The sequence below is a fragment of the Microbacterium oxydans genome (assembly GCF_006540085.1).
In the GTDB taxonomy this organism is placed as follows: Bacteria; Actinomycetota; Actinomycetes; order Actinomycetales; family Microbacteriaceae; genus Microbacterium; species Microbacterium oxydans.
Window position 1 is genome coordinate 1,067,924 of the sequence record NZ_BJOG01000001.1, and the last position, 53,782, is coordinate 1,121,705.

68 protein-coding genes (2 of these 68 cut by a window edge) are annotated in these 53,782 nt (G+C 66.9%); 61 read left to right on the forward strand and 7 right to left on the reverse strand.

Features of this window, described 5'->3' with window-relative positions:
• Window positions 1-194 carry the 3' end of a polyphosphate kinase 2 family protein gene (locus MOX01_RS05105; RefSeq protein WP_046747793.1) on the forward strand. The gene continues 649 nt to the left of window position 1, outside the view, so the window shows 194 of its 843 coding nt (coding positions 650-843); the start codon falls outside the window, past its left edge; its stop codon occupies window positions 192-194.
• Between the two features lie 13 nt (window positions 195-207).
• Here MOX01_RS05105 and MOX01_RS05110 read toward each other — a convergent pair whose 3' ends face one another.
• A complete protein-coding gene (locus tag MOX01_RS05110; RefSeq protein WP_141368677.1) occupies window positions 208-1,476 on the reverse strand; it encodes an isochorismate synthase in 1,269 nt (422 codons plus the stop codon).
• A 56-nt stretch (window positions 1,477-1,532) separates the two neighbouring features.
• Between MOX01_RS05110 and MOX01_RS05115 the strand changes: the two genes are divergently transcribed.
• The 5 genes from MOX01_RS05115 (at window position 1,533) to MOX01_RS05135 (ending at window position 6,434) form a co-directional block, all read left to right on the forward strand.
• Window positions 1,533-2,096: a DUF402 domain-containing protein gene (locus MOX01_RS05115; RefSeq protein WP_058632561.1), complete on the forward strand. Its 564-nt coding sequence runs from the start codon at window positions 1,533-1,535 to the stop codon at window positions 2,094-2,096.
• Window positions 2,093-2,812: a class I SAM-dependent methyltransferase gene (locus tag MOX01_RS05120; protein WP_058632562.1), complete on the forward strand. Its 720-nt coding sequence runs from the start codon at window positions 2,093-2,095 to the stop codon at window positions 2,810-2,812. The genes MOX01_RS05115 and MOX01_RS05120 overlap by 4 nt, the downstream gene beginning before the upstream one ends.
• A 46-nt stretch (window positions 2,813-2,858) precedes the next feature.
• Window positions 2,859-3,920 (forward strand): polyprenyl synthetase family protein, encoded by a 1,062-nt coding sequence (locus MOX01_RS05125; RefSeq protein ID WP_061016898.1) that lies wholly within the window; start codon window positions 2,859-2,861, stop codon window positions 3,918-3,920.
• Between the two features lie 61 nt (window positions 3,921-3,981).
• Window positions 3,982-5,355, forward strand: coding sequence for an FAD-dependent oxidoreductase (locus tag MOX01_RS05130; RefSeq protein ID WP_046747798.1), 1,374 nt, complete (start codon window positions 3,982-3,984; stop codon window positions 5,353-5,355).
• Window positions 5,356-5,426: 71 nt separating this feature from the next.
• A complete protein-coding gene (locus tag MOX01_RS05135) occupies window positions 5,427-6,434 on the forward strand; it encodes an alpha/beta hydrolase (RefSeq protein WP_141368679.1) in 1,008 nt (335 codons plus the stop codon).
• 4 nt (window positions 6,435-6,438) lie between these two features.
• On the opposite strand, the gene MOX01_RS05140 is transcribed toward MOX01_RS05135, so the two are convergent.
• The 3 genes from MOX01_RS05140 to MOX01_RS05150 all read right to left on the reverse strand — a co-directional run bounded on the left by MOX01_RS05140 (window position 6,439) and on the right by MOX01_RS05150 (window position 8,474).
• Window positions 6,439-7,071 (reverse strand): GntR family transcriptional regulator, encoded by a 633-nt coding sequence (locus MOX01_RS05140; protein WP_046747800.1) that lies wholly within the window; start codon window positions 7,069-7,071, stop codon window positions 6,439-6,441.
• 469 nt (window positions 7,072-7,540) lie between these two features.
• Entirely contained in the window at window positions 7,541-8,029 is a 489-nt protein-coding gene (locus tag MOX01_RS05145; protein WP_017829222.1) for a YajQ family cyclic di-GMP-binding protein, read from the reverse strand.
• A 13-nt stretch (window positions 8,030-8,042) separates the two neighbouring features.
• Window positions 8,043-8,474: a hypothetical protein gene (locus MOX01_RS05150; RefSeq protein WP_061016980.1), complete on the reverse strand. Its 432-nt coding sequence runs from the start codon at window positions 8,472-8,474 to the stop codon at window positions 8,043-8,045.
• Between the two features lie 185 nt (window positions 8,475-8,659).
• Here MOX01_RS05150 and MOX01_RS05155 point away from each other — a divergent pair, with 185 nt between their 5' ends.
• From MOX01_RS05155 to MOX01_RS05255, 22 genes are all read left to right on the forward strand, one after another.
• Entirely contained in the window at window positions 8,660-9,868 is a 1,209-nt protein-coding gene (locus tag MOX01_RS05155; RefSeq protein ID WP_141368681.1) for a sugar ABC transporter substrate-binding protein, read from the forward strand.
• 69 nt (window positions 9,869-9,937) lie between these two features.
• On the forward strand, window positions 9,938-11,542 hold the full coding sequence (locus tag MOX01_RS05160) for an ABC transporter permease subunit (protein WP_127012587.1): 1,605 nt from the start codon (window positions 9,938-9,940) through the stop codon (window positions 11,540-11,542).
• A gap of 1 nt (window position 11,543) precedes the next feature.
• Window positions 11,544-12,482 carry a sugar ABC transporter permease gene (locus MOX01_RS05165; protein ID WP_046747804.1) on the forward strand — a complete coding sequence of 313 codons (939 nt, stop codon included), beginning with the start codon at window positions 11,544-11,546 and terminating at the stop codon, window positions 12,480-12,482.
• Between the two features lie 99 nt (window positions 12,483-12,581).
• A complete protein-coding gene (locus tag MOX01_RS05170) occupies window positions 12,582-12,914 on the forward strand; it encodes a PadR family transcriptional regulator (RefSeq protein WP_046747805.1) in 333 nt (110 codons plus the stop codon).
• Window positions 12,911-13,567 carry an HAAS signaling domain-containing protein gene (locus MOX01_RS05175; protein WP_141368683.1) on the forward strand — a complete coding sequence of 219 codons (657 nt, stop codon included), beginning with the start codon at window positions 12,911-12,913 and terminating at the stop codon, window positions 13,565-13,567. Before MOX01_RS05170 ends, MOX01_RS05175 begins: the two co-directional genes overlap by 4 nt.
• A gap of 70 nt (window positions 13,568-13,637) precedes the next feature.
• The gene (locus MOX01_RS19105; RefSeq protein ID WP_164734115.1) at window positions 13,638-13,790 is read left to right on the forward strand and encodes a hypothetical protein; all 153 of its coding nucleotides are present in this window, start codon (window positions 13,638-13,640) and stop codon (window positions 13,788-13,790) included.
• Window positions 13,791-13,899: 109 nt separating this feature from the next.
• Window positions 13,900-14,931, forward strand: coding sequence for an ABC transporter (locus MOX01_RS05180; protein ID WP_046747807.1), 1,032 nt, complete (start codon window positions 13,900-13,902; stop codon window positions 14,929-14,931).
• Between the two features lie 65 nt (window positions 14,932-14,996).
• On the forward strand, window positions 14,997-15,431 hold the full coding sequence (locus MOX01_RS05185; RefSeq protein WP_113680394.1) for a DUF6121 family protein: 435 nt from the start codon (window positions 14,997-14,999) through the stop codon (window positions 15,429-15,431).
• A gap of 81 nt (window positions 15,432-15,512) precedes the next feature.
• Window positions 15,513-16,160, forward strand: coding sequence for a hypothetical protein (locus MOX01_RS05190; RefSeq protein WP_046747808.1), 648 nt, complete (start codon window positions 15,513-15,515; stop codon window positions 16,158-16,160).
• Between the two features lie 217 nt (window positions 16,161-16,377).
• Window positions 16,378-16,746 carry a 30S ribosomal protein S12 gene (rpsL, locus tag MOX01_RS05195; protein ID WP_017201609.1) on the forward strand — a complete coding sequence of 123 codons (369 nt, stop codon included), beginning with the start codon at window positions 16,378-16,380 and terminating at the stop codon, window positions 16,744-16,746.
• Window positions 16,747-16,751: 5 nt separating this feature from the next.
• The gene (gene rpsG, locus MOX01_RS05200) at window positions 16,752-17,222 is read left to right on the forward strand and encodes a 30S ribosomal protein S7 (RefSeq protein ID WP_017201608.1); all 471 of its coding nucleotides are present in this window, start codon (window positions 16,752-16,754) and stop codon (window positions 17,220-17,222) included.
• 87 nt (window positions 17,223-17,309) lie between these two features.
• Window positions 17,310-19,424, forward strand: a complete 2,115-nt coding sequence (gene fusA / locus MOX01_RS05205; RefSeq protein ID WP_046747809.1) for an elongation factor G — start codon at window positions 17,310-17,312, stop codon at window positions 19,422-19,424.
• A 168-nt stretch (window positions 19,425-19,592) separates the two neighbouring features.
• Window positions 19,593-20,783 (forward strand): elongation factor Tu, encoded by a 1,191-nt coding sequence (tuf, locus tag MOX01_RS05210; RefSeq protein ID WP_046747810.1) that lies wholly within the window; start codon window positions 19,593-19,595, stop codon window positions 20,781-20,783.
• Between the two features lie 255 nt (window positions 20,784-21,038).
• Window positions 21,039-21,626, forward strand: a complete 588-nt coding sequence (locus MOX01_RS05215) for a YveK family protein (protein ID WP_058632571.1) — start codon at window positions 21,039-21,041, stop codon at window positions 21,624-21,626.
• Window positions 21,623-23,431 carry a polysaccharide biosynthesis protein gene (locus tag MOX01_RS05220; protein ID WP_058632572.1) on the forward strand — a complete coding sequence of 603 codons (1,809 nt, stop codon included), beginning with the start codon at window positions 21,623-21,625 and terminating at the stop codon, window positions 23,429-23,431. The genes MOX01_RS05215 and MOX01_RS05220 overlap by 4 nt, the downstream gene beginning before the upstream one ends.
• Complete coding sequence (locus MOX01_RS05225) at window positions 23,428-24,564, forward strand: DegT/DnrJ/EryC1/StrS family aminotransferase (RefSeq protein WP_141368685.1); 1,137 nt, start codon at window positions 23,428-23,430, stop codon at window positions 24,562-24,564. The genes MOX01_RS05220 and MOX01_RS05225 overlap by 4 nt, the downstream gene beginning before the upstream one ends.
• Window positions 24,561-25,184 (forward strand): sugar transferase, encoded by a 624-nt coding sequence (locus MOX01_RS05230; protein WP_058632574.1) that lies wholly within the window; start codon window positions 24,561-24,563, stop codon window positions 25,182-25,184. The genes MOX01_RS05225 and MOX01_RS05230 overlap by 4 nt, the downstream gene beginning before the upstream one ends.
• Window positions 25,177-25,839 (forward strand): acetyltransferase, encoded by a 663-nt coding sequence (locus MOX01_RS05235; RefSeq protein WP_170224124.1) that lies wholly within the window; start codon window positions 25,177-25,179, stop codon window positions 25,837-25,839. The genes MOX01_RS05230 and MOX01_RS05235 overlap by 8 nt, the downstream gene beginning before the upstream one ends.
• Entirely contained in the window at window positions 25,836-26,768 is a 933-nt protein-coding gene (locus MOX01_RS05240) for an NAD-dependent epimerase/dehydratase family protein (RefSeq protein WP_141368689.1), read from the forward strand. The genes MOX01_RS05235 and MOX01_RS05240 overlap by 4 nt, the downstream gene beginning before the upstream one ends.
• A complete protein-coding gene (locus MOX01_RS05245) occupies window positions 26,765-27,901 on the forward strand; it encodes a glycosyltransferase family 4 protein (RefSeq protein WP_170224126.1) in 1,137 nt (378 codons plus the stop codon). The genes MOX01_RS05240 and MOX01_RS05245 overlap by 4 nt, the downstream gene beginning before the upstream one ends.
• Window positions 27,898-29,226 (forward strand): oligosaccharide repeat unit polymerase, encoded by a 1,329-nt coding sequence (locus tag MOX01_RS05250; protein ID WP_141368693.1) that lies wholly within the window; start codon window positions 27,898-27,900, stop codon window positions 29,224-29,226. Before MOX01_RS05245 ends, MOX01_RS05250 begins: the two co-directional genes overlap by 4 nt.
• Window positions 29,223-30,245 carry a glycosyltransferase family protein gene (locus tag MOX01_RS05255; RefSeq protein WP_141368695.1) on the forward strand — a complete coding sequence of 341 codons (1,023 nt, stop codon included), beginning with the start codon at window positions 29,223-29,225 and terminating at the stop codon, window positions 30,243-30,245. Before MOX01_RS05250 ends, MOX01_RS05255 begins: the two co-directional genes overlap by 4 nt.
• Here MOX01_RS05255 and MOX01_RS05260 read toward each other — a convergent pair.
• Both MOX01_RS05260 and MOX01_RS05265 read right to left on the reverse strand, forming a co-directional pair.
• Complete coding sequence (locus MOX01_RS05260; RefSeq protein WP_141368697.1) at window positions 30,224-31,378, reverse strand: MATE family efflux transporter; 1,155 nt, start codon at window positions 31,376-31,378, stop codon at window positions 30,224-30,226. The genes MOX01_RS05255 and MOX01_RS05260 overlap by 22 nt on opposite strands.
• Window positions 31,375-32,628, reverse strand: coding sequence for a nucleotide sugar dehydrogenase (locus tag MOX01_RS05265; RefSeq protein WP_211368709.1), 1,254 nt, complete (start codon window positions 32,626-32,628; stop codon window positions 31,375-31,377). The genes MOX01_RS05260 and MOX01_RS05265 overlap by 4 nt, the downstream gene beginning before the upstream one ends.
• Before the next feature lie 91 nt (window positions 32,629-32,719).
• Between MOX01_RS05265 and MOX01_RS05270 the strand changes: the two genes are divergently transcribed.
• The 33 genes from MOX01_RS05270 to rplQ all read left to right on the forward strand — a co-directional run bounded on the left by MOX01_RS05270 (window position 32,720) and on the right by rplQ (window position 53,438).
• Entirely contained in the window at window positions 32,720-34,531 is a 1,812-nt protein-coding gene (locus tag MOX01_RS05270) for a DUF4012 domain-containing protein (RefSeq protein WP_141368701.1), read from the forward strand.
• 325 nt (window positions 34,532-34,856) lie between these two features.
• Window positions 34,857-35,840: an O-antigen ligase family protein gene (locus MOX01_RS05275; RefSeq protein WP_141368703.1), complete on the forward strand. Its 984-nt coding sequence runs from the start codon at window positions 34,857-34,859 to the stop codon at window positions 35,838-35,840.
• Window positions 35,841-35,873: 33 nt separating this feature from the next.
• Window positions 35,874-36,086 (forward strand): hypothetical protein, encoded by a 213-nt coding sequence (locus MOX01_RS05280; protein WP_045264638.1) that lies wholly within the window; start codon window positions 35,874-35,876, stop codon window positions 36,084-36,086.
• 846 nt (window positions 36,087-36,932) lie between these two features.
• Complete coding sequence (gene rpsJ / locus MOX01_RS05285; RefSeq protein ID WP_017201594.1) at window positions 36,933-37,241, forward strand: 30S ribosomal protein S10; 309 nt, start codon at window positions 36,933-36,935, stop codon at window positions 37,239-37,241.
• Between the two features lie 8 nt (window positions 37,242-37,249).
• Entirely contained in the window at window positions 37,250-37,909 is a 660-nt protein-coding gene (rplC, locus tag MOX01_RS05290) for a 50S ribosomal protein L3 (protein WP_021201123.1), read from the forward strand.
• A gap of 2 nt (window positions 37,910-37,911) precedes the next feature.
• Complete coding sequence (rplD, locus tag MOX01_RS05295) at window positions 37,912-38,574, forward strand: 50S ribosomal protein L4 (RefSeq protein ID WP_021201122.1); 663 nt, start codon at window positions 37,912-37,914, stop codon at window positions 38,572-38,574.
• Complete coding sequence (gene rplW, locus MOX01_RS05300) at window positions 38,571-38,894, forward strand: 50S ribosomal protein L23 (protein ID WP_017829206.1); 324 nt, start codon at window positions 38,571-38,573, stop codon at window positions 38,892-38,894. Before rplD ends, rplW begins: the two co-directional genes overlap by 4 nt.
• A 20-nt stretch (window positions 38,895-38,914) precedes the next feature.
• On the forward strand, window positions 38,915-39,754 hold the full coding sequence (gene rplB, locus MOX01_RS05305) for a 50S ribosomal protein L2 (RefSeq protein WP_017201590.1): 840 nt from the start codon (window positions 38,915-38,917) through the stop codon (window positions 39,752-39,754).
• 12 nt (window positions 39,755-39,766) lie between these two features.
• The gene (rpsS, locus tag MOX01_RS05310; protein ID WP_017829205.1) at window positions 39,767-40,048 is read left to right on the forward strand and encodes a 30S ribosomal protein S19; all 282 of its coding nucleotides are present in this window, start codon (window positions 39,767-39,769) and stop codon (window positions 40,046-40,048) included.
• Entirely contained in the window at window positions 40,048-40,446 is a 399-nt protein-coding gene (gene rplV / locus MOX01_RS05315; protein ID WP_045264641.1) for a 50S ribosomal protein L22, read from the forward strand. The genes rpsS and rplV overlap by 1 nt, the downstream gene beginning before the upstream one ends.
• The gene (rpsC, locus tag MOX01_RS05320) at window positions 40,446-41,201 is read left to right on the forward strand and encodes a 30S ribosomal protein S3 (RefSeq protein WP_017201587.1); all 756 of its coding nucleotides are present in this window, start codon (window positions 40,446-40,448) and stop codon (window positions 41,199-41,201) included. Before rplV ends, rpsC begins: the two co-directional genes overlap by 1 nt.
• On the forward strand, window positions 41,201-41,620 hold the full coding sequence (rplP, locus tag MOX01_RS05325) for a 50S ribosomal protein L16 (RefSeq protein ID WP_017829203.1): 420 nt from the start codon (window positions 41,201-41,203) through the stop codon (window positions 41,618-41,620). Before rpsC ends, rplP begins: the two co-directional genes overlap by 1 nt.
• Entirely contained in the window at window positions 41,620-41,937 is a 318-nt protein-coding gene (rpmC, locus tag MOX01_RS19375) for a 50S ribosomal protein L29 (protein WP_017829202.1), read from the forward strand. Before rplP ends, rpmC begins: the two co-directional genes overlap by 1 nt.
• Window positions 41,937-42,269, forward strand: a complete 333-nt coding sequence (gene rpsQ / locus MOX01_RS19480) for a 30S ribosomal protein S17 (RefSeq protein WP_017829201.1) — start codon at window positions 41,937-41,939, stop codon at window positions 42,267-42,269. The genes rpmC and rpsQ overlap by 1 nt, the downstream gene beginning before the upstream one ends.
• Window positions 42,266-42,634 (forward strand): 50S ribosomal protein L14, encoded by a 369-nt coding sequence (rplN, locus tag MOX01_RS05340; protein ID WP_017201583.1) that lies wholly within the window; start codon window positions 42,266-42,268, stop codon window positions 42,632-42,634. Before rpsQ ends, rplN begins: the two co-directional genes overlap by 4 nt.
• A 2-nt stretch (window positions 42,635-42,636) precedes the next feature.
• The gene (rplX, locus tag MOX01_RS05345) at window positions 42,637-42,996 is read left to right on the forward strand and encodes a 50S ribosomal protein L24 (protein WP_045264644.1); all 360 of its coding nucleotides are present in this window, start codon (window positions 42,637-42,639) and stop codon (window positions 42,994-42,996) included.
• Window positions 42,996-43,586 carry a 50S ribosomal protein L5 gene (rplE, locus tag MOX01_RS05350; RefSeq protein WP_045264645.1) on the forward strand — a complete coding sequence of 197 codons (591 nt, stop codon included), beginning with the start codon at window positions 42,996-42,998 and terminating at the stop codon, window positions 43,584-43,586. The genes rplX and rplE overlap by 1 nt, the downstream gene beginning before the upstream one ends.
• 132 nt (window positions 43,587-43,718) lie before the next feature.
• Window positions 43,719-44,117: a 30S ribosomal protein S8 gene (gene rpsH / locus MOX01_RS05355; protein WP_021201117.1), complete on the forward strand. Its 399-nt coding sequence runs from the start codon at window positions 43,719-43,721 to the stop codon at window positions 44,115-44,117.
• 6 nt (window positions 44,118-44,123) lie between these two features.
• Window positions 44,124-44,660, forward strand: a complete 537-nt coding sequence (gene rplF, locus MOX01_RS05360; protein WP_045264646.1) for a 50S ribosomal protein L6 — start codon at window positions 44,124-44,126, stop codon at window positions 44,658-44,660.
• A gap of 2 nt (window positions 44,661-44,662) precedes the next feature.
• Window positions 44,663-45,022, forward strand: coding sequence for a 50S ribosomal protein L18 (gene rplR / locus MOX01_RS05365; protein ID WP_017201578.1), 360 nt, complete (start codon window positions 44,663-44,665; stop codon window positions 45,020-45,022).
• A 20-nt stretch (window positions 45,023-45,042) separates the two neighbouring features.
• Window positions 45,043-45,723, forward strand: a complete 681-nt coding sequence (gene rpsE / locus MOX01_RS05370; RefSeq protein ID WP_269430495.1) for a 30S ribosomal protein S5 — start codon at window positions 45,043-45,045, stop codon at window positions 45,721-45,723.
• On the forward strand, window positions 45,723-45,908 hold the full coding sequence (gene rpmD, locus MOX01_RS05375; protein ID WP_017201575.1) for a 50S ribosomal protein L30: 186 nt from the start codon (window positions 45,723-45,725) through the stop codon (window positions 45,906-45,908). The genes rpsE and rpmD overlap by 1 nt, the downstream gene beginning before the upstream one ends.
• Window positions 45,908-46,543 (forward strand): 50S ribosomal protein L15, encoded by a 636-nt coding sequence (rplO, locus tag MOX01_RS05380; protein ID WP_061016850.1) that lies wholly within the window; start codon window positions 45,908-45,910, stop codon window positions 46,541-46,543. Before rpmD ends, rplO begins: the two co-directional genes overlap by 1 nt.
• A gap of 183 nt (window positions 46,544-46,726) precedes the next feature.
• A complete protein-coding gene (gene secY / locus MOX01_RS05385; RefSeq protein ID WP_046747821.1) occupies window positions 46,727-48,049 on the forward strand; it encodes a preprotein translocase subunit SecY in 1,323 nt (440 codons plus the stop codon).
• Window positions 48,046-48,651 carry an adenylate kinase gene (locus tag MOX01_RS05390; RefSeq protein WP_058632584.1) on the forward strand — a complete coding sequence of 202 codons (606 nt, stop codon included), beginning with the start codon at window positions 48,046-48,048 and terminating at the stop codon, window positions 48,649-48,651. Before secY ends, MOX01_RS05390 begins: the two co-directional genes overlap by 4 nt.
• 1 nt (window position 48,652) lies before the next feature.
• Window positions 48,653-49,504 carry a type I methionyl aminopeptidase gene (gene map, locus MOX01_RS05395; protein ID WP_058632585.1) on the forward strand — a complete coding sequence of 284 codons (852 nt, stop codon included), beginning with the start codon at window positions 48,653-48,655 and terminating at the stop codon, window positions 49,502-49,504.
• Window positions 49,504-50,172 (forward strand): DsbA family protein, encoded by a 669-nt coding sequence (locus MOX01_RS05400; protein ID WP_046747824.1) that lies wholly within the window; start codon window positions 49,504-49,506, stop codon window positions 50,170-50,172. The genes map and MOX01_RS05400 overlap by 1 nt, the downstream gene beginning before the upstream one ends.
• A 165-nt stretch (window positions 50,173-50,337) precedes the next feature.
• Window positions 50,338-50,559: a translation initiation factor IF-1 gene (gene infA, locus MOX01_RS05405; protein WP_017201569.1), complete on the forward strand. Its 222-nt coding sequence runs from the start codon at window positions 50,338-50,340 to the stop codon at window positions 50,557-50,559.
• Between the two features lie 64 nt (window positions 50,560-50,623).
• A complete protein-coding gene (gene rpmJ, locus MOX01_RS05410) occupies window positions 50,624-50,740 on the forward strand; it encodes a 50S ribosomal protein L36 (RefSeq protein WP_005050492.1) in 117 nt (38 codons plus the stop codon).
• Window positions 50,741-50,918: 178 nt separating this feature from the next.
• Window positions 50,919-51,293: a 30S ribosomal protein S13 gene (gene rpsM / locus MOX01_RS05415; RefSeq protein ID WP_017201568.1), complete on the forward strand. Its 375-nt coding sequence runs from the start codon at window positions 50,919-50,921 to the stop codon at window positions 51,291-51,293.
• A 31-nt stretch (window positions 51,294-51,324) separates the two neighbouring features.
• Window positions 51,325-51,723: a 30S ribosomal protein S11 gene (rpsK, locus tag MOX01_RS05420; RefSeq protein WP_017829189.1), complete on the forward strand. Its 399-nt coding sequence runs from the start codon at window positions 51,325-51,327 to the stop codon at window positions 51,721-51,723.
• A 134-nt stretch (window positions 51,724-51,857) separates the two neighbouring features.
• Window positions 51,858-52,847: a DNA-directed RNA polymerase subunit alpha gene (locus MOX01_RS05425; RefSeq protein WP_021201111.1), complete on the forward strand. Its 990-nt coding sequence runs from the start codon at window positions 51,858-51,860 to the stop codon at window positions 52,845-52,847.
• A gap of 33 nt (window positions 52,848-52,880) precedes the next feature.
• Complete coding sequence (gene rplQ, locus MOX01_RS05430; RefSeq protein ID WP_058632586.1) at window positions 52,881-53,438, forward strand: 50S ribosomal protein L17; 558 nt, start codon at window positions 52,881-52,883, stop codon at window positions 53,436-53,438.
• A 69-nt stretch (window positions 53,439-53,507) separates the two neighbouring features.
• Here rplQ and MOX01_RS05435 read toward each other — a convergent pair whose 3' ends face one another.
• On the reverse strand, window positions 53,508-53,782 hold the final stretch of the coding sequence (locus MOX01_RS05435) for an AMP-binding protein (RefSeq protein WP_141368705.1). 1,300 nt of this gene lie beyond the right edge of the window; only the last 275 of its 1,575 coding nucleotides appear in the window; its start codon lies beyond the right edge, outside the window; it ends in the stop codon at window positions 53,508-53,510.

Here is a 53,782-nt window from a genome sequence, read left to right on the forward strand (position 1 = left end):
ACGCGTATCAGACCGTCTTCGACCGCACGTCGACCGACGCGGCCCCGTGGTTCGTGATCCCGGCGAATGCGAAATGGTACGCGCGACTCGCGGTGCAGGAGCTGCTGCTCGCGGCACTGGAGGACATCGATCCGCAGTGGCCGAGTGCCGACTTCGACGTCGAGGCCGAGAAGAAGCGCCTCGCCGCCAGCTGAGCGTGCGCCGCGGTCAGGCCAGCGCGTCGACCAGCGGACGGAACTTCACGCGCGTCTCGAGCAGTTCGCTCTCGGGATCGGAGCCGGCGACGATACCGGCGCCCGCGTATGCGGTCACGCCGATCTCTCCCGCCCGTTCGGTGAACTGGGCGCAGCGGAGCGCGATCGCCCACTCGCCGTTGCCTGCGGCGTCCACCCAGCCGACGGGGCCCGCGTAGCGCCCGCGATCGAAGGGCTCGAGCTCGCGGATCGCCGCGATCGCCGCGGGTGTCGGGGTGCCGGCCACAGCCGCAGTCGGGTGCAGCGCGCGGACGAGGTCGAGTGCCGTCTCGCCGGACGCGAGCTCGCCTTCGACATCGGTGGCCAGATGGAACAGGTTGGGGAGCTTCAGCAGGAAGGGCTGCTCGCTCGCCGACAGAGCCCTGGTGTGGGCGCGCAGCGAGGCGAGCACGCTCTGCACGGCGTACTGGTGCTCGTCGAGATCCTTCACGCTCGACGCGAGATGAGCTGACGCGGCGGTATCGGCATCCGCATCGGCTCCGCGGCCGATCGTGCCCGCCAGCACCCGCGCGGTCACCGTGCCCCCGTGCACGGTCACGAGCGTCTCCGGGCTCGCGCCGATCAAGCCGTCGACGGCGAAGGCCCAGGTGTCGGGGTAGCCGGTCGACAGGGCGCGCACCAGACGCCGCAGGTCCGATCCGGCGGGGATGCTGCCGGTGAGGTCGCGTGCGAGCACGACCTTGCTCACCTCGCCGTCGGCGATGCGGGTGAGGGCGCGGCGCACCGAGTCCTGGTAGCCCTGAGGCGTCTGGGCCCCCGGACCCACCGTGCCGGCCCAGTGCGGTCCATAGGGCTGCGTGACCAGGTCGACCTGATGCTCCGGCGCACCTGCCTGCGCGGCGCCGGCGAAGCGGATCGTGGTGCGCCAGAAGCGGTCGCCGTGTCGTCCGATCACCTGCGTCGGGATCACCAGCACGCTGTCGGCTGTCGAATCCTCATCGAATGCGATGGTTCCGAAGGCGACGAGCCCGGTGCCGGGAAGCTCCATCGGGTCGGACACCTCGGCATGCGCGGCCATGTCCCGCCAGGCGCTCGCGAGCGACGTGACGCGTGACGCTTCCGCATGTGCGGGAGGCCGGATCTCGCTGAGGGTCTGGCCGACGGCGACGATCCCGTCTCCGCGCCGCAACCAGGCCAGAGGACGGGCGGGGTCGGCGTACGCCAGGAGGTCTTCGACCGGGTCGATCTCTCGGGTCTCCACGACCAGGTGGGGGGTATGCACGCATCCAGCCTATGCCGCTCAGACGACAGGGATCCGCGTGGCCGTAGGGTGAGCGGATGAGCGATGCACGCCCCGCACCCGGCACCGAGATGGTCTTCCAGTGGCGCAAGTGGGACGGCTCGCCGCACTGGCGGCACGAGTGCGTGTATCTCGGTGCCGACCGGTGGGGCGATTGGCTCGGACAGCCCGTGGGGTGGCACAGCGTGCGACCGGGCGCGGAGTTCCACGCCGGGGGTCCGAACGTCACCCTGGTTCCGGCCGACGGCGACCATGCCGTGACCGTCAACCGCCGTCACCGCAGGGGCATGCGCATCTACATCGACCTGGGGTGGGACATCCACTGGTCCGACGATCCGCTCCTCGTGACCGGGATCGACATGGACCTCGACGTGGTGCGGGTCGCGGGCGAGCGCGGCACCTGGGTCGACGACCGCGACGAGTGGGCCGAGCACAGTGTGCGCTACGGGTATCCCGCGGACGTCATGGCCCATCTCGAATCCCTGGCCCTCGACCTCGAGACGCGGGTGCGTGCGCAGGTCGCCCCGTTCGACGACGCCACCGTCGACCCCTGGCTCGACCGCCTCGAAGCGCTGGGCCTCCCGCCTAGACTGGACTCGTGACCTCGAACGAGAAGAACCGCGCCGATCTCGGCAAGGACCCCGCCCGCGTCAGCGGCATGTTCGACCAGGTCGCCGCAGGCTACGACCGCACGAACACCGCCATGACGTTCGGCAACGACGTGCTCTGGCGGGCAGCCACCACGCGAGCCGTGGCTCCGAAGCCGGGTGAGCGCATCCTCGACCTCGGTGCCGGAACGGCGTCGTCGTCGGCCTCCCTCGCGCGCAGCGGCGCCGAGGTGGTCGCAGCCGACTTCTCCCCGGGGATGCTCGCCGAGGGGGAGCGGCGGCACGGCGCGATGCGCAACCTGTCGTTCGTGCAGGCCGATGCCACCGATCTGCCGTTCCCCGACGCCTCGTTCGACGCGGTCACCATGTCTTACGCGCTGCGCAACGTGAACGATCCGAAGAAGGCGCTTCGCGAGCTGTATCGGGTCACGAAGCCCGGGGGCCGGCTCGTGATCAACGAGTTCTCGACGCCGCCGGGGAAGCTCTTCCGCAGCGCATACAGGTTCTACAACGCGCAGGTGCTGCCCCGTGTCGCCCGCGTGGCCGGCACCAACGGCGATGCCTACGACTATCTGAACGAGTCGATCAGGGAGTGGCCCGATCAGAAGCGGCTCTCCGCGTGGATCCGTGAGGCGGGCTGGAGCGAGGTCGCGTACCGCAATCTCTCGTTCGGCATCGTGGCCCTGCACAGAGCGCGCAAGCCGGAGTGAACCGTCCGGGCGAAACCGTGACATCGGACGAAGGTAGGCTGAGAACGTGACTTCGAGCCCCATCGCCCCGGGTTCGCGACTGGCGAGCCGTCTCGGCTTCAGCGATCGCGTCTTCATCGGCCCCGCTGCCCGCCGCGTCGCCCGCGCCATCGAGGACGGGCTGGAACTCGTCGAGACCGGTCTGGCCGACGACGTCCGTGTCGCCGACCCTCTGGCCGATGCCGCGAGTCGCTATCTGTACGAGGCAGGTGGCAAGCGCATCCGCCCCGTGCTCACCCTCCTCGCCGCCCAGCTCGGCGACGGCAACACCACCCAGGTCATCGACGTCGCGAAGGCGCTCGAGATCACGCATCTCGGATCGCTCTATCACGACGATGTGATGGACGGAGCCGATCGCCGTCGCGGGGTACCGGCTGCCCACGCCGTGTGGGGCAACAACATCGCGATCCTCACGGGCGACATCCTGTTCTCCCGTGCCAGCCAGTTGATGTCCCGACTCGGTGAGCGCGCGATCCGTCTTCAGGCCGACACCTTCGAGCGGCTCGTCCTCGGTCAGATGCACGAGACCCTGGGCCCGCAGGAGGGCGACGACCCGATCGAGTTCTACATCCAGGTGCTCGCCGACAAGACGGGTTCGCTGATCGCCGCGGCCACGCAGGGCGGTGTGATCTTCTCGAACGCTCCGTCGGAGTACGAGGAGCCGCTGCGCGTGTACGGCGAGAAGATCGGCGTGGCTTTCCAGCTGCTCGACGATGTGATCGACCTCTCGGCGAAGCCCGAGGAGACCGGCAAGGTGCCGGGCACCGACCTGCGCGCCGGCGTTCCGACCATGCCCTACCTCCTGTTGAAAGCGGAGGACGACGCGGGTGCGGTCGATCTCGCGGCGCGCATCGACGACGGTGTGGCCCTGATCGCCGACGGCGCGGACTCCGCGATCCTCGACGGCCCGCTGGATGAGCTGCGCGATCACGCGGTCACGCAGAAGACCCTCGAGCTCGCGCACGCCTGGACACAGGATGCGATCGATGCCCTCACGCGCCTGCCGCGGGGGACCGTGCGCGAGGCACTGACCCGCTTCGCAGAGACCCTCGCCGAACGCTCCAGCTGAATCCGCGCGGGCGGCCCGTCGGGTCGCGCGCCTGTTGCGACGGCATACGAAAGGACCTCCCATGACCAAGCTCAGACTGGCCATCGTCGGTGCAGGCCCCGCCGGCATCTACGCCGCGGACATCCTGCTGAAGGCGGAGCGCAAGTTCGACGTCTCGATCGATCTGTTCGAGCAGCTTCCCGCGCCCTACGGTCTGGTGCGCTACGGTGTGGCCCCCGACCACCCTCGCATCAAGGGGATCATCACGGCCCTGCGCGACGTTCTCGACCGCGGTGACATCCGCCTGTTCGGCAACGTGCGCTTCGGCGAGGACATCACCCTCGAAGACCTGAAGAAGCACTACAACGCGGTGATCTTCGCCACGGGTGCCATCCGCGACACGTCTCTGGACATCCCCGGCATCGACGCTGTCGCCTCCTACGGAGCGGCCGACTACGTCAGCTGGTTCGACGGACACCCTGACGTTCCGCGCGAATGGCCGCTGGATGCGGCATCCGTCGGTGTGCTGGGCAACGGCAACGTGGCGCTCGATGTCGCACGCATGCTGGCCAAGCACGCGGAGGATCTGCTGGTCACCGAGGTGCCGTCGAACGTCTACGAGGGCCTCAAGGCCAGCGAGATCACCGACGTGCACGTGTTCGGCCGTCGTGGGCCGGCGCAGGTGAAGTTCACGCCGCTCGAGCTGCGCGAGCTCGGCGAACTGCGGGACGTCGACATGGTCGTCTACGACGAGGACTTCGACTACGACGATGCGGCGAAGGATGCCGTCGCCAGCAACAAGCAGGTCATGGTCATCGACCGCATCCTGCAGTCGTGGCGCAAGCGCGATTCGGTGAACAACGCCGGCGGCACGGCCTCGCGACGCCTGCACCTGCACTTCTGGGCGAAGCCGGTCGAGGTCCGCAAGGACGAGAACGGTCGCGTCGCGGCGCTCGTCTACGAGCGCACCCAGCCCGACGGCCAGGGCGGGGCGATCGGCACCGGTGAGCTGCGCGAGGTGCCCTTGCAGGCCCTGTACCGCGCCATCGGCTACTTCGGCTCGCCCCTTCCCGGCGTCCCGTTCGACAAGAAGCACGGCGTGATCCCCAACCGTGAGGGCCAGGTGCTCGCGAAGGACTCGAACGAGCGCGTCCCCGGCATCTACGCCACGGGGTGGATCAAGCGCGGGCCGGTGGGTCTGATCGGGCACACCAAGTCCGATGCGATGGAGACCGTGCGCCACATCATCAATGACCAGGGCTCCTGGTGGCACCCGGAGGACCCCTCCGAGGAGGCCATCGTCGAGCTCCTGCAGGAGCGCGGTGTGCGCTGGACCGACCTGGACGGATGGCACCGCCTCGACGAGCACGAGATCGCTCTCGGCGCGCCTGAGGAGCGGGCCCGCGTCAAGGTGGTCCCGCGCGACGAGATGGTCCGCGTCTCCCGCGGCGAGTAACGCCGCCTCGGTCTGGCCTCCCCGTCCCTTCGGCACGCTCCGCTAGCCTGGCGTGAACGGGGGAGGAATGCATGGCCGACTGGATTCCCGATGTGCTCGGTGACGAGTTCCAGCAGCGCACTCTCGACCTCGGTGTCGACGATCAGGGTCCGGTCGTGGCCACGCTGGTGCGCGCGCTGCCGACAGAGCCGGGCCTCTGGGAAAGGGTGCGCGGACACCGTCCGCTCCTCGACGGAGTCGATGTGCTGTACGTGCACGGCTGGTCCGACTACTTCTTCCAGAAGCGTCTCGCCCGCTTCTGGACCACGCGGGGCGCCCGTTTCTTCGCGCTCGATCTGCGCAAGTACGGCCGCAGCCTCCGCGACGGGCAGACGCCGGGATACATCGCCGATCTCGCGATCTACGACGAGGACATCGCTGCGGCACTGGACGCCATGGGGCGTGGGGAAGGAGGCGTCGAATCCGACCGGTGCCTGATCCTGCTCGGACACTCCACCGGCGGTCTGACACTGAGCCTGTGGGCGTCTCGGCATCCGGGAGCGGCCGACGCGGTGATCCTCAACAGTCCCTGGCTGGAGTTCCAGTTCGCCCCGGCGAGAGCGGCGATCGCCCCGATGGTCGAACTGCAGGCGAGGATCCGTCCGATGGAGGTGGCACCGCAGGTCGACCTCGGCTTCTACACGCGAGCACAGCAGGAGGTGGCCGACCCTGACGACCCGATGGAGGTGAACCCGGTCTGGCGCCCGGCGCAGACCATGGCCGTGTACGCGGGGTGGCTGCACGCCATCCTGTCGGGGCACAAGGCCGTGGCATCGGGCCTGTCCATCACGGCGCCGGTGTGCGTGCTGCTCTCCGCGAGATTCGTGCCCCCGACGCGATGGTCGGAGGACCTCACCTCAGCCGATTCCGTGCTGGTCGTCGACGACATCGCCCGTGCGGCACTCCGTCTCGGACCCAGCGTCACCGTGGAGCGCATCGACGGTGCCCTGCACGACGTGTTCCTCTCCCGGCACGAGGCACGGGAAGACGCCTATCGGCGGCTGGACCGGTGGGTCACCGCATGGCGAGCGGTGCAGTGAGCTCTCACAGGTAGTACATCGCCCGGACGAGGCGCTCTGCGGTGTCGCCGTCCGCACTTCGAACGGCATCGCCGAAGTCGGAGTACACCTGACCCATGCGTGCGCGATCCGACGGCGGCACCACCCAATCGCGGAGGTTGCGGAACAGCACCATGCTCGCGTCGTCGATCAGCGTGCGATGCTGCGAGTTGCCGCTGTGATCGCCGAGGTAGGAGAACACCGCCCAGCGCGCGTTCGACGTCTCGGTGCCGTCCTCGAGTGATGCGTGCAAGCCCTCGACCAGGGCGACGACGTGCTCGCGCTGGGCCATCGTGATCCTCGGTACGGCCAGTCTCGCGGCGATGCCCGCCTGGTAGCCGGCGAACTCGAGCGACTGCGCCACGGTCTCCGGGGTCACCGCCGTCACCTCCGTGTACCGGCTCGGATACATCGTCACCATCCCGAGGCGTTCCAGTCGCTGGAGCGCCTCCCGCACCGGTGTCCGTGACACGTGCAGCTCCTCCGCCACGTCGACGTCACGGATGCGCTCACCCGCGGCCAACGTGCCGTCGATGATCTGTCCGCCGATGTGGTGGAAGACTTCTTCGGCCAGGAGCTGCTTGCTCTCGCCGATGTTCGTCGATCCGGTACTCCCCATGGATCCGCCCCCAGTTGCCCTTCTGATCCCGAGCGCCCCATGATTCGCCCGGGAGGGCAACTACATCATGAAGTCGCTTCGGATGCCAATATCCCCCACCGGAGTCCGCGGTCCGCGTGGGGGCGCGCAGCGCGGGCCCCGGTGGGCTCTTCTTACGTGTGGTCGCCCGCTCGCGGTTTCCGTGGCCGGCGGATGCTCAGCATCCGCCGGCCACCGAAGACGCGAGCGCATGGAACTGCCGCGGCCTCGTCCCCACGAGGGCAAGCTCGCAATACCGAAATCGCGCAGCCCTACGACGGCAGTGCGTCACGCGGCGTTCGCGTCGTCGGTCGAGTCGACCGCTTCCCAGTCTTGGGTACGGAAACCCATATATTGGTATGCAATTCAACAATCTGGCACGCAGTCCAGAAATCACGACGGAGGGGCCGGAAGCGATCGCATCCGGCCCCTCCGTCGTCGAGCGCGACGCTTACCGGTAGTTGATGAACTGCAGGTCGAGATCGAGGTCGGCGCCCTTCAACAGCGCGATGACCGACTGCAGGTCGTCGCGGCTCTTGGACTGCACGCGCAGCTCGTCGCCCTGGATCTGGCTCTTCACGCCCTTGGGGCCCTCGTCCCGGATGATCTTGTTGATCTTCTTCGCATTCTCGGAGGAGATGCCGTCCTTGAGCGTCGAGACGATGCGGAACTCCTTGCCGCTGGCGAACGGGTCGCCGGACTCGAGGCTCTTCAGCGAGATGCCGCGCTTGATGAGCTTGGACTGGAACACGTCGAGCACGGCCTTGGCGCGCTCCTCGGTGTTCGCGATGATGAGGATGCTCTCGCCGCTCCAGGCGATCGACGCACCGGTGCCCTTGAAGTCGTAGCGCTGCTCGATCTCCTTGCGGGCCTGGTTCAGAGCGTTCTCCGCTTCCTGGTGGTCGACCTTCGAGACGATGTCAAATGAGCTGTCAGCCATGGTTTCATCCTACTCAGGGGCTCAGCGCGTAGACGTTGTCGGAGACCCGGGTGGCTCCGTCCGGCGTGGGGTAGTCGTCGGGGACGGTCACGAAGTGCCCGGCGGGACCACTCATCTCCACGGGGGCGCCTTCTCCGCCGCACGCCATGCCCCACTCGCCGTCCTCGGGGAAGGCGAGCACGCATACCGCTCCCGGTTCGACGCCGCGCAGCAGCCAGATCGAGCTGCCCGAGTGTTCACCCACCAGGCGGGCCGACGACAGGTCGGCGACGTCTCCGGAGTCCTGCTCCGCCACCGCGTCCGGGACGGCGTCTTCCGGCTCGGCTTCCCGGTCCAGGACGCCATAGCTCGGGGCGAACGCGGTGCACCCGCTCAGCGCCATCGCCGTGAGCGCCAACGCGAGCGCTGCCGTGATCCTGCGGATGCGAAGTGTGCCACCAGCCATGACCACAGTCTACGGAGCGGGTTTCGTCGGACCCGTGGAAGCGTTTCCATCCGAGTGAAGCGGATTTCGGTGCATCACGGGTTGATATCGACGGCCTCTCTCATTGCGAACACCCCTGATTTCGATGCATACTGTAAGCGCTTGCAGTCCTTGCAGGTGATCAGCACTGAGAGAGGCACACACCAATGAAGGTGAACAAGAGGGGCATCGTCGCCGCGGGCGCGATCGCCATCGTTTCGACTCTGACGCTTGCCGGCTGCTCCACGGGGACCAGCAACGACGACACCTCCGGCTCCGACGACAGCAGTGCGCTGGTCGTCTGGGTCGACGCCGAGCGGGTCGACGCGCTTCAGGGCGCCGCAGATGCCTACGAGGAGAAGACCGGCGTCAAGGTCCAGCTCACGGGCAAGTCGGTCGACGACATGAAGGACGACTTCATCCAGCAGGTCCCGACCGGCAAGGGCCCCGACATCGTCATGGGCGCGCACGACTGGCTGGGCGAGCTCTCCACGAACGGCGTGGTCGCTCCGATCGAGCTGGGCGACAGCTCCGAGGACTACCTCCCCGTCGCGCTGCAGGCGGCGACGTACGACGGCACCGTCTACATGCTCCCGTACGCCGTGGAGAACATCGCCGTGCTCCGCAACGCCGACCTGGTTCCGGCTCCCGCGACCAGCTTCGACGACATGATCTCCAAGGGGAAGTTCGTCGTCGAGCAGGGGACCGAGGGCAACCCGTACCACCTGTACCCGTTCCAGACCGCGTTCGGCGCCCCGGTGTTCGGCAGCGACGACACCGGCAGCTACGACTCCACCGACCTCCAGCTCGGCAGCGAGGGCGGCTTCGCCTTCGCCGACTGGCTGGGCGCGCAGGGCGCAGCCGGCGTGCTCAACACCGACGTCGACGGTGAGATCGCCAAGCAGCAGTTCCTCGACGGCACGGCCGCCTTCTGGCTGACCGGTCCGTGGAACGTGGGTGCGGCCACCGACGCCGGCATCAACGTCGCGATCGACCCGATCCCGAGCCCGACCGGTGAGACCGCATCGCCGTTCGCCGGAGTGAAGGGCTTCTTCGTGAGCGCGGAGTCGAAGAACAAGGTCGCCGCGAACGACTTCCTCGTGAACTACATCGGCACCGAAGACGTGCAGCTCGAGCTGTTCAAGGCCGGCAACGTGCTTCCCGCGCTCACCGCTGCGGCCGACACCGCGGCCGCCGACCCGATCATCGCCGGCTTCCAGGCCGTCGGTGCCGACGCCGTGCCGATGCCCGCCATCCCGGCCATGGGTGCGGTCTGGCAGTACTGGGGCGTGGCCGAGGCCGCGATCATCAACGGCGAGGACCCGGCGACGACGTGGCAGAAGCTCGTCGACGACGTGACCGCCGCGATCAAGTAACAGCCAGGACACTGACTCTGCCGGGGTGGGCGCCTTCGCCCGCCCCGGCAGGATCATGACGAGGACGACATGACTGACACCGAAGAGCGCACAGCTCCTCCGACCAAGCGCCAGCGCCAGGCCGCCAAGATCGCCGAGGCTGCATCAGGGCCGATCGGCTGGATGCTGCTGAAGATCCTCCTGCTGGCGGTCGTCGATGCGATCGCCCTGTACGCCGCGTTCGTGCTGTTCGCGCACCAGGAGTGGTTGATCCTCGGCATCGTGGTCGTCGTCGCGGTCCTGGTCAACTACATCTACTTCTCCCGCAAGCGCATCGCGGCGAAGTACCTGACGCCCGGCATCATCTTCCTGATCGTGTTCCAGGTCTTCACGCTGCTCTACACCGGGTACATCGGGTTCACGAACTACGGCACCGGCCACAACGGAACCAAGGACCAGGCGATCTCGTCGCTTCTCGCATCGGCGCAGGAGCGGGTCGAGGACTCGCCGACGTACCCCGTCACCGTGGTCGAGCAGTTCGGCACCTACGGCCTGCTGGCGACAGACCCGGACACCGGCGATGCACTCCTCGGCACGGCGGAGCAGCCGCTCGCAGAGGTCGACGCGCAGTTCGAAGGTGACAAGGCCGTCGCGGTCGACGGGTGGACCACGCTTCCCCTCGCCACCGTGTTCACGCTGTCGGAGGAGCTGGAGCAGCTCTCCGTCCCGTTCAGCGACGACCCCAACGAGGGCAGCCTGCGCGCTCCCGACGGGCAGAAGGGCTACCTCTACGTCTCGACGCTCGAGTACGACGAGGCTGCAGACACGATCACCGACACCACCACAGGGATCGTCTACTCCGACACGGGTGACGGTGCGTTCACAGCCGAAGGCGGAGAGCAGCTCCTCCCCGGATGGCAGACGACGGTCGGTTTCGACAACTTCGTGCGCGCTGTCACCGACTCCTCCATCCGCGGTCCGCTCATCTCGGTGACGCTCTGGACCTTCGCGTTCGCCCTGATCTCGGTCGCGACCACGTTCTTCCTCGGACTGCTGCTCGCGCTGGTGTTCAACAACACCCGTATGCGCTTCCGCAACGGCTACCGCATCATCCTGATCCTCCCGTACGCGTTCCCCGCGTTCCTGTCCGCGCTGGTCTGGGCGGGCATGATGAACGAGAGCTTCGGCTTCATCAACCAGGTGATCTTCGGCGGGGCCGCGATCCCGTGGCTGACCGATCCCACGCTCGCCAAGGTGTCGGTGCTGCTGGTGAACCTGTGGCTCGGGTTCCCGTACATGTTCCTGGTCTGCATGGGGGCGCTGCAGGGCATCCCGGAGGACGTCAACGAAGCCGCCGTGATGGACGGCGCGAACCCGTGGCAGGTCTTCCGCCGCATCAAGCTGCCGCTGCTGCTCGTGACCGTGGCGCCGCTGCTGATCTCGTCGTTCGCGTTCAACTTCAACAACTTCAACCTGATCTACATGCTCACCAAGGGCGGGCCGCGCTTCAGCGATGTGTCCATCCCCGTGGGCCACACCGACATCCTGATCTCGATGGTCTACAAGGTGGCCTTCACGGGTCAGACCCGCGACTACGGTCTGGCGTCGGCCTTCACGATCCTGATCTTCATCGTGGTCGCGACGATCTCCATCATCAGCTTCCGCAAGACCAAGGCCCTCGAGGAGCTGAACTGACATGAGCACCGACAGCCCCATCACCGAGCGTCCCGCCACAACCCGGTCCGCCGAGAAGGCGCAGACCCTCGCTCCGCGCCGCCGCAGCTTCGGCGCCTGGTTCGCCGACACCGGATGGCGTCACCTCGTGGCGATCGTCGTGAGCGCGTTCGCGCTGTTCCCGCTGCTGTACGTCGTCTCGGCCTCGCTGAACCCGAAGGGGACGCTGACGGGCTCGAACCAGCTGTTCTCCGCGATCGGGATCGACAGCTACGTGCGCATCCTCAGCGACCCGCAGAACCCGTACGGCACGTGGTTCCTCAATACGCTCCTGATCGCCGTCGTCACCGGCGCGGTCACGGTCTTCATCGGAGCGTGCGCCGCCTACGCCTTCTCGCGCATGAGGTTCGCCGGGCGCCGCGTGGGCCTCGTGACGATCGTGGTCGTGCAGATGTTCCCGCAGCTGCTCGCCGTGGTCGCGATCTTCCTCCTCATGTCGACCCTGGGGGACTGGTTCCCGGCCATCGGTCTGAACACCCACACGGGTCTGATCCTGGTGTACCTCGGTGGAGCGCTCGGTGTGAACACCTACCTGATGTACGGCTTCTTCAACACGATCCCCAAGGAGATCGACGAGGCTGCCCGCATCGACGGTGCCGGTCACGCACGCATCTTCTTCACGATCATCCTTCGTCTGGTCGCGCCGATCCTCGCGGTGGTCGGACTGCTCTCGTTCATCGGCACCGTCAACGAGTACGTCATCGCGAGCGTCATGCTCGTCGACGTCGATCAGCAGACGCTCGTGGTCGGTCTGACGAAGCTCGTCGCGAACCCGCGGTATGCGGACTGGTCGGCGTTCTCGGCGGGGGCCGTGATGGCCGCGATCCCGGTGATGATCCTGTTCCTGTTCCTGCAGAAGTACATCGTGGGCGGTCTGACGGCCGGAGCGACGAAGGGCTGAGCCGCTGGTCTGCCCGCCGGCGTCGTGATCCGGTGGGCACGGGTGCCCGCACGGTCGGACTCCTCACGCTCTCTTGTCTCGCATGCTACCTTGTCTTGCATGACAGCTGATGTCGGCGCTCAGATGCGCAAGGGAGTGGTCGAGTACTGCGTGCTCGGGCTGCTCGCGCGCGAGCCGATGTACGGCTGGCAGCTGGCGGATGCGCTCACCGGCGCGGGCCTGATCGCCAGCATCGGCACGCTGTACCCGCTGCTCGGGAGGCTGAAGGACAACGGGTGGGTCACCACGTTCGATCAGCCCTCCGACAGTGGTCCGGTGCGCAAGTACTACCGGCTCACCGGCAGCGGGATCGATCAGTTGGACCGTTTCCGCGCCCAGTGGACACCATTCGCCCGTGTCGTCACGGGCATCGTCGGAGAGGGACGACCATGACAGAGCTCACCGCAGACGACCTCCGCACCGAGTACCTCGCGCGGCTCGACGAGGCCATGCGCAACCTGCCGCACGGTGTCGCGAGCGATATCCGTGCCGGCATCCTCGAGGAGCTGCAGGGGCTCGATGCCGAAGCGACGGCGGCACGCATCGCGGATCTCGGCGATCCTGTCGCGATCGCCGATGGGGCTCAGGCGGAAGTCCCGTCCGGGCCGACGATCATCGGCGCGCCCGCGGTCGCCGCGCCCCCGGTGCCGCGTCCGCCGGCGACCTCGACGAGAGGGTTCGCGATCGCTGCGGCGCTGACGTTGAGCTTCGGAGGGATCGTCGTGCCCGTACTCGGCTGGTTCGTCGGCGCCGCGCTCGTGAGCGCGAGCTCGCTCTGGAGGACGTGGGAGAAGGTGGTCGCGATCGTCGTACCCTTCGTCGTCACCGGCATCTCGTTCCTCACGGTCTCCACGCTGACGGCCTTCTCCTCGTCGGAGTCGGGTGGGAGCTCCTCGGGGACCGGGACGCCCCCGGAGGTCCCCGCCGTCAACCCGCTCGTGCCCGGCGTGGGGGAGTGGCACGTCCTCATCCTCCTCGGATTCCTCCTCGTCCCGCTCTCCGGGCTGTGGCTGCTGTGGCGACTCCGGGGGCGCGCCGCAGGATGAAGCGGGTGCCGCGCACCGGATATCGGCGTTGCTCCTCGGGGGATCGGTGCTTCGGGCCTAGCGTGGAGTCATGGCACGGGTGGGGGGTCGCAACCTCGGGATGAGCTGGTTCGCCGGCATCGTGTGCGTCGGCGTCATCGGCGCCCTCGTGTGGCTGTCGCTTCCGATGGTCCCCGTGCTCGCCCAGTTCGCCGGGGATGCGCTTCGCACCGCTCTTCCCTGACCTGGGACGACGTATCCGCATGAATGCCGACACGTCGGCACGCCTCCGCGAGCGTCCGTTCGCGCGGAGGTACCCTCGCAATGCACGATTCCGATGAGAGGCGCACCCCATGAGTGACCCCGACGTTCCCCAGCCCGAGAAGCCGGCTGACGTTGACGACGTCGTCGGCAGCGCGAACGCGGGTCTGGATGCCGCCGCGGCCGCAGGTGCGGATGTTCCCGGCTCCGGCGAGACCGCGGCAGACGGTGGCGACGTCACGCCGGCCGCCGCACCCGTGGATCCCGACCTCGCCGCTTTCGAAGCGGCCGAGCGCGAACACCCCGGAACCTTCGCATCGCCGCCCCCCGCGGTGACCCCCGCTTCCTCCGCTGCGTCGTACGACCGCGCCGAAGAGATCAGGGCTCAGGCCGACGCCGAGACCACCTCCTTCTACCCGGAGCCTGTCGTGGGCGAGCCCGTGCCCTTCGGCCACGAGCAGTCCGGCATGGCGGGAGCCGCCTACGCCCAGTACGGCGATGAGGCCGAGACGCGTGTCGTCCCCTCGGAGCCGCTGGTGGTCGCGGCCGCAGCGCAGCCGCAGCCGATCTTCGTCCAGGCTCCCGAGCCTCCCCGTGACCGGGGCAACCGCGGCACGGCAGGGGCCATCGGGCTTCTCGCCACCCTCGTCTTCGCGGTCCTGTACCTCGGTGCATGGCTCGGTCTCGGCGCGATCGCCGGTGACGTGACCGGAGAGAACATCGGTCAGAGTGCTGTCGCCCCGCTGTCCACCTGGGGGTTCTGGACGCCCGTCGTCGTGTTCTTCCTCGGGTTCTGGCTGCTCGGCGCGATCATCAACCGCGGTCGCTGGGGACTCTGGGTCGTCTTCGGTCTCATCGTCGGCGTCATCGCGTACGGCGGCCACATCCTCGGGCAGCTCTTCGAAGCCCCGTTCTGGAAGCTCAGCTCGAGCCAGGGCCTCGACCTCGTCGGCGAGCAGCTGCTCGCTCCGCTCGCGATCGCGGCATTCGTGTTCGCCCGCGAGCTCACGATCTGGTTCGGCGCGTGGGTCGCACGCAGTGGCGCCCGCAAGACCGAGCTGAACGCCGAGGCGCAGCGCGAGTACGAGCGCACGCTCGAAGCCGGCCCGACGCTGGCGAGGTAGTCACGAACTCCACCACGCCGAACCCCCACGGACCCGAGTCCGCGGGGGTTTCGGCCATCCTGGCGGTGGTCCTCGCCACCATCGGCTTCTTCGCGCTCGCCGTCTTCGGGCTCGGAGCGGTGAGCGTCGCCACGGACACCGACATCATCGCGGTCCCGAACCTGGGCCAGGTGCCGGGAGTGGCCGGGATGATCGCCGCCGTCGTCTCCTTCGCCCTCGTCCTGTGGTCGACGCTGCGTCGGTCGCAGCCCTCCTATGTAGCGACGGTCGCGATCGCCCTGACGGCGGGACTCGCCCACCTCGTCGTGGTCTGGTTCGCCGTACTCATCGGCGACGGAGATCTCGTGCTCGCGACTGCGGTCGCCGGAGACCTGGTGCGAGGCGGTGCGAGCGCTGTCATCGTGCTGGCTGCGCTGATCGCCGGGTGGGGCGGTATCGCCCTGCGGCGCACCCGTGCGGAGCATCCACGCTGGCCCTGGGAGCGCGAAGAGGAGGAGTGACCTTCGGGCGCTCGTCCGTCTTCGCCCCGCCGGGCTGGGGAAATCGCGACGGCGAGGGGCGACGCGCCGTACGCTGGTGGAGTGGAGCGCTCGTTGGAGACGCAGGTCGACCAGGCCGTCGAAGCCTGGTTGCGCTGGGTGCCGCGCTGGGAGCCGGCGACCCACCGCGGTCGCGTCGCGCCGTGTCGTCGGTGTCTCGGCTCTCCGATCCTCTCGGCGGCCGGCATCGGGGCGAACGTGCCGCACGGGGTGCAGCACGGGCTGTCGACCAGGATCAAGACCATCGTCGATCATGCCGTCGCGGAGTACACGGCGAGGAACCTGCCGATGCTGCAGCGCGAACTCGACCAGCAGGCCGCGCGCAACCGTGCCCGCAGCTATCGCCCGGCGGAGGATCTCGACCCCGAGTTCGACGGCCTCCCGCTCGATCCCGATCCGGTTCCTGGCGCCCCGTTCCTGTTCACCATCGCCGGGCTCGCGGACGACTCTGCCGCGGAGCTCCCCGCGCTGCCTCCGCTCACGGAGGAGGCCAAGATCGCGCTCCGGCAGGAGGTGGCACTCGCCGACGAGTACGCCAACCTGGTGGGCCGCGAGATCTGCGGCATCCTGCTGCGGCACCGGATCTCGATCCAGGCCGCGGTCTCGCAGCACGTCGAGCCGCAGATCGAGGCTCTGCTGGCCGAGCTGACCGAATCGCTCGACTCGCCGTTCGACCCCGACCTGCCCTGAGGTGCGAGCGCAGGCACGCCCATTTGACCGCTACGTTACGCGGCATTACACTTGATCAGGTGTGTGCACGCCTCCGCGTGCGCACTGGGCGCCGGCACCTGTCGGTCTGCCCCCACGGCATACCCATCACACCAAAAGCTCGTCGGTTCCGGCGTGCCGGTGGGTCATGATGTGAAACCCATCACGCTGTCACCGTGCAGCACTATGAGGAGAGAACGTGCCAACCATTCAGCAGTTGGTTCGCAAGGGTCGCTCGCCCAAGGTCACCAAGACCAAGGCGCCGGCGCTCAAGTCGAACCCGCAGCAGGCCGGGGTCTGCACCCGCGTCTACACCACCACGCCGAAGAAGCCGAACTCGGCGATGCGCAAGGTCGCTCGTGTGAAGCTCCGCAACGGCACCGAGGTCACCGCGTACATCCCCGGTGAGGGCCACAACCTGCAGGAGCACTCGCTCGTGCTCGTGCGTGGCGGTCGTGTCAAGGACCTCCCCGGTGTGCGTTACAAGATCGTCCGCGGCGCCCTGGACACCCAGGCAGTCAAGAACCGTAAGCAGGCTCGTTCCCGCTACGGCGCGAAGAAGGGTTGAGTTAGATGCCTCGTAAGGGACCAGCCCCCAAGCGCCCCGTCGTCAACGACCCGGTATACGGCGCACCGATCGTCACCTCGCTGGTGAACAAGATCCTCGTCGACGGCAAGAAGTCGCTGGCCGAGTCGATCGTCTACGGCGCCCTCCGCGGTGTCGAGGCGAAGAACGGTCAGGACGCCGTCGCCACCCTGAAGAAGGCGCTCGACAACGTGCGCCCGACCCTCGAGGTCCGCAGCCGCCGCGTCGGTGGCTCGACCTACCAGGTGCCGGTCGAGGTCAAGCCTCACCGCGCCAACACGCTCGCACTGCGCTGGCTCGTGAGCTACGCGAAGGGCCGTCGTGAGAAGACGATGACCGAGCGTCTGCAGAACGAGATCCTCGACGCGTCGAACGGCCTGGGTGCCGCGGTCAAGCGCCGCGAGGACACGCACAAGATGGCCGAGTCGAACCGCGCGTTCGCTCACTACCGCTGGTAAACAGCTCCGCCGGCCCCTCGGCCACCCGCCGAGGGGCCGGCACCCCCTCTTCGCAGTACACCTGCTCCAAAAGATAAGGACACTCCTGTGGCACAAGACGTGCTCACGGACCTGAGCAAGGTCCGCAACATCGGCATCATGGCGCACATCGATGCCGGCAAGACCACGACGACCGAGCGCATCCTGTTCTACACGGGCGTCAACCACAAGCTTGGCGAGACGCACGACGGCGCCTCGACCACCGACTGGATGGAGCAGGAGAAGGAGCGCGGCATCACGATCACGTCTGCCGCCGTGACCTGCTACTGGAACAAGAACCAGATCAACATCATCGACACCCCCGGCCACGTGGACTTCACGGTCGAGGTGGAGCGTTCGCTCCGCGTGCTCGACGGTGCGGTCGCCGTGTTCGACGGCAAGGAGGGCGTCGAGCCCCAGTCCGAGACCGTCTGGCGTCAGGCCGACAAGTACAACGTCCCGCGCATCTGCTTCGTCAACAAGATGGACAAGCTCGGCGCCGACTTCTACTTCACGGTCGACACCATCATCAACCGCCTCGGCGCCAAGCCGCTCGTGATCCAGCTGCCGATCGGCGCGGAGAGCGACTTCATCGGCGTCGTCGACCTGATCGAGATGCGTGCACTGGTCTGGGCCGGAGACTCCAAGGGTGACGTCACCATGGGCGCCTCCTACGAGATCCAGGAGATCCCGGAAGACCTCAAGGAGAAGGCGGCGGAGTACCGTCAGCAGCTCCTCGAGACCGTCGCCGAGACCGACGACGCGCTGCTGGAGAAGTTCTTCGGTGGCGAGGAGCTCACGGTCGCCGAGATCAAGGGCGCCATCCGCAAGCTGACCGTCGCGAGCGAGATCTACCCGGTGCTCTGCGGCTCCGCGTTCAAGAACCGCGGCGTCCAGCCGATGCTCGACGCGGTCGTCGACTACCTCCCGAACCCGCTCGACGTGGGCTCGATCGAGGCGCACGACCCGAAGGACTACGACACGATCATCGAGCGTCACCCCGACGCCAATGACCCGTTCGCAGCTCTCGCGTTCAAGGTCGCCGTGCACCCGTTCTTCGGTCGCCTCACCTACGTGCGCGTCTACTCGGGCCACCTCGACTCCGGTTCGGCCGTCGTCAACTCGACCAAGAACAAGAAGGAGCGCATCGGGAAGATCTTCCAGATGCACGCCAACAAGGAGATCCCGGTCCCCTCGGTCACCGCCGGCAACATCTACGCGGTCATCGGCCTCAAGGACACCACCACGGGTGACACCCTCACCGACCCGACGGCGCCGGTCGTCCTCGAGTCGATGACGTTCCCGGAGCCCGTCATCGAGGTCGCGATCGAGCCGAAGACCAAGGCCGACCAGGAGAAGCTGGGTGTCGCCATCCAGAAGCTCGCTGAAGAGGACCCGACCTTCCGCACGGAGCTCAACCCCGAGACCGGTCAGACGACCATCAAGGGCATGGGCGAGCTGCACCTCGACATCCTCGTCGACCGCATGAAGCGCGAGTTCAACGTCGAGGCCAACGTCGGCAAGCCGCAGGTGGCGTACCGCGAGACGATCCGCAAGACCGTCGAGAAGCACGACTACACGCACAAGAAGCAGACCGGTGGTTCTGGACAGTTCGCCAAGATCCAGTTCACCATCGAGCCGCTCGACCTCGACTCCGAGAAGACCTACGAGTTCGTGAACGCCGTCACCGGTGGTCGCATCCCTCGTGAGTACATCGGCTCGATCGACGCCGGTTTCCAGGACGCGATGAACGTCGGTGTGCTCGCGGGCTACCCGATGGTCGGCGTCAAGGCGACCATCGTCGATGGTGCGGCCCACGACGTCGACTCCTCGGAGATGGCGTTCAAGATCGCGGGCTCCATGGGCTTCAAGGAGGCCGCGCGTCGTGCCAACCCCGTGCTGCTCGAGCCGCTGATGGCCGTCGAGGTCCGTACTCCTGAGGAGTACATGGGCGACGTCATCGGCGACCTGAACTCGCGTCGTGGCCAGATCCAGTCGATGGAAGACGCTGCCGGCGTCAAGGTCGTCCGCGCTCAGGTCCCGCTGTCCGAGATGTTCGGCTACATCGGCGACCTGCGCTCGAAGACCTCGGGCCGTGCCGTCTACTCGATGGAGTTCCACAGCTACGCTGAGGTGCCCCGCGCTGTGGCCGACGAGATCGTCCAGAAGACCAAGGGCGAGTAATCGCTCTTCTGGGAGCCCTGGGTCGCTGAGCCTGTCGAAGCACCCGGGGTTCCCAGGTCACCTACAACTTCACATTCCCTCTCTACTAAACTGAGAACCTAACCCGTAGAGAACCGGTCGCAAACCAGTGCCCGGTCACCTCTACAACGACGTCCTGAGGAGGACCCAGTGGCTAAGGCCAAGTTCGAGCGGACCAAGCCGCACGTCAACATCGGAACGATCGGTCACGTCGACCACGGCAAGACCACGCTCTCCGCAGCGATCTCGAAGGTGCTTGCTGACAAGTTCCCGTCCGACACCAACGTGCAGCGTGACTTCGCTTCCATCGACTCGGCGCCGGAAGAGCGCCAGCGTGGAATCACCATCAACATCTCGCACATCGAGTACGAGACCCCCAAGCGCCACTACGCGCACGTTGACGCTCCCGGCCACGCCGACTACGTCAAGAACATGATCACCGGTGCGGCTCAGATGGACGGCGCGATCCTCGTGGTCGCCGCCACCGACGGCCCGATGGCTCAGACGCGTGAGCACGTGCTGCTCGCCAAGCAGGTCGGCGTTCCGTACCTGCTGGTCGCGCTGAACAAGTCCGACATGGTCGACGACGAGGAAATCCTGGAGCTCGTCGAGCTCGAGGTCCGCGAGCTGCTCGCAGGCCAGGGCTTCGACGAGGACGCTCCTGTCGTCCGCGTCTCGGCTCTCAAGGCCCTCGAGGGCGACGAGAAGTGGACCCAGGCGATCCTGGACCTGATGCAGGCTGTCGACGACAGCGTTCCGGACCCGGAGCGTGACCGTGACAAGCCGTTCCTGATGCCCGTCGAGGACGTCTTCACGATCACCGGTCGTGGCACCGTCGTCACGGGTCGCGCCGAGCGTGGCACGCTGGCCATCAACTCCGAGGTCGAGATCGTCGGACTCCGTCCGACCGTCAAGACCACGGTCACGGGTATCGAGATGTTCCACAAGCAGCTCGACGAGGCCTGGGCCGGCGAGAACTGTGGTCTGCTGCTCCGCGGCACCAAGCGTGAGGACGTCGAGCGCGGCCAGGTCATCGTGAAGCCGGGTTCGGTCACGCCGCACACCGACTTCGAGGGCACCGCGTACATCCTGTCCAAGGACGAGGGTGGGCGTCACAACCCGTTCTACACGAACTACCGCCCGCAGTTCTACTTCCGCACCACCGACGTCACCGGCGTCATCTCGCTGCCCGAGGGCACCGAGATGGTCATGCCCGGCGACACCACCGACATGACGGTCGAGCTGATCCAGCCGATCGCCATGGAGGAGGGCCTCGGCTTCGCCATCCGTGAGGGTGGACGCACCGTCGGCGCCGGTACGGTCACGAAGATCATCAAGTAAGCATCTGCTTCCTCGCAAAGGGGTCGGACCTTCGGGTCCGGCCCCTTTGTCGTGCAGCGGGCGCTTACGACAGCGTCGGGCTCGGGCGATGTCGGCGTGGGGTGCGACAATTCATCCAATAGAATGACTAGACCGCGCAGGAGCGGCAGCGTCGTACATCGGGATTGTTGGCGTGTTTTGACCGTCCGACTCCGATGTATTGGGATGCTGGATTACAGAGTCGTTCCGTGCCCATGTGGTTCGAAGAGGAGAAGCATGTCGCCGGAGGAGTGGTTCGGCGCGTTCAGACGCGCATGGGTGGGGATGACGGCCGTCTTCCTGCTGAGCGTGCTCGCTTCGACGGCGGTGCTCGTCTTCACGCCTCCGACCTATGAGGCGGAAGCGGAGATCGTGTTCAGCGCGGGCGACACCCGGGAGACCTTCGTCCCTCGCACAGTGGCTTCGAATGCTGCCGTCCGCGCCCGTTCGGAGAGCGTCCTCGCCCCGATCTCCGAGGACTTCGGCGTATCGCGGAGCGAACTCGCCGACCGCGTCTCCGCAACGTGGCGTCCGGAGACCTCGATCACCGCGGTGACCGTCTCGCACACGGACCCTCGGACGGCGGCGGCCATGGCGACCGCGATCGCCGAGTCCGCGGCGGAGCAGGCCGGATCCGGCGTCAGCGCGGAGACGTTCGAAGCGGTGACGCCGGTGGCGCCCGTCCAGCCGCTCGCGGTGACCGTGCTCCCGGTGGGGGCACTCATCGGCCTGGCGCTGGCCGTCGCATACGCCGGTCTCCGCTTCGTGATGGGGGGCCGCGCGACGGTCGGAGCGACGGCTGACCGACACGGAGGGAACGAATGAGCATCGGAGAAGGTACGGGTATCCGTACGGTCAATCGGCTGATCCCGGACGCGGTGGCGTGGGCCATCGCCGCGTTGCTGGTGGTGCTGCTGCGCTATGACTTCCTTGTCCCGCTGACGGTGTGGCCGTTCGCGTTGATCGTGGTCGCGGGCCTCATCGCCGCGCAGTTCGCTGCCGGGTTCGTCCTTCACCTGTATCGCGGGCGCTATCTGTACGGGTCCATCGAGGAAGTCCGCGCACTGGGGCTCGCTGCGCTCCTCGTGGGTGTCCTCATGGGGATCGTGCTGCTCGTCTGGATGCGTCAGCCGGCGGAGGCCCTTCGTACTGCCCTCTCCGTGACGGCGATCGCGCTGGTTCTGATGCTGGTCTTCCGCTACGTGCCGCTCGTCTTCAGCCGGAAGAGCGAGGACGTTCCGGGAGGATCGCGCAAGGTGCTGGTGTTCGGCGCCGGGTGGGTGGGCCAGCAGCTGATCAGCCGCATGCTCAACGAGACCAAGGAGCCGGTCTTCAGTCCCGTCGGTCTGATCGACGATGACCTCAAAAAGCGAAACCTACGGGTCAAGGGGGTTCCCGTCCTCGGGACGCTCGCTCAGCTGCGGGCAGCCGTCGAGCTGAGCGGCGCGACGGAGCTCATCATCGCGGTGGGTCGAGCTGACGCCGCACTGCTGCGCCGCGTCACCGATGCGGGCAACGCTGCCGGTCTCAACGTTCTCGTGCTCCCGGAACTCGACAAGGTCCTGCAGGGCGCGAGCCGCATCCGCGACCTGCGGGATGTCAGCATCGAAGACCTCATCGGTCGTCAGCCCGTCGACACCGACGTCAAGTCGATCGCGGGATACGTGACGGGGAAGCGTGTGCTCGTCACCGGGGCAGGCGGGTCGATCGGCGGCGAGCTCTGCCGCCAGCTCTCGCAGTTCGGTCCGGACGTGCTCGTCATGCTCGACCGCGACGAGAGCGGCCTGCAGGGAAGCCAGCTCAGCATCTCCGGTCACGGCCTTCTCGACACCGAGGATGTCGTCCTCGCCGACATCCGTGATGTCGAATCGCTCCGCGAGATCTTCCGTCGTCATCGCCCCGAAGTCGTCTTCCACGCTGCGGCGCTGAAACATCTGCCCATGCTCGAGCAGTATCCCGAAGAGGCCTGGAAGACGAACGTGCTCGGCACCCGGAACGTGCTCGAAGCCGCCCTCGACGTCGATGTCGAGACGTTCGTGAACATCTCCACCGACAAGGCGGCGAACCCCTCGAGCGTTCTCGGACACTCCAAGCGCGTGGCGGAGAAGCTCACGGTGTGGGCCGCGAAGAGCTCGCATCGGCGGTACCTCTCCGTGCGCTTCGGCAACGTGATCGGCAGCAGGGGCTCCATGCTCCCCATGTTCCGGACCCTGATCGAGGCAGGCGGACCCGTGACCGTGACCCACCCGGAGGTCACTCGATACTTCATGACGATCTCCGAAGCGTGCCAACTGGTGATCCAGGCCGGAAGCATCGGCCGGCCGGGCGAAGTGCTCATCCTCGACATGGGTGAGCCGGTGAAGATCCTCGACATCGCGCAACGCATGATCGCGATGTCCGGCGAGTACATCGAGATCGTCTACACCGGTCTGCGCCCAGGCGAGAAGCTGCACGAGGAACTGGTCGGTGAAGACGAGGTCGTCGAACGACCCTTCCACCCCCAGATCCAGCACACGTCGATCGGGAGCATCAGCCCGGAGGCGCTCGACCTCGGCGGCTGGATGCGCCGGCTCGTTCCCGCAGAGGCTGCCGTGTCCGCCCATGGTCGAGAAGGAGACCTCCCGCGATGAACGACCGGATCTACATGTCGTCTCCCGATGTCGGCGAGCTCGAGGAGAAGGCGATCGTCGCCGCCCTGCGGTCCGGATGGGTCGCTCCGCTCGGTCCGGACGTCGACGCCTTCGAGCGCGAGATGTGCGACAGGGTCGGAGTGCGCCACGCGGTCGCGCTGAGCTCGGGGACGGCAGGGCTCCACCTCGGACTTCTCGCGCTCGGGGTCGGTGCCGGCGACATCGTCGTCACGTCGAGCTTCACGTTCGCTGCCACCGCCAATGCGATCGCCTACACGGGCGCGACGCCATACTTCATCGACGCGGACCCGGTGACGGGCAACATGGATGTGGGCCTGCTCCGCGAGGTCATCACGGAACTCGAGGCGAAGGGCACACCGCCGAAGGCGATCGTCCCCGTCGACCTGCTCGGCAAGGTCGCCGATCTCGAGGCGATCGAGCAGATCGCCGACGCGTACGGGATCCCGGTGCTCGCCGATGCCGCCGAGTCGCTCGGAGCCCGCCGCGGCGGCCGACCCGCAGGCAGCTTCGGGCGCGCGTCGGTCTTCTCCTTCAACGGCAACAAGATCATGACGACCTCCGGCGGCGGCATGCTGGTGACCGATGACGCGGAGATCGCAGATCGCGTCCGCTATCTCGCGACGCAGGCGCGACAGCCGGTCGCGCACTACGAGCACACCGACATCGGCTACAACTACCGGCTCAGCAACCTCCTCGCCGCGCTCGGTCGCGCACAGCTGTCCCGCCTCGACGACATGATCCGCCGACGTCACCGCTGGCGCGACGAGTACCGCGCGCTGTTCGCGGACGTCGACGGCGTCTCGGTGTTCGGCGGAGAACACGATGCCGAGGACAACGCGTGGCTCACCGCCGTGCTCGTCGACGAGGACGTCACCGGCTGGAGTGCCTCCGAGCTCTCCGCGCACCTCGGTTCTCATGACGTCGAATCCCGACCGCTGTGGAAGCCGATGCACCTGCAGCCCGTCTTCGCCGAGGCCCCGGCCGCGGTGAACGGGGTCTCGGAGCGCTTCTTCCGCGTGGGCATCACGCTGCCGTCGGGGTCGGCGCTGTCCGAGGAGCAGATGGAGCGTGTGCAGACCCTGATCCGCGGTTTCCTGGCTGAGCGCGCATGAGCAGAGTCTTCTTCGATGCGGCCAAACGCACGCTCGACCTCGGTGTCGCCGCCGTGGTCCTGATCCTCTCCCTTCCCCTGCAGATCATCGTGGCCGCGCTGGTGCTGGTGAACCTCGGTCGCCCGGTGATCTTCCGGCAGCCGCGGCCGGGACGCGAGGGGAAGGTCTTCACCCTCTACAAGTTCCGCACCATGCGCCCCGCCGATCCTGCGGTCGGCACCGCCGACGACGCGGCGCGGCTGACCGGGTTCGGGCGTCTGCTGCGCGGCACCAGCCTCGACGAGCTGCCGACCTTCTGGAACGTGCTGCTCGGCGATATGAGCCTGGTGGGTCCACGCCCTCTCCTCGTCTCCTACCTCGACCGGTACACGCCAGTGCAGGCTCGTCGGCATGAGGTGCGGCCAGGGGTCACCGGGTTGGCGCAGGTGAGCGGTCGGAACACCGTCGACTGGGATGAGCGGTTGCAGCTCGACGTGAAGTACGTCGACACACGATCGATGAGGCTCGACCTCTGGATCCTGTGGCGCACGGTCGCCGTCGTGGTGCGCCGTGACGGGGTCAGCGCCGACGGGCACGCGACGATGCCGGAGTTCCGAGGTCTGAAGGATGCCGATGCGTGAGCTGATCATCCTCGGCGCCGGAGGCTTCGCGCGCGAGACGCTGGACGTCGTCGAAGCCCTGAACGCGGTATCGCCCCGCTTCGACGTGCTCGGTTTCGCCGACGACGCCCCCAGCCCTCTCGCGCTGGAGCGTCTGGCCGATCGGGGTCATCGCCATCTCGGCACCATCGATGCGGCACTCGCCGCGCACCCGGCGTCGTCATTCGTCATCGCGGTGGGGTCGCCCGAACATCGCGCGCACATCGCCGCGCGGGTGGGAAGCGACCGGGCGGAGACGCTGGTGCACCCCGGCGCGTCGATCGGGTCCCTGACGACGATCGGCGTCGGCACGGTCGTGTGCGCCGGCGTGCTGGTGTCGACGAATGTCCGGATCGGACGACACGCACACGTGAATCCGGGAGCCATCGTCGGCCACGACAGCGTCCTCGCGGATGCGGTGTCCTTGAATCCGGGATCGGTGGTGTCGGGGGACGTACGCATCGGAGAGCGCGTGCTCATCGGCGCGAAATCGGTCGTGTTGCAGGGACTGAGCATCGGTGCGGACGTCACGGTCGGGGCGGCTGCGTGCGTGACCAAGGACGCCCCTGCACGGGTGACACTGGTGGGAGTGCCCGCTCGTATCCACAGAACAACAGGAAAGAGTCACAGCTCGTGAAGGTAGTCATCACCGGCGGTGCCGGGTTCATCGGTTCGAACCTCGTGCGACGGTTCAACCACGAGGCGCCCGATGTCGATGTCCACGTGCTGGACGACTTCAGCACGGGACGCGAATCGAACCTCGCCGGAACGCGGATCACGCTGCACCGCGGGTCCGTCGCCGATGCCGAAGCGGTTGCCGCCGCCACGGTCGGCGCGGACGCGGTCGTCCACCTGGGCGCGCTCGGCAGCGTCCCGCGGTCCATCGACGACCCCGTCGCCTCTCACGTCGCCAACCTGACGGGGACGCTGACCGTGCTCGAAGCGGCCCGGCGCGAGAACGCCTACGTGGTGATGGCATCCTCGAGCTCCGTGTACGGCGCCAACCCCGCTCTGCCGAAGTCGGAGTTCGACTGGACGCGGCCGATGAGCCCGTACGCGGCGACCAAGCTCGGGGGAGAGGCCTACGTGCTGGCCTACCAGTACTCCTACGGTCTTCCGACCTTGGCGTTCCGCTTCTTCAACGTCTACGGTCCCTACCAGCCGGCCGATCATGTGTACGCCGCCGTGATCCCGAGGTTCGTCGACGCGGCCCTCGCCGGACGGGCGCTCACCATCCACGGCGACGGCCTGCAGTCGCGGGACTTCACGAGCGTCGACACGGTGACGCATGCGCTCATGGTCGCCGTCCGAGACCGCGTGACGTCGGGACATCCCGTGAATCTCGCGTTCGGAACCAACACCACGCTGCGCGAGCTGGTGACCGTCATCGAAGATCAGACCGGCCGCACGGTGAGCGTCGAGCACGTCGATCCGCGTCCTGGCGATGTACGTGCCTCCCAGTCCGACGGCGTTCGTCTGCGGGAGCTGTTCCCCGACGTGCAGCCCGTCCCGCTCGAGGAAGGAATCGCGAAGACCGTCGCGTGGTTCCGGAGCAAGGACTCGTGACCCCGGCCGCGACCGCTCGCATACTGATCGGCGTCACGGCGGACGTCTCCATCGGCCTGCTGTCCGGGCTGCCGCAGCGGCTGGTCGCTGACGGATGGGAGGTGCACGTCGCGAGCTCGCCCGGCGAGAGACTCGAGGCGCTCGCAACGTCTCCCGGCGTCTCGGTGCATCCGCTCCCTATGGCCAGAGAGATCGACATCGTCGGGGACGTCCGAGGGCTGCGGGACTGGATGCGGCTGATCCGCCGCCTCCGGCCCGACGTCGTCTTCGTCGGCACTCCGAAAGCAGGCCTGCTCGGCATCACCGCCGCCCGACTGCTCGGCGTTCGCACTCGCGTGTATCACCTGCGCGGGCTCCGACTGGAGACCGCAGCGGGGATGACTCGGCGGGTGCTGACGATCATGGAGCGTCTGACGATCCGCCTCGCGACCACCACGCTGGCGGTGAGTCCGAGTCTCCGACAGCGCGTCGTGTCCCTGCGGCTCGCGCCGGCCGCACGCATCACCGTGCGCGGCAGAGGCAGCTCCAACGGTGTGGATGTGGATCGCTTCGCCCCCGGCAACACGGCGGCGCAGGTCGATGGCCTCCTGCCCGGTATCCCCGTCATCGGCTTCGTCGGCAGACTCAACCACGACAAGGGCCTCGAGGTCCTCGCCGAGGCCTGCCGCCTCCTGGACGATCGCGGGGCGGCATACCAGCTGCTGATCGTGGGCGGCGTCGACGGTGCGGAACTGGGTTCCTTCTCTCGACTGCGGCGGGCCCCGATCGTGCTCGGGGCCGTGCCGGACACATCGATGTACTATCCCCTGATGCGATCCCTCTGCCTCCCGACCCTGCGCGAGGGCTTCCCCAACGTCGTGCTGGAGGCGGGGGCGACGGGGATCGCCGTCGTCACGACGGATGCGACCGGAGCGGTGGATTCCGTGATCCCCGAGCGCACCGGACTCATGGTGACGGCGGGGGACGCGGGTCAGCTCGCCGACGCTCTGCAGCGGGTGATCGAGGATCCGCATCTCGCGGCGGACCTGGGCGCGAACGCCCGCGACTTCGTGGTCGAGCATTTCCGACGTGACGCGGTCCATGCCTCGGTGTCCGACTTCCTGCGGAGTGAGATGGAGCGAGGTCGGCGATGACGGACGTCTCCAACGGTGTCGGCGCGCTCGTCGTCGTCGCCGTGCTCATCGGACTGACCGTCCTGACCTGGTTCATCGCGCGACGAGCGTTCCTTCCCGTGGTCGTGCACAACGCGGTGTGGGCGGTGACGCTGGTCCTCGTCGGGTCGGGGCTCATCGCCTATCACGGTGCATCGATCGCCGCGTGGGGCGTGCTGCTGGTCGGTATCGCGTTCTTCTCCGTCGGGGCGTGGGGAGGTGTCGCGCTCGCAGCCCGCAAGGCACGCGGCGCCGACCTGGCACCGCGGGACCATGCGCTCGTCAGCCGGCGAGTCCTGCTGATCCTCGCCGGCGCCTACGCGCTGGGTTTCGGGGTGTACATCTGGACCATCCTCCAGCGCTTCGGGTGGGACGCCTTCTGGTTCCATCCCGAGACGATCCGAGGCGCCGCCGAGTCGTACCTCGCCGGGGTGCCCCTGTGGGCGCGTCTGCTGATGTACGTCGGACCTCTTCTGCTGGCGATCCTCATCGTCCCCGGGTCGGTCCGGAACGGACTCGCGTGGTGGTGGCGCGTGCCGGCCGCGGTCCTGCTCGCCGCCTCGATGCTCGCCCTGCTGCAGCGGACGAACCTCTTCGCGGGGGTTCTGCTCGCGATCGCTGCCCTTCTCCTCCTCTACGCGCGCTCCTGGCGGGGCGGGGCTGAGCGTGCGTGGTACCGCCGGCCGTGGGTGATGGCGGTGTCGATCGCAGCCATCGGCATCGGAGCGCTTCTCGCCTTCCAGGTGCTCGCCGGTGCACTCGGCAAGACGGGTGATGTCGGCGGCAACGTCTCGCCTGCCCTGAGCGCCTCCGGACTCTCCAGCCCCTTCATCTACCTGACCGCGGGCGTGCCCGCGTTCCTGTCCCTCGTGGATTCCACCAACGGCGCGTGGCCCCCGGTGGGCGGGCCCCGCCTCGTCTACGGCGACTACAACCCGCAGACCTTCGGAACGGCCTTCTTCGAGCCCATCCTGGGTCTGATCCCCGGGCTGCGCACCTGGGAATCCTCGGCGCCGTTCGTCGACGTGGGCACACTGACGAACGTGTACACGTGGCTGGAGCCGTTCTACCGGGACTGGCGGGTCGTCGGTGTCGCCGTCGGCGCGGCGGCGATCGGTGCGCTCGTGGCCTACCTGTACTCCACGCGGCGGGCGTCGCCCGTGCGATGGTGGCTCTCGGCCCTGCTGGTGTCGACGCTGTTCCTGGTCACGTTCGCGCAGAAGACCAACAACACGCTGTACCTCGTCACAGCCGCGATCATCGTGGTGCTCGGGGTGATCGGCTCTCGCCGGCGGGCGGCATCATGACGGCGCTGCACACGTACACCAGTTACGGGCGCAGTGCGGGAAGCGCACGGGTCCGCGTCTTCGACTGGCTCGACAGGCTGGAGGTGCCCGCGGTCACGCACTCGTATCTCGGCGGTGCGACCAACTCCGGACGGTCTCTCCTGAAGTCTCCTCGGCGGCTGCTCGCGGCCGAGGCGGAGCTGCGTCGCAGGCCTCCGCGCGACGCGCGAGTGCTGGTGTCGCGGCAGGCGAGTCCGCTGAGCCGCGGCGGTGTGGAGAGACGTCTGCTGAGTGGCGAGCGCGTCGGGATCTATGATTTCGACGACGCCCTCCACCTCGACCGCCGGGGCCCGTTCCCGAAGGCGGCGATCTGGCGAGCGGCGGCCGGCGCGGCCGACGTCGTCATCGCGGGAAACGCCACACTCGCCGAGGCGGCGAGTCGGATCAACCCTCGCGTGACCGTGATCCCGAGCTGCGTGGATCCGGCGGACTACTCGCGCAAGACGAGCTTCGACATCGGGGAGACGCCGCGCGCGATATGGATCGGCTCGCCCGCCACGGAGCGCTATCTGCGCGACATCGAGTCTGCGCTGCTGTACGCGCATGAGCGGACGGGCATGCGGCTCACCGTCGTCAGCGCGGGGGACGCGGAGCTCGGACCGCTGGACGCGATCGTCGACCGGGTGGCGTGGTCGCCGCAGACCTTCGGTGCCGTGCTCGCCGACGCCGATCTCGGGCTGATGCCGACACCGGATTCCGCCTGGTCGCGAGGCAAGTGCGGCTACAAGCTGCTGCAGTACGGCGCGGCCGGGCTTCCGATGATGGGCGACCCGGTCGGGGTGAACGCCGAGATCCTGCGCAGAGGTGACGGCATCGCGCCCGAGAGCGCGGACGACTGGGCGGACGCTCTCACCGGCTTCTTCTCGGAGAGCGCGACGCGACGTGCTGAGCGTGGAGCCGCAGGTCACCGCACAGTCCGGGATCACTACAGCTTCTCGGCGTGGGAGTCGGTCTGGCGTCAGGCGGTGACCGGCAGCTGATCCGCGCGGCGGGCGACGAGCAGCCAGAAGAGCGACGACAGCAGGGTGGAGAGGGCGTATGCCCAGATCGCCCCGCTCAGTCCGCCCAGCAGAGCACCCACCAGCGGCCCGACGACGCCTAGCGCGGTCTGGACGAGCCGGGCTGCCAGCAGGTCGCGTCGTGAGGCCCGCAGCCTGGACACGATGTAGAAGGTGTGTCCCACCATGTTCGCCATGACGAAGATCGCGGTCGGTGCGGCGAACGGAATGAGGTCCCGGAGAGTGCCGAGCGGCCAGGACGTCTCGCCGAGCAGCAGCAGCACCCCGGCGGCGAGACCGCCGAGCACGATACCTCCGGCCACGACCGCGCCGACGGTCGCCGCAGACATCCGCAGTCGGGCGATGCGCGGCCGGATCGGATTCAGCAGCAGGCGCACCGGTGCGGCGACGTTCGACACGGCGCGGTAGACACCGAACGGGCCTACTCCGAGGATGGGGGCCAGCGCGTAGGGGGTACCGATCGATGAGGCATCCATGATCAGGGAGTCTCGGACGAGAGGGGCGATGGCGGCCCACCGCCGACGCGTCCAGCGCACGAGCACGCCAGGGCGACCCAGAGCCGGCCACCTCGAGAACACGGCGGCGACGACGCTCGACGCCGCCCAGGTGCCGAGCACCCAGGAGAGCTCGCCGCTATGGAGGGTGAGGGTGACGACGCTGAGTGCGACGGCGACGATGGCGGCGATGGCGTCACCGAGGACCGACCCGCGTGTGTCGCCGTTCTCGACCGCGTAGAACCGTGCGGTCGAGCGGTAGGCGCTGCCGCCGATGGCGAGCGCGATCAGCCACCAGTACGGCGTCAGGGGCGAGTTCGTCAGGGAGACGACGAGTGCGGAGACGGCGGCGAAGATCAGGGCGAACTCCGTCGACGCACCGCTGAAGTCCGCCCAGGAGGTGGGGACGTCCTGGCGTGAACGGGTCGCCGCCTCGCAGATGAGGGAGAGTGCGAGCGACAGCGCGAAGGCGCCGGCGAGATAGACGATCGAGAAGAGCCCGAAGTCCGTGGGGGCGAGGGTGATGAGGCCGAGGACCTGAACGGAGAGTGTCGCGACCGCGGCAGCCGAGGACGTGAGGATCAGGCGCAGCGAGCTCACAAACGAACGACCCTGGGTCCCGAAAGCCGGCCCTTGGTGTCGAGCACCGGCGTCGGGGACTCGTGCAGCAGCGTCAGGTCGAAGTCCGAGTGGTCGGTCACCAGGATGACCAGATCCGCGGCCTCCACCTCCGCAGCGGAGAGCTCCACACGCTCGACGGCGGCCGGCCACCGGTGCGACTCGACGTGGCGGTCCGCACCGCGGATGGACGCGCCGAAGGAGGTGAGCAGCTCGATGAGGCGCAGGGAGGGGGACTCGCGGATGTCGGCGGTGTCGCGCTTGTACGCGAGTCCGACCAGCAGGATCGTCGACCCGTTCAACGAGCGCTGATCCTCGTTGAGCAGCTCCATGGAACGCTGGGCGACGTAGTCCGGCATGTGGTCGTTGACATCGTTCGCCAACTCGACGAAGCGGAAGCTGCGTCCGAGCTTGCGCCGCACCTGCCACGAGAGGTAGCTCGGATCCACGGGAAGACAGTGACCGCCGACACCGGGTCCCGGGGTGAACTTCATGTACCCGAACGGCTTGGTCGCCGCCGCATCGATCGATTCCCAGATGTCGACGCCCAGCTCGTGCGCGAACACAGCGAGTTCGTTCACCAGGGCGATGTTGACGTGGCGGAACGTGTTCTCGAGAAGCTTGGTGAGCTCGGCCTCCTTGGGCGTGGTCACGCTCACCGTTCGGTCCACGAGGAGGTCGTAGAAGGCCTTCACCTTGCCGAGTGACTGCTCGTCGATGCCGGAGACGACCTTCGGTGTGTTGACGAAGCCCCACGTGGGGTTGCCTGGGTCGATCCGCTCCGGGCTGTATCCGACGGCGAAGTCCTGTCCTGCCCGGAGCCCGGACCCGGCCTCGAGGAGGGGGACGAGGATCTCCTCTGTCGTGCCCGGGTAGGTCGTGGACTCGAGCACGACCGTCGCCCCGCGGGTGAGTCGGGTCGCCAACGATGCTCCCGCCGACTCGATGTAGGAGATGTCGGGGAGGCCCTCGCGGAGCGGGGTGGGGACCGTGATCACCGCGACGTCGAAGCCCTCGGTGTCGTCGTAGTCGGAGGACGCGAGATAGCGACCGGAAGCGATCGCCTCCTTCAGCTGCTCCGACGAGATGTCATCGACGTACGACTCACCGGCGTGCAGAGCGGCGATCCGCACGCTGTCGACATCGAGTCCGACGACGGTCATGCCCACCTGCACGGCGCGCATGGCTACCGGAAGCCCGACATATCCCTGACCGACGATGACAGCTTTCACGTGCACTCCTCCATGGTGTGGGCGAACCCCCGCCATGGGCGTGCGTCGCGGTCTGCGACGCTGCTCAGGTCCACCTCGGTAGTATATTGCGGTGACCCGAGACTCCAGACGCGCGCGTCGAGCCCAGAACGAGCAGCAGCGTCGAAAGAGTCGCCGCACCCGGATCATCCTGTGGGTGGTGGGCGTCGTGCTCGCACTGCTCATCGCCGTCGCCGTGATCGCGGCGATCCTCATTCCGAAGGCGCTCGACGCCAAGGACAAGCTCGAGGCTTCGGTGCCGCTGGCCCAGAGCATCCCCGGGCTGATCGCCTCCGGCGACACTGCGGGCGCGCAGGCCGCGGCGGAGGAGCTGACGAAGACCGCCGCTTCCGCGCACGAGCAGACCAGCGGATTCCTCTGGGAATCGCTGGAGTGGGTGCCGGTGATCGGCCCCAACCTCCATGGCGTCCGCATGGCGACCGCGGCCGTCGACGAGCTGGCCACCAAGGCGCTCCTTCCCGCTTCGGGGATCGACATCGCAGCACTTCGTCCTTCCGACGGCGGGCTCGACCTCCAGGCGATCCACGGCATCGGGGACATCGCGCGGTCGGCCGACCAGGCCGTGCGCGATGCCTCATCGATGCTGGCGGGCGTCGATCATGACGCGCTCCTCGGGCCCGTGGCATCCGGTGTGGAACGCATCGAGAAGGTTCTGAAGCCGGCTGCGAGCACACTCGCCGGCGTCATGCCGCTTGTCGAAGCCCTCCCCGAGATGCTGGGAGAGGGGGGACCCCGCGACGTGCTGGTCATCTTCCAGAACAATGGAGAGGTGATGTCCGGTGGCGGCACGATCGGCTCCATGGCCCAGGTGCACATCGACAACGGCGCCATCTCGATCGTGAACCAGTCGTCGGCTTCCGGTCGCGACTTCCCGAACTTCCGTCCGCCGGTCGGGGGAGTGACGCAGGAGGAGACCGACCTGTACGGCTCGCTGTTCGGCAGCTACGTTCAGGCGCTCACCCGCTCGCCCCGTTTCGACAGGACGTTCGAGATCGCACGCGACATGTGGCGTGAGGCCAAGGGCGTCGAGGTCGACGCGGTCGTCTCCCTCGATACCGTCGCCCTGAGCTACCTCCTGGTCGCGACCGGGCCGGTCGCTATCCCCGGCGGTCCGGAGATCTCGAACTCCAACGCGGTGGCGATGCTGCTCGGCGACCTCTACAAGACGTACGAGCCCGCAGAGGTCGACATGATCAACCAGGTCTTCGCTGGGCTGACACTGCAGAAGCTGATGGGCGGTCAGGTCGATTTCGCCAAGCTGTCCTCTGTGCTCGGGCTCGCAGCGAAGGAGGGCCGGATCGCGATCTGGAGCGCCCGCGAGTCGGAGCAGCAGCTCATCGCCGGCACGGACCTCGATCGTCGCGGGCCGAGGGCGGCGGAAGGTACGGAGGCGTTCGGCGTCTACTTCATCGACTGGACGCCCGGGAAGATGCAGCGGTACATGACCCAGTCGATCGACGTGAGTCAGCCGATCTGCGCCGCCGACGGACGCCGTCACGTGTTCGTGACGGTGACGCTTGCCAACACCGTCGATCCCGCTTCGGTGCGAGGGCTTCCCGAGTACGTCACCGGCGTCGGGATCGAGACGCCGAAGGGATCGATGCAGGTGGAGACCCTCGCCTTCGCCCCTCCGGGATACTCGCCGGTCGGGCAGAGGGCAGACGCCGAGCTCGCGCAGTCGGAGGTGCGCAAGGACCAGGAGTTCACCGTCGGAACGATGCGGTTGACGCTGGCGCCGCAGGAGAGCAGGACGCTCACCTACGAGTTCGTCGCCGACTCCGACGCCCCCACGAAGATCGAGCTCGACAGCACCCCGGTCGTCACTCCGACGGTCCTCACGCAGGACGCCGTCACCTGCCAGTGACCGACGCCACGGGCGCGCGCCCGTTTCTGCAGACTCTCGACACGGCGGCGGACGTGCTGGCCGCGGCGATCCTCGCCTACCTGATAGTCCTGCCCGTGGGGCACAACGCGGTCCTCGTTTCTCTGCTCCTGCTGCTCGGGATGTGGTGCGTATGGAGAATCGCGCGCCACCCTCGTCGGCTTCCTCCGCTTCTCCTGGCGGCGGCGGGTTGCGCTGTCGGCGCGATTCTCATCGGCGTGATCGGCGGTGCTGGCAACCCCGGTTTCGCGCACTCACTCATCAGCTGGGTGGCGGCCCCGTTCTCTTCTGGGCATGGGCCAGCCAGATGGACGAGCGTGTGCTCGGTCTCTTCCTGCGTTTCGCCGCGTGGGCGACCGTCGTCCTGGCTGGCACCGTGCTGGTGCTGTGGACGATGGGTGCGGTGGGGCTCGAACCCGCGGTGTGGATCAAGGTCGTCGTCGATGCCGACGTCTCGGGCGCATGGCCGAACGTGATCGTGGGCGTCTACGGAGCGTCATCGCTGATCGCCGTGGCTCCGCTCTGGATCGTGGGGATGTTCTTCCAGGGCCGTGCGCTTCCCTCTCGAAAGCTCATGATCGCTGCAGCTGTCCTCGCGACCCTGGCTGCGGTCGTCAGCACGCGGAGGGCAGCCCTCGCCCTCGGGCTGCTGGTGCCGGTTCTGATCTTCGTCGCCTATCTCGCGGTGGTCGGCCGTGCGTGGTTCACTCGGCGCCACGTCCACGCGCTGATTGTCGTGGGCGGGGCAGCGGTGCTGACCGCCGTCGCCCTGCTGATCACGCCGACCGGACAGCGCATGAGCGCGGGTGTTCTCGCGCTGCTGACGGGCAGAGGCGGCACTGCTGACGAGGATCTGCGGATCGAGCAGACGGAGCGTCTCTGGGCGGGGTTCTTGGAATCCCCGGTGTTCGGCCATGGCATCGGTGCGGTCATCCCGGGTTATGCGCGCAGCGAAGCACGTCCCTGGAACTTCGAGATGCAGTACAACATGCTGCTCTTCCAGGTCGGCGTCGTCGGAGCTCTGCTGCTGGCAGCGAGCGTGGTGCTCGTCGCGTGGGCTGCGGTCCGTGTCGTGACTCGCCGGGTGGAGGCACGGCCGGCTGTGTTCACGACGGCCGCAGCCGCGCTGGCGGTGCTCGCGGCGAACGCGCTCAACCCGCTCCTGCAGGCGCCGGGACACTTCTGGGCCGTCTTTCTCCTCGTCGGCGCGGTCACGGCTTTCTGGCCCTCCCCGGACGTCCGGCCACGCGCCGAGACATCTGGTGATAGCGCGGCGGTTCGTGCAGACTAGACGCACATCGCACACCGCCTCCGAAGGGGAATCATGGGTATCGAGGACGCCGTCAACAAGGGCAAGGACCTGTACGAGCAGAACAAGGACAAGATCGCCGAGGCGGTCAAGAGCGAGCAGGCCGAGGACATCAGCGACAAGGTGCTCGACGGCGTGGCCGACTTCGCCAAGAAGATCGCTCCCGGCGCCGCAGACAAGATCGACGAGATCCGCGACAGCGCCGACAAGGCCGTCGGCAACGAGTAGCACGCAGCACAGCATCTGAGCGGCGAACCACTCCGGTGGGGCGCCGCTCTTCTGTTCCTGCCCGGAGGCTTCGGCTTCGGAATGTCGTCGGATGTGGCGCATCCACAGATGTATCCAGTAGGATCATCGAGACCGCCTGGGGATCTTGCGGTCGGGGGAGCCGAAGGGGTTCGGTTTCCCGAAGCACGCGGACTTCCGCGTACGAAACTGGGGATAAGCGATCTTGGGGATCATCGTGCGACGCGCGCCGTCACGGCGCCTGAGCGTCTCCCTGCCTGCGCGGCGGGTCTTCCGCCGCGCCCTCGGTCGAGGAGTTCGGCGTCCCTTCACGCCGGGCTACTCGCGTTCGGTGTGCCCCCTCGCACTGAACGCCCTCCCCAAGCGGGGCGAGGCATGGGGATGCCTCGCCCCGCTATCTCCTGGGATCTGAGTCGTCTCCGACGCGTCACCGGGACTGCCGGAGGAGCGCGACACGCCCGGGTTTGCGCAAGTGAAATCAGCCGTGGCAGAATAGACAGGTTCGATATTCCGTCGCCGCTGTGCGCGCGATGGATCACTGCCAGGGCAGTGCATAGACGGCACCTCCTCCGGGACGGTGCAGGGTTCTAGGCCGCGGGTAGCAGAACACAACCCCGACACCCCTCTACATGAAGGGTTCTGCCGTGCGCGGCGGAAGGTCGGCATCCGGTCGCTTCACGGCGTCCGGCTGACAGAAGAACAGTGGTGCAGCAGATCGACTCGCAAGAGCCGTTCTCGTGCCGAGGCGCGAACAGCGCCGACGTGCGTCCAATGCCCCAGGGCCACCCGGTCCCGGACGGTAAGACGCTTAAAGAGAGAGAGCAGACAATGGCGGGACAGAAGATCCGCATTCGCCTGAAGTCGTATGACCACGAGGTCATCGACACGTCCGCACGCAAGATCGTCGACACCGTGACCCGTGCGGGCGCAACCGTCGTCGGCCCCGTGCCCCTTCCGACCGAGAAGAACGTCGTGTGCGTCATCCGGTCGCCGCACAAGTACAAGGACAGCCGCGAGCACTTCGAGATGCGCACCCACAAGCGTCTGATCGACATCGTCGACCCGACGCCCAAGGCCGTCGACTCGCTGATGCGTCTCGACCTGCCGGCCGATGTCAACATCGAGATCAAGCTCTGAGGTTCGACATGGCTGACATCAACTCCAAGGTTTCCAAGGGCATGCTGGGCACGAAGCTCGGCATGACCCAGGTGTGGAACGAGAGCGGCAAGCTCGTTCCCGTCACCGTCATCGAGCTGGCACCCAACGTGGTCACCCAGGTCCGCACGCCCGAGAAGGACGGCTACAACGCCGTGCAGATCGCGTACGGCCAGATCGACCCCCGCAAGGTGAACAAGCCGCTCTCCGCCCACTTCGAGGCAGCAGGCGTCACGCCGCGTCGTCACGTCACCGAGATCCGCACCGCGGACGCCGGCGACTACAACCTGGGCCAGGAGCTCACGGTCGACGGCACCTTCGAGGCCGGCCAGCTCGTCGACGTCGTCGGCACGAGCAAGGGCAAGGGCTTCGCCGGTGTCATGAAGCGTCACAACTTCAAGGGTGTCTCGGCTTCGCACGGTTCGCACCGCAACCACCGCAAGCCCGGCTCCATCGGCGCATCGTCGACCCCGAGCCGCGTCTTCAAGGGCATGCGCATGGCCGGCCGTATGGGTGGCGAGCGCGTGACCGTCCTCAACCTCACGGTGCACTCCATCGACATCGAGAAGGGACTCATGCTCGTCAAGGGCGCCGTCCCCGGTGCTCGTGGCCGCATCGTCTATGTCCGCAACGCAGTGAAGGGTGCCTGATCATGGCTGACTCCACTCTCGCGCTCGACGTCCTCAAGGCAGACGGCAAGAAGGCAGGCTCGATCGAGCTTCCCGCCGCGCTGTTCGACGCCAAGACGAACATCCCGCTCATCCACCAGGTCGTCGTCGCGCAGCTCGCGGCGGCTCGCCAGGGCACGCACTCGACCAAGCGTCGTGGCGAGGTCTCCGGTGCCGGCCGCAAGCCCTTCAAGCAGAAGGGCACGGGTAACGCCCGTCAGGGTTCCATCCGCGCGCCGCACATGACCGGTGGTGGCATCGTGCACGGCCCCAAGCCGCGCGACTACTCGCAGCGCACCCCCAAGAAGATGATCGCCGCCGCCCTGCTGGGCGCGCTCAGCGACCGCTTCCGCGGTGACCGCATCCACGCCATCGAGTCCTTCGGGATCGACGGCACGCCTTCGACCAAGACCGCGGTGAACTTCCTCACCAACGTCGTCTCGTCGAAGAACGTGCTCGTCGTGATCGAGCGCAACGACGACGTGACGCTGAAGAGCATCCGCAACCTGTCGAACCTGCACGTGCTGACGTTCGACCAGCTCAACGCATACGACGTGCTCGTCTCCGACGACATCGTCTTCACCCAGGCCGCGCTCGAGGGCTTCATCGCCTCCAAGTCCGGCGCCAACCAGGAGGTCTCCGCATGAGCGAGCAGGCATCTGTTCTCCAGACGGCCCTGAACAAGGACCCGCGCGACATCATCCTGAAGCCGGTCGTGTCCGAGAAGAGCTACGGTCTCATCGATGAAGGCAAGTACACCTTCCTCGTCGACCCGCGCGCTTCGAAGACCGAGATCAAGCTCGCCATCGAGAAGATCTTCGGCGTCAAGGTCGCAGGGGTCAACACCCTCAACCGCGTCGGCAAGGCTCGTCGCACCCGCTTCGGCACCGGCAAGCGCAAGGACACCAAGCGCGCCATCGTCACCCTGAAGTCGGGCACCATCGACATCTTCACGGCAATCGGCTGATCCGGGGGATAAGGACAATAATGGCTATTCGCAAGTACAAGCCCACGACCCCGGGCCGTCGCGGCTCGTCGGTGGCTGACTTCGCCGAGATCACTCGATCGACGCCGGAGAAGTCGCTGCTGCGCCCGCTCTCGAAGACCGGTGGTCGCAACAACCAGGGCCGCATCACGACCCGTCACATCGGTGGTGGCCACAAGCGCCAGTACCGCGTCATCGACTTCCGTCGTAACGACAAGGACGGCGTCAACGCCAAGGTCGCTCACATCGAGTACGACCCCAACCGCACCGCGCGCATCGCGCTGCTGCACTACTTCGACGGTGAGAAGCGCTACATCCTCGCTCCGGCGAAGCTGAAGCAGGGCGACATCGTCGAGTCGGGTGCCGGGGCTGACATCAAGCCGGGTAACAACCTCCCGCTGAAGAACATCCCCACGGGTACCGTGATCCACGCGATCGAGCTCCGCCCCGGCGGCGGCGCGAAGATGGCACGTTCGGCCGGCGCGTCCGTCCGTCTCGTCGCCAAGGACGGCCCCTACGCCCAGCTGCGTCTGCCCTCGGGCGAGATCCGCAACGTCGATGCGCGCTGCCGCGCGACCATCGGCGAGGTCGGCAACGCCGAGCAGTCGAACATCAACTGGGGCAAGGCCGGCCGCATGCGCTGGAAGGGCGTCCGCCCGACCGTGCGTGGTGTCGCGATGAACCCGGTCGACCACCCGCACGGTGGTGGTGAGGGTAAGACCTCTGGTGGTCGTCACCCCGTCTCCCCCTGGGGCCAGGCTGAGGGTCGTACCCGTCACGCCAACAAGGAAAGCGACAAGTACATCGTGCGTCGTCGTAACGCCGGCAAGAAGCGTAAGTAGGAGTAAGAGAAGATGCCTCGCAGTCTTAAGAAGGGCCCCTTCGTCGACGATCACCTGCTTCGCAAGGTGGTCGTGCAGAACGAAGCCGGCACCAAGAACGTCATCAAGACCTGGTCCCGTCGGTCCATGATCATCCCGGCCATGCTGGGTCACACGATCGCGGTCCACGACGGACGCAAGCACATCCCTGTGTTCGTGTCCGAGACCATGGTCGGTCACAAGCTGGGCGAGTTCGCGCCCACCCGCACCTTCCGCGGCCACGAGAAGGACGACAAGAAGGGGCGGCGCCGCTAATGGTCGAATCGATCGCACGCGTGAAGCACATTCGCGTGACCCCTCAGAAGGCTCGTCGTGTCGTCGCGCTCATCAAGGGCAAGCAGGCCCAGGAGGCTCTGGCGATCCTGAAGTTCGCTCAGCAGTCCGCCAGTGAGCCGATCTACAAGCTCGTCGCGTCGGCCATGGCCAACGCACAGGTGAAGGCAGATCGCGACGGCGAGTTCCTCGACGAGAAGGACCTGTACGTGGCCAACGCGTACGTCGACGAGGGCACCACGCTCAAGCGTTTCCAGCCCCGTGCACAGGGTCGCGCTTTCCAGATCAAGAAGCGCACGAGCCACATCACGGTCGTGCTCTCGACGCCTGAGGTGGCTCCGGCCGCCGCGGGCGACAGCAACAAGAAGGCGAGCAAGTAATGGGACAGAAGGTAAACCCGTACGGCTTCCGTCTCGGCATCACGACGGACCACGTCTCGCGTTGGTTCTCTGACTCGACGAAGCCGGGTCAGCGCTACGCCGACTACGTCGCCGAAGACATCAAGATCCGTAACCTGCTCAAGACGCAGCTCGACCGCGCCGGTGTCTCGAACATCGAGATCGAGCGCACCCGTGACCGCGTCCGCGTCGACATCCACACCGCCCGTCCGGGCATCGTGATCGGTCGTCGTGGAGCCGAGGCCGAGCGCATCCGCGGCGACCTCGAGAAGCTCTCGGGCAAGCAGATCCAGCTGAACATCCTCGAGGTCAAGAACCCCGAGGCCGATGCACAGCTCGTCGCACAGGGCATCGCCGAGCAGCTCTCTGCTCGTGTGGCGTTCCGTCGTGCGATGCGCAAGGGTCTGCAGGGCGCTCAGCGCGCCGGCGCCAAGGGCATCCGCATCCAGGTCTCCGGCCGCCTCGGCGGCGCCGAGATGAGCCGTTCGGAGTTCTACCGTGAGGGTCGTGTGCCGCTGCACACGCTGCGCGCGAACATCGACTACGGCTTCTACGAGGCGAAGACCACCTTCGGCCGCATCGGCGTGAAGGTCTGGATCTACAAGGGCGACCTGACCGCGAAGGAGCTCGCTCGCGAGCAGGCCAACGCACCCAAGGCTCGTCGTGACGACCGTGGTGGCGACCGCCGCCGTGCCCCGCGCAACGAGGCACCTGTCGCAGAAGGAGCGTCGGCATAATGCTCATCCCCCGTAAGGTCAAGTTCCGCAAGCAGCACCACCCGGGTCGCTCGGGTCAGGCCACCGGCGGCACGAAGGTCTCCTTCGGCGAGTACGGTATCCAGGCCCTCACGCCCGCTTACGTGACGAACCGTCAGATCGAGTCCGCTCGTATCGCGATGACCCGTCACATCAAGCGTGGTGGAAAGGTGTGGATCAACATCTACCCCGACCGTCCGCTCACGAAGAAGCCGGCCGAAACCCGCATGGGTTCCGGTAAGGGTTCCCCCGAGTGGTGGGTCGCCAACGTCAAGCCGGGCCGTGTCCTCTTCGAGGTCGCGGGTGTCGACGAGGAGCTCGCTCGCGAAGCTCTGACCCGTGCAATTCACAAGCTGCCGCTCAAGGCACGCATCATCAAGCGCGAGGAGGGCGACGCGTAATGGCGATCGGCACCAAGGAGCTCGCCCCGGCAGAGCTCGACACATTCGAAGACCAGCGCCTCGTCGAGGAGCTGCGCAAGGCCAAGGAGGAGCTGTTCAACCTCCGTTTCCAGTCGGCCACCGGCCAGCTGGAGAGCCACGGCCGCATCCGCGCCGTCAAGCGCGACATCGCGCGCCTCTACACCGTGATCCGCGAACGCGAGCTGGGCATCCGTGCGACGCCCGCTCCGGTCGAGGCTCCGGCGAAGAAGGCGACCAAGTCGAAGGCGAAGAAGGCGGACTCCGCCGACGACGCCGTGAAGGAAGAGGCTGAGTGATGGCCACCAAGAAGGAAGCGACTGTGGAGACGCAGGCCGCAGGACACGAGTCGTCCGAGCACGACGTCCGCGACGCCGCTGCCCGCGGTTACCGCAAGGCACGCCGCGGCTACGTCGTCAGCGACAAGATGGACAAGACCATCGTGGTCGAGGTCGAGGACCGCGTGAAGCACCCGCTTTACGGCAAGGTCATCCGCCGCACCTCGAAGGTCAAGGCGCACGATGAGGCGAACTCCGCCGGCATCGGCGACCTGGTCCTGATCAACGAGACCCGCCCGCTGAGCGCCACGAAGCGCTGGCGTCTGGTGGAGATTCTGGAGAAGGCCAAGTGATCCAGCAGGAATCCCGACTCAAGGTCGCCGACAACACCGGCGCCAAGGAGCTGCTCACCATCCGCGTTCTCGGTGGCTCGAAGCGCCGTTACGCGGGCCTCGGCGACACCATCGTCGCGACCGTCAAGGACGCGATCCCCGGTGGAAACGTCAAGAAGGGCGACGTCGTCAAGGCGGTCATCGTCCGCACCAAGAAGGAGGTCCGTCGTCCGGACGGCTCCTACATCAAGTTCGACGAGAACGCCGCAGTGATCCTGAAGAACGACGGGGAGCCCCGCGGCACCCGTATCTTCGGGCCGGTCGGTCGTGAGCTTCGCGACAAGAAGTTCATGAAGATCGTCTCGCTGGCGCCGGAGGTCATCTAATCATGGCGAAGATCAAGAAGGGTGACCTGGTTCAGGTCATCACCGGTGCCACGCAGGAGCGTGGCGGCGACCGTGGCAAGCAGGGCAAGGTCCTGGATGTCCTCGCCGACAAGAACCGCGTGATCGTCGAAGGCGTGAACTACGTCACCAAGCACACCCGCGTCGGCCAGACGCAGCGTGGCACCAAGACCGGAGGCATCGAGACCGTCGAAGCCTCCATCCACATCTCGAACGTCGCACTCGTCGACCCCTCGACCAAGAAGCCGACCAAGGTCGGCCACCGGGTCGAGGAGCAGACGAAGGACGGCGTGAAGCGCACCGTCCGTGTGCGCTACGCGAAGAAGAGCGGTAAGGACCTCTGATGAGCACCGACACTGCCGCGCCGGCTGGCAAGATCCAGCCGCGCCTGAAGCAGAAGTACAACACCGAGATCAAGAAGGCTCTGCAGGAAGAGTTCGGCTACGCGAACGTCATGCAGATTCCCGGACTGGTCAAGGTCGTCGTGAACACCGGTGTCGGCGAGGCAGCTCGCGACAGCAAGGTGATCGATGGCGCGGTCGACGATCTCACCAAGATCACCGGCCAGAAGCCGATCGTCACGAAGGCTCGCAAGTCCATCGCGCAGTTCAAGCTGCGCGAGGGACAGGCCATCGGCGCGCACGTCACCCTCCGTGGTGACCGCGCGTGGGAGTTCGTGGATCGCCTCGTCTCGCTCGCACTGCCCCGTATCCGCGACTTCCGCGGTCTCTCGGGCAAGCAGTTCGACGGCAACGGCAACTACACCTTCGGTCTCCAGGAGCAGAGCGTGTTCCACGAGATCGATCAGGACAAGATCGACCGGGTTCGCGGTTTCGACATCACCGTCGTCACCACCGCGAAGACGGATGACGAGGGCCGGGCACTGCTCCGCCACCTCGGCTTCCCGTTCCGCTCAGAAGACGCACAGGCGTAACACCCTCGACGGGCTCAGTGGTCTCGTGTCACTGAGCCCGTCGATGTGCACGTACAATTGAAAATTGCGTGTCATCGCAGGCCGTCTGTCGTGTAACGGCAGCCGGAACCTCATGAACAAAGGAAAACAACAATGACAATGACAGACCCGGTCGCAGATCTGCTGACCCGTCTGCGCAACGCGAACTCGGCGCACCACGATTCCGTGACCCTGCCGTCGAGCAAGCTCAAGACGCACATCGCTCAGATCCTCCAGCAGGAGGGCTACATCGCCGGCTGGGAGACCTCTGACGCCCGCGTCGGACAGAACCTCACGCTGACGCTGAAGTACGGTCCCAACCGTGAGCGCTCCATCGCTGGCATCAAGCGCGTCTCGAAGCCCGGTCTCCGTGTTTACGCGAAGTCGACCGAGCTCCCCACGGTCCTCGGCGGCCTTGGCGTGGCGATCCTGTCCACCTCCTCCGGTCTTCTCACCGACCGTCAGGCAGAGCAGAAGGGCGTGGGCGGAGAAGTTCTCGCCTACGTGTGGTAATTCGAAATGTCGCGTATTGGACGACTTCCCATCGACGTTCCTGCGGGCGTGACCGTTTCGGTCAACGGCCGTGAGGTCGCGGTGAAGGGCCCCAAGGGTGAGCTCACCCTCACGGTGGCCAGCCCCATCGAGGTCGCGGTCGAGGAGAACCAGGTTCTGGTCTCCCGTCCCGACGACGAGCGCGAGTCGCGGTCGCTTCACGGCCTGACCCGCACGCTCATCAACAACAACATCATCGGCGTGACCCAGGGCTACACCAAGGGTCTCGAGGTCGTCGGTACCGGTTACCGCGTGCAGCAGAAGGGCAGCTCGGTCGAGTTCGCCCTCGGCTTCTCGCACCCGGTCCTGATCGACCCGCCCGCCGGCATCACGCTCACGGTCGAGGGCACCACGAAGCTCACCGTCAGCGGGATCGACAAGCAGGCTGTCGGCGAGGCAGCTGCCAACATCCGCAAGATCCGCAAGCCCGAGCCGTACAAGGGCAAGGGTGTGCGCTACGCCGGCGAGAACGTGCGTCGCAAGGCCGGAAAGAGTGGTAAGTAACCATGGCTCTCAAGTCAAAGTCTGACGCCCGCGCGCGTCGTCACGCCCGCCTTCGCAAGAAGGTCGTCGGCACCGAGGCGCGTCCGCGTCTCGTCGTCAACCGCTCGGCCCGCCACGTCTTCGTGCAGCTGGTCGACGACAGCAAGGGTCACACCGTTGCGTCGGCTTCGACGCTCGAGACCGACCTGCGCTCGCTCGAGGGTGACAAGACCGCCAAGGCCCGCAAGGTCGGCGAGCTCCTCGCCGAGCGTGCGAAGGCTGCCGGCGTTTCCGAGGCAGTGTTCGACCGTGGCGGCAACCGCTACGCCGGTCGTGTCGCCGCCATCGCCGACGGCGCCCGCGAGGGGGGTCTGGCACTGTGAGTGACAACAAGGAGAACGAAGTGACCGAAGCGGCTGCTGCCACTTCCGAGACGGCTGCCGGCACCACGCAGGCCGAGCCGGCTCGCGACTCGCGTGACGGCCGCCGCGGCGGCCGTGGCGACCGCAACCAGGGTGGCGGTCGTGACCGCAACTCCCGTGACCGCGGCGACAACCAGTTCCTGGAGCGCGTCGTCACCATCAACCGCGTCTCGAAGGTCGTGAAGGGTGGTCGTCGCTTCAGCTTCACCGCCCTCGTGGTCGTCGGTGACGGCAACGGTCTGGTCGGTGTCGGCTACGGCAAGGCCCGCGAGGTCCCTCTGGCGATCTCGAAGGGTGTCGAAGAGGCCAAGCGCAACTTCTTCCGCGTTCCGCGCGTCGGCAGCACCATCCCGCACCCCGTGCAGGGTGAGGCGGCCGCCGGTGTGGTTCTGCTCCGTCCGGCTGCCGCCGGTACCGGTGTCATCGCCGGTGGTCCGGTCCGCGCCGTGCTCGAGTGCGCCGGTATCCACGACGTGCTGTCGAAGTCGCTCGGCTCGTCGAACACGATCAACATCGTGCACGCGACGGTCACCGCCCTGAAGCAGCTCGAGGAGCCTCGTGCGGTCGCCGCACGTCGTGGCCTCGAGTTCGACCAGGTTGCCCCTGCGCGTCTCGTGCGCGCCGAGGCAGACGCCATCGCCGCACAGAAGGTAGGTGCCTGATGGCCGCGCGACTGAAGGTCACGCAGATCAAGTCCAAGGTGAGCGAGAAGCAGAACCAGCGCGACACGCTGCGCAGCCTCGGTCTGAAGCGGATCGGTGACACCACCGTCCGCCCCGACGACGCGCAGACGCGCGGTTACGTCAAGACCGTCGCCCACCTCGTCAAGGTTGAGGAGATCGACTAATGGCCGAGAAGAACGAGGCCGTCGAGGCTGAGAAGGCCCCGAAGAAGGCTGCGGCTCCCAAGGCTGCCGCCGAGAAGAAGCCGGCTGCGAAGAAGGCTCCGGCCAAGACCGCTGCCGCCGATGCCAAGGCTGAGGGCGCTGCCAAGAAGCCTGCCGCCAAGAAGGCGACGCCGGCGAAGGATGCTCCGGCATCCCGCCCCGGCGTGCTGAAGGTGCACCACCTGCGTCCGGTCCCCGGATCCAACACCGCCAAGACTCGCGTCGGCCGTGGTGAGGGTTCCAAGGGTAAGACCGCTGGTCGTGGAACCAAGGGCACCAAGGCGCGCAACACCGTTCGCGTCGGCTTCGAGGGTGGGCAGATGCCGCTGCACATGCGCACCCCGAAGCTGCGCGGGTTCAAGAACCCGTTCCGCGTGGAGTACCAGGTCGTGAACCTGGAGAAGCTCGCGGAGCTGTACCCGAAGGGTGGCGACGTCACCGTCGGCGACCTGGTCGCCAAGGGTGCCGTTCGCAAGAACGAGAAGGTCAAGGTTCTCGGAAACGGCGACATCGCCGTGAAGCTCACCGTTTCGGTCGACAAGGTCTCGGGTTCTGCCGAGCAGAAGATCGTCGCGGCCGGCGGATCCGTCAAGTAACCGCACAGCAAGAGGGGCCGGAGATTCTCCGGCCCCTCTTGTGGTTTCACACTCCGAGACCTTGCTCTGGGGCCGCATCCGGCGGGCCTGGTATCGGTGGCGAATTCCGGGAAGCCCGGTTTGCGTTACCCTGGTCTTTCAGCCGTCCTTCGGGAATCGGCAACCTTTTCAGGAGGAACGTCCTTGTTTAGCGCCATCGCGCGGATCTTCCGCACCCCAGACCTGCGGCGGAAGATCGGTTTCACTCTCGCCATCGTCGCGATCTACCGACTCGGCTCCAACGTCCCGGCTCCGTTCGTGGACTTCCCGAACGTCGAGGAGTGTCTCGCCGCCAACGCCGGCACCGATGGGCTGCTCGGGCTGGTCAACCTGTTCTCCGGTGGTGCACTGCTGCAGCTGTCGATCTTCGCGCTCGGTGTCATGCCGTACATCACCGCGACGATCATCACGCAGCTCCTGCGCGTGGTCATCCCGCACTTCGAGGCGCTGCACAAGGAAGGACAGGCCGGTCAGGCCCGTCTGACGCAGTACACGCGTTACCTCACGATCGCCCTCGCGCTGCTGCAGTCGACGACTCTCGTCACGGTGGCGCGCAGCGGCCAGCTCTTCGGAACCACCGACCTCGCGGCCTGCCAGCAGCTTCTGACGAACGACGTGTGGTGGGCGCAGCTGCTCATCATCATGGCGATGACGGCCGGTACCGGTCTGATCATGTGGTTCGCAGAGCTCGTCACCGAGCGGGGCATCGGCAACGGCATGTCGCTGCTCATCTTCACCTCGATCGCCGCGACGTTCCCCGGCGCCATGGGTCTGATCTGGCAGACCAAGGGCTTCGAGGTCTTCCTGCTCGTGCTGCTGGTCGGGATCATCGTGATGGGGCTCGTCGTGTTCGTCGAGCAATCCCAGCGACGGATCCCCGTGCAGTACGCCAAGCGCATGGTCGGTCGACGCACCTACGGCGGCACGAACACCTACATCCCGATCAAGGTGAACATGGCGGGTGTGATCCCCGTGATCTTCGCCTCGTCGCTGCTGTACATCCCGGCCCTCATCGCGCAGTTCAACACCCCGCAGGACGGATCTACTCCGGCGGCCTGGGTGACCTGGATCACGACGAACTTCACGACCGGCAACAGCCCCGTGTACATGGCGGCGTACTTCCTGCTGATCATCGGGTTCACCTACTTCTACGTGGCGATCACCTTCAACCCGGTCGAGGTCGCCGACAACATGAAGAAGTACGGCGGGTTCATCCCCGGCATCCGTGCGGGGCGTCCGACGGCCGAGTACCTCGACTACGTGCTCACCCGCATCACGCTCCCCGGCTCCCTCTACCTCGGTCTGATCGCGCTCATCCCGCTCATCGCCCTGGCCACCGTCGGCGCCAACCAGAACTTCCCGTTCGGCGGCGCCTCGATCCTCATCATCGTCGGTGTGGGTCTCGAGACGGTCAAGCAGATCGATGCGCAGCTGCAGCAGCGACACTACGAAGGGCTCCTCCGATGACAGCTTCCGCACGTCTTCTCATCGTCGGCCCGCAGGGCTCGGGCAAAGGCACGCAGGGCGTGCGGATCGCCGAGTCCTACGGCATCCCGGTCGTGTCGACCGGCGACATCTTCCGCGCGAACATCAAGGAGGGAACGCCGCTCGGCCAGCAGGTCACGGCGATCCTCGACAAGGGTGACCTCGTTCCGGATGAGCTGACCAGCGAGATCGTGCGCGACCGTCTGTCGCAGGAGGACGCAGCGCAGGGTTTCCTCCTCGACGGCTACCCGCGCAACACCGCACAGGTCGACCACCTCGAGTCGTTCCTCTCCGAACGGGGTGAGGCGCTCGACGCCGTCATCCTCCTCGACGTGCCCCGCGAGGAGAGCCTGGAGCGTCTGACGCTCCGTGCGACCGAGCAGGGACGCTCCGACGACACCCCCGAGGCCATCGGTCACCGTCTCGACATCTACGAGAACGAGACCGCCCCGATCCTTGAGGTCTATGGCGCCAAGGGCATCGTCGACCGCATCGACGGCGTCGGCTCGCTCGACGAGATCACCGAGCGCATCGCACAGGCTCTGGCCGCGCGCGGCCTGCGTCCCGCGGTCTCCACCTCCTGAGATGTTCCGCCGGTCGATCTACAAGACCCCGGCTCAGTTGCGGGCCATGGTGGAGCCCGGGCTGATCACGGCAGCGGCACTGGACGCCGTCCGCCCGCTGATCAAGGCCGGGGTCACCACCCTCGAACTCGACACCGTGGCGAACCGCACCATCCTCGCCCGCGGCGCCGAGTCGAATTTCCAGCTGGTGCGCGGCTACCACCACACGACCTGCATCTCGGTGAACGAGCAGGTCGTGCACGGGATCCCGGGGGAGCGGGTGCTCCAGCCGGGAGACATCGTGTCGGTCGACTGCGGTGCGCAGTTCCGCGGGTGGAACGGCGACAGCGCCATCACGGTCGTCGTGCCCGACCCGGAGCGCCCGGAGCTCGTCGCCCAGCGCGAAGAGCTCTCCCGCGTCACCGAGGGGTCGATGTGGGCCGGGATCGCCGCCATGGCCTCGGTCTCGTCCATCGACGAGATCGGCGCGGCCATCCAGGACTACATCGAGGCTCAGGGGCCCTCAGCGGTCTCGGGCGAGCCCTACGGCATCCTGCGCGAGTACGTGGGTCACGGCATCGGGCGCAAGATGCACGAGGCCCCCAGCGTCTTCAACTACCGCACGCCCGATCGTGGCGAAGACGTGAAGCCCGGTCTGGTGCTCGCGATCGAGCCCATGGTCACCGCCGGCGGAGATGCGACCTTCATCGAGGAGGACGACTGGACCGTCACGACGGTGGACGGTACGGACGGCTCCCATTGGGAACATAGTGTCGCCCTGCATGATGGGGGTATCTGGGTGCTCACCGCGCCCGATGGAGGAAGAGCCGGACTCGCCCCGTTCGGGGTAGAGCCTCGAGAGATCGGAAAGTAATGGCAGCGGCGAAGAGCAACACCAACTGGTTCGCGATCGGCGTCTCGATCGCCGTCGTCGTGGTGCTGGTGGCGATCGGCGGTCTCGTGGTGTTCCTCAACAACCAGGCCACCGCGCCCGGTGCGACGCCCAAGGCCAACGACACGTTCAACTCCGAGACCGGGGCGATCTCGTTCGGGGACGGCGAAGACACGATCGCGGTGTTCGTCGATTTCCAGTGCCCGGTCTGCAAGACCTTCGAGGACCAGTTCGGTGGACAGCTGGAGGCTGCGGCCGCCGACGGTCGTATCACCCTCGAGTACCACCCCATCGCGATCCTCGACCGGTTCTCGCAGGGGACCGAGTACTCGTCGCGCTCGGCCGGTGCCGCGGTGTGCGTCGCCGAGTCGAACCCGGAGCTGTACCTCGACTTCGCCAAGACGCTGTTCGAGAACCAGCCCGCGGAGAACACCTCGGGTCTCACCAACGACCAGCTCGCGGGCTTCGCGACGCAGGTCGGCGCAGACGACGCCGTGTCGTGCATCACCGATGAGACGTACCGCAAGTTCGGGGCAGCCCAGGCGAAGTCGCACGAGATCGCGGGAACGCCGACGGTCGAGATCAACGGAACGCGCCTCAACCTGCAGGACCAGGCCGACCTCAAGAAGTTCACCGACCTGATCAGCTGAGCCCGCTGCTCGTCCGCCGCGCGCGGTCGAGTTGCCGGATGGCTCCGGAGCGTCTAACATAGATCTTTGGTGCTTTGTGCCTTGATTCGGCGTGTCCGTCGGCGCAGTACCGCAATCCCATCACCCACCGCAGATCGACCGATCTGCAGAAGCGTCAGCGAGGCTATGGCTAAGAAAGACGGTGTCATCGAGATCGAGGGCGTGATCTCCGAGGCTCTGCCCAACGCGATGTTCCGCGTTGAGCTCAGCAACGGACACAAGGTCCTTGCAACGATCTCCGGCAAGATGCGGCAGAACTACATCCGCATCATCCCCGAGGACCGCGTGGTCGTGGAGCTCAGCCCCTACGACCTCACCCGCGGCCGTATCGTCTACCGCTACCGCTGATCGGTCGAGAAGTAACGGCCTGCCCCTGCCGGGGGCGGTACGAAGACAGCGAACAGGAAACATCATGAAGGTCAACCCCAGCGTCAAGCCCATCTGCGATCACTGCAAGGTGATCCGCCGTCACGGCCGCGTCATGGTGATCTGCAAGAGCAACCCGCGTCACAAGCAGCGCCAGGGCTGAGTCCCTGGCGGGCCCGCCGGTCTGATCGACGGGCCCGCGCTGTGCGGTATCGCTCACGCACATCTCACAACTGAATACACAACGGCAGGATCAGAACCCGCGCATGCGGGGGACACCTCGGGGCGGAGGCCCGGGCACCGATCCTGTTCCACACCTCCACAACACCCAGGAGAACCGCATGGCACGTCTTGCCGGCGTTGACATCCCGCGCGACAAGCGCGTGGTGATCGCCCTTACCTACATCTACGGCGTCGGCCGTACCCGCTCGGTCGAGATCCTCAAGGCGACGGACATCGACGAGAGCATCCGCGTGAAGGACCTCAGCGACGACCAGCTGATCGCCCTCCGCGACCACATCGAAGGCAACTACAAGGTGGAGGGTGACCTGCGCCGCGAGGTTGCAGCAGACATCCGCCGCAAGGTCGAGATCGGCTCCTACGAGGGCATCCGCCACCGTCGTGGTCTCCCGGTCCGTGGTCAGCGCACCAAGACCAACGCCCGTACCCGCAAGGGCCCGAAGCGCACCGTCGCAGGCAAGAAGAAGGCCCGCTAAGCGCGGCCCCAGGGACTAGGAGAACACTTTCATGGCTGCACCCAAGGCCGCCGCGCGCAAGCCGCGCCGCAAGGAAAAGAAGAACATCGCGCTGGGCCAGGCCCACATCAAGTCGACGTTCAACAACACGATCGTCTCGATCACCGACCCGTCCGGCGCCGTCATCGCCTGGGCATCGTCGGGTGGCGTGGGCTTCAAGGGCTCCCGCAAGTCGACCCCGTACGCCGCCGGCATGGCTGCCGAGTCCGCTGCCCGTCAGGCTGCGGAGCACGGCGTCAAGAAGGTCGACGTCCTCGTGAAGGGTCCGGGCTCCGGCCGCGAGACCGCGATCCGCTCGCTCCAGGCCGCAGGCCTCGAGGTCGGCTCGATCCAGGACGTCACCCCGCAGGCACACAACGGCTGCCGTCCGCCGAAGCGTCGCCGCGTCTGATTCGCGTGTCGAGCCGCTCGGTCCCTTCGCGGTCTGAGCGGCTCGACGCCCGCGTGCGGGCATCGACTTCCACAACTCAAAACCTCACCCCACCACATGTCATATAGCGGGCATGTGATCGAAAGGAACACAGAGTGCTTATTGCACAGCGTCCCACACTGACCGAGGAAAAGATCGTCGAGAACCGTAGCCGGTTCATCATCGAGCCTCTGGAGCCCGGCTTCGGTTACACGATCGGCAACGCGCTGCGCCGCAGCCTGCTGTCGTCGATCCCCGGTGCTGCTGTCACCAGCGTTCGCATCGACGGCGTGCTGCACGAGTTCAGCACCATCCCCGGCGTGAAGGAGGATGTCACCGAGATCATCCTCAACATCAAGCAGCTCGTCGTCTCGTCGGAGCGCGATGAGCCCATCACCGCGTACCTGCGCAAGACCGGTGCGGGCGAAGTCACCGCCGCTGACATCTCGGCTCCGGCCGGTGTCGAGGTGCAGAACCCCGAGCTCGTCATCGCGACGTTGAACGACACCGCGAAGTTCGAGCTCGAGCTCACCATCGAGCGTGGCCGTGGCTACGTCTCGGCGACGCAGAACCGCAACGAGTATGCCGAGGCCGGTCAGATCCCGATCGACTCGATCTACTCGCCGGTCCTCAAGGTCAGCTACCGCGTCGACGCGACCCGTGCCGGGGAGCGCACCGACTTCGACAAGCTCGTCCTGGATGTCGAGACCAAGTCGGCGATCAGCCCCCGCGACGCCGTCGCTTCGGCTGCGAAGACGCTCACCGAGCTGTTCGGTCTCGCCCGCGAGCTGAACGTCGAGGCCGAGGGCATCGAGATCGGCCCGGCGCCGGTGGAGGCAGTGAACTCCAGCGAGCTGTCGATGCCGATCGAGGACCTCGACCTGTCGGTCCGCTCGTACAACTGCCTGAAGCGTGAGGGCATCAACACCGTTTCCGAGCTCGTCGCCCTGTCGGAGACGCAGCTCATGAACATCCGCAATTTCGGCCAGAAGTCGGTCGACGAGGTGCGCGACAAGCTCATCTCGCTCGGTCTGTCGCTCAAGGATTCGGTGCCCGGTTTCGACGGCGCCCACTTCTACGGCGGCAGCGAAGACGAGTCCTTCTGATACCCGACCTTTCTGACCAGGAGTTAGACGATTATGCCCAAGCCCACTAAGGGTCCCCGCCTCGGAGGCGGCCCCGCCCACGAGCGCCTGATGCTTGCCAACCTCGCGGCGGCGCTCTACACCCACAAGTCGATCAAGACGACCGAGACCAAGGCCAAGCGCCTTCGTCCGCTCGCCGAGCGACTGATCACGTTCGCCAAGCGTGGCGACCTGCACGCGCGTCGTCGCGTGCTCTCGGTCATCGGTGACAAGGAAGTCGTGCACGTCCTGTTCTCCGAGATCGCGCCGCTCGTCGCGGACCGTGAGGGTGGCTACACCCGCATCACGAAGGTCGGCAACCGCAAGGGCGACAACGCTCCGATGGCCGTGATCGAGCTCGTCCTCGAGCCCGTCACCCCGAAGGCGAAGTCGACCAAGAAGGCTGCTTCTCCGAAGGCCGAGAAGGCCGAGAAGCCGGCTGAGGTCGTCGAGGAGGCTCCCGCTGAGGAGGCTCCCGCCGACGAGACCGTCGAGGCCGGCGCCGAGTCGCAGGCCGAAGGCGAAGCCGCTGAGGCTGCTGCCGAGGACGCTGTCGAGAAGAAGTCCGAGTAAGCACTCGCTCACGAAGAAGCCCGCCGCCCTTTCGGGGTGGCGGGCTTCTTCGTGTTCCGGGCGACGTCGTCAGCGCGCGCGCAGATCCTTGCGCAGGATCTTCCCCGAGCTCGATTTGGGGATCACATCGATGAACTCCACTTGCCGGACTTTCTCGTGCGGTGCCACGTGTGCGGCCACGTGCGCCATGACCGATTCTGCATCGAGGTCGGCGCTCGGCTGACGGACGACGAACGCCTTCGGCACCTCCTGCCCGTCTTCATCGAAGGCACCGATGACGGCCGCATCGGCGATGGCGGGGTGCTCGAGCAGCACGGCTTCCAGCACGGCGGGTGCCACCTGAT

What these genes read in the sequence shown, in the direction of transcription:
- rpmD (WP_017201575.1), top strand. Translation starts at nt 45,723, where the DNA reads ATGGCCGCGCGACTGAAGGTCACGCAGATCAAGTCCAAGGTGAGCGAG.
- rpsK (WP_017829189.1), top strand. Translation starts at nt 51,325, where the DNA reads ATGGCTGCACCCAAGGCCGCCGCGCGCAAGCCGCGCCGCAAGGAAAAG.
- MOX01_RS05220 (WP_058632572.1), top strand. Translation starts at nt 21,623, where the DNA reads ATGAGCATCGGAGAAGGTACGGGTATCCGTACGGTCAATCGGCTGATC.
- MOX01_RS05160 (WP_127012587.1), top strand. Translation starts at nt 9,938, where the DNA reads ATGACTGACACCGAAGAGCGCACAGCTCCTCCGACCAAGCGCCAGCGC.
- MOX01_RS05155 (WP_141368681.1), top strand. Translation starts at nt 8,660, where the DNA reads ATGAAGGTGAACAAGAGGGGCATCGTCGCCGCGGGCGCGATCGCCATC.
- MOX01_RS05225 (WP_141368685.1), top strand. Translation starts at nt 23,428, where the DNA reads ATGAACGACCGGATCTACATGTCGTCTCCCGATGTCGGCGAGCTCGAG.
- MOX01_RS05130 (WP_046747798.1), top strand. Translation starts at nt 3,982, where the DNA reads ATGACCAAGCTCAGACTGGCCATCGTCGGTGCAGGCCCCGCCGGCATC.
- MOX01_RS05280 (WP_045264638.1), top strand. Translation starts at nt 35,874, where the DNA reads ATGGGTATCGAGGACGCCGTCAACAAGGGCAAGGACCTGTACGAGCAG.
- rplP (WP_017829203.1), top strand. Translation starts at nt 41,201, where the DNA reads ATGCTCATCCCCCGTAAGGTCAAGTTCCGCAAGCAGCACCACCCGGGT.
- rplF (WP_045264646.1), top strand. Translation starts at nt 44,124, where the DNA reads ATGTCGCGTATTGGACGACTTCCCATCGACGTTCCTGCGGGCGTGACC.
- MOX01_RS05145 (WP_017829222.1), bottom strand. Translation starts at nt 8,029, where the DNA reads ATGGCTGACAGCTCATTTGACATCGTCTCGAAGGTCGACCACCAGGAA.
- MOX01_RS05115 (WP_058632561.1), top strand. Translation starts at nt 1,533, where the DNA reads ATGAGCGATGCACGCCCCGCACCCGGCACCGAGATGGTCTTCCAGTGG.
- rpmC (WP_017829202.1), top strand. Translation starts at nt 41,620, where the DNA reads ATGGCGATCGGCACCAAGGAGCTCGCCCCGGCAGAGCTCGACACATTC.
- rplQ (WP_058632586.1), top strand. Translation starts at nt 52,881, where the DNA reads ATGCCCAAGCCCACTAAGGGTCCCCGCCTCGGAGGCGGCCCCGCCCAC.
- MOX01_RS05170 (WP_046747805.1), top strand. Translation starts at nt 12,582, where the DNA reads ATGACAGCTGATGTCGGCGCTCAGATGCGCAAGGGAGTGGTCGAGTAC.
- MOX01_RS05175 (WP_141368683.1), top strand. Translation starts at nt 12,911, where the DNA reads ATGACAGAGCTCACCGCAGACGACCTCCGCACCGAGTACCTCGCGCGG.
- MOX01_RS05275 (WP_141368703.1), top strand. Translation starts at nt 34,857, where the DNA reads ATGGACGAGCGTGTGCTCGGTCTCTTCCTGCGTTTCGCCGCGTGGGCG.
- infA (WP_017201569.1), top strand. Translation starts at nt 50,338, where the DNA reads ATGGCTAAGAAAGACGGTGTCATCGAGATCGAGGGCGTGATCTCCGAG.
- rpsJ (WP_017201594.1), top strand. Translation starts at nt 36,933, where the DNA reads ATGGCGGGACAGAAGATCCGCATTCGCCTGAAGTCGTATGACCACGAG.
- MOX01_RS05165 (WP_046747804.1), top strand. Translation starts at nt 11,544, where the DNA reads ATGAGCACCGACAGCCCCATCACCGAGCGTCCCGCCACAACCCGGTCC.
- rplX (WP_045264644.1), top strand. Translation starts at nt 42,637, where the DNA reads ATGGCGAAGATCAAGAAGGGTGACCTGGTTCAGGTCATCACCGGTGCC.
- MOX01_RS05255 (WP_141368695.1), top strand. Translation starts at nt 29,223, where the DNA reads ATGACGGCGCTGCACACGTACACCAGTTACGGGCGCAGTGCGGGAAGC.
- map (WP_058632585.1), top strand. Translation starts at nt 48,653, where the DNA reads ATGTTCCGCCGGTCGATCTACAAGACCCCGGCTCAGTTGCGGGCCATG.
- rpsQ (WP_017829201.1), top strand. Translation starts at nt 41,937, where the DNA reads ATGGCCACCAAGAAGGAAGCGACTGTGGAGACGCAGGCCGCAGGACAC.
- MOX01_RS05235 (WP_170224124.1), top strand. Translation starts at nt 25,177, where the DNA reads ATGCGTGAGCTGATCATCCTCGGCGCCGGAGGCTTCGCGCGCGAGACG.
- rplB (WP_017201590.1), top strand. Translation starts at nt 38,915, where the DNA reads ATGGCTATTCGCAAGTACAAGCCCACGACCCCGGGCCGTCGCGGCTCG.
- MOX01_RS05230 (WP_058632574.1), top strand. Translation starts at nt 24,561, where the DNA reads ATGAGCAGAGTCTTCTTCGATGCGGCCAAACGCACGCTCGACCTCGGT.
- rpsH (WP_021201117.1), top strand. Translation starts at nt 43,719, where the DNA reads ATGACAATGACAGACCCGGTCGCAGATCTGCTGACCCGTCTGCGCAAC.
- rplE (WP_045264645.1), top strand. Translation starts at nt 42,996, where the DNA reads ATGAGCACCGACACTGCCGCGCCGGCTGGCAAGATCCAGCCGCGCCTG.
- rplC (WP_021201123.1), top strand. Translation starts at nt 37,250, where the DNA reads ATGGCTGACATCAACTCCAAGGTTTCCAAGGGCATGCTGGGCACGAAG.
- rpsS (WP_017829205.1), top strand. Translation starts at nt 39,767, where the DNA reads ATGCCTCGCAGTCTTAAGAAGGGCCCCTTCGTCGACGATCACCTGCTT.
- MOX01_RS05140 (WP_046747800.1), bottom strand. Translation starts at nt 7,071, where the DNA reads ATGGGGAGTACCGGATCGACGAACATCGGCGAGAGCAAGCAGCTCCTG.
- MOX01_RS05215 (WP_058632571.1), top strand. Translation starts at nt 21,039, where the DNA reads ATGTCGCCGGAGGAGTGGTTCGGCGCGTTCAGACGCGCATGGGTGGGG.
- MOX01_RS05180 (WP_046747807.1), top strand. Translation starts at nt 13,900, where the DNA reads ATGAGTGACCCCGACGTTCCCCAGCCCGAGAAGCCGGCTGACGTTGAC.
- MOX01_RS05135 (WP_141368679.1), top strand. Translation starts at nt 5,427, where the DNA reads ATGGCCGACTGGATTCCCGATGTGCTCGGTGACGAGTTCCAGCAGCGC.
- rplR (WP_017201578.1), top strand. Translation starts at nt 44,663, where the DNA reads ATGGCTCTCAAGTCAAAGTCTGACGCCCGCGCGCGTCGTCACGCCCGC.
- rplD (WP_021201122.1), top strand. Translation starts at nt 37,912, where the DNA reads ATGGCTGACTCCACTCTCGCGCTCGACGTCCTCAAGGCAGACGGCAAG.
- MOX01_RS05150 (WP_061016980.1), bottom strand. Translation starts at nt 8,474, where the DNA reads ATGGCTGGTGGCACACTTCGCATCCGCAGGATCACGGCAGCGCTCGCG.
- MOX01_RS19105 (WP_164734115.1), top strand. Translation starts at nt 13,638, where the DNA reads ATGGCACGGGTGGGGGGTCGCAACCTCGGGATGAGCTGGTTCGCCGGC.
- rpsG (WP_017201608.1), top strand. Translation starts at nt 16,752, where the DNA reads ATGCCTCGTAAGGGACCAGCCCCCAAGCGCCCCGTCGTCAACGACCCG.
- rplV (WP_045264641.1), top strand. Translation starts at nt 40,048, where the DNA reads ATGGTCGAATCGATCGCACGCGTGAAGCACATTCGCGTGACCCCTCAG.
- MOX01_RS05250 (WP_141368693.1), top strand. Translation starts at nt 27,898, where the DNA reads ATGACGGACGTCTCCAACGGTGTCGGCGCGCTCGTCGTCGTCGCCGTG.
- rpsM (WP_017201568.1), top strand. Translation starts at nt 50,919, where the DNA reads ATGGCACGTCTTGCCGGCGTTGACATCCCGCGCGACAAGCGCGTGGTG.
- rpmJ (WP_005050492.1), top strand. Translation starts at nt 50,624, where the DNA reads ATGAAGGTCAACCCCAGCGTCAAGCCCATCTGCGATCACTGCAAGGTG.
- rpsC (WP_017201587.1), top strand. Translation starts at nt 40,446, where the DNA reads ATGGGACAGAAGGTAAACCCGTACGGCTTCCGTCTCGGCATCACGACG.
- MOX01_RS05400 (WP_046747824.1), top strand. Translation starts at nt 49,504, where the DNA reads ATGGCAGCGGCGAAGAGCAACACCAACTGGTTCGCGATCGGCGTCTCG.
- rplW (WP_017829206.1), top strand. Translation starts at nt 38,571, where the DNA reads ATGAGCGAGCAGGCATCTGTTCTCCAGACGGCCCTGAACAAGGACCCG.
- MOX01_RS05390 (WP_058632584.1), top strand. Translation starts at nt 48,046, where the DNA reads ATGACAGCTTCCGCACGTCTTCTCATCGTCGGCCCGCAGGGCTCGGGC.
- rplO (WP_061016850.1), top strand. Translation starts at nt 45,908, where the DNA reads ATGGCCGAGAAGAACGAGGCCGTCGAGGCTGAGAAGGCCCCGAAGAAG.